55 protein-coding genes are annotated in these 53,696 nt (G+C 59.3%); 48 read left to right on the forward strand and 7 right to left on the reverse strand.

Annotated elements, in window-relative coordinates; genetic code table 11:
- Positions 1–143 precede the first annotated feature (143 nt).
- The 10 genes from ABD112_RS13595 to ABD112_RS13640 all read left to right on the forward strand — a co-directional run bounded on the left by ABD112_RS13595 (position 144) and on the right by ABD112_RS13640 (position 11,472).
- Positions 144–953, forward strand: a complete 810-nt coding sequence (locus ABD112_RS13595; protein WP_343926711.1) for a thymidylate synthase — start codon at positions 144–146, stop codon at positions 951–953.
- Entirely contained in the window at positions 950–1,480 is a 531-nt protein-coding gene (locus ABD112_RS13600; protein WP_343926712.1) for a dihydrofolate reductase, read from the forward strand. The genes ABD112_RS13595 and ABD112_RS13600 overlap by 4 nt, the downstream gene beginning before the upstream one ends.
- Positions 1,481–1,489: 9 nt before the next feature.
- The gene (gene dapA / locus ABD112_RS13605) at positions 1,490–2,464 is read left to right on the forward strand and encodes a 4-hydroxy-tetrahydrodipicolinate synthase (RefSeq protein WP_343926713.1); all 975 of its coding nucleotides are present in this window, start codon (positions 1,490–1,492) and stop codon (positions 2,462–2,464) included.
- 94 nt (positions 2,465–2,558) lie between these two features.
- Positions 2,559–4,235 carry a ribonuclease J gene (locus ABD112_RS13610; RefSeq protein ID WP_343926714.1) on the forward strand — a complete coding sequence of 559 codons (1,677 nt, stop codon included), beginning with the start codon at positions 2,559–2,561 and terminating at the stop codon, positions 4,233–4,235.
- A gap of 150 nt (positions 4,236–4,385) precedes the next feature.
- Entirely contained in the window at positions 4,386–5,354 is a 969-nt protein-coding gene (locus ABD112_RS13615) for an efflux RND transporter periplasmic adaptor subunit (protein ID WP_343926715.1), read from the forward strand.
- On the forward strand, positions 5,354–6,079 hold the full coding sequence (locus tag ABD112_RS13620; protein WP_343926716.1) for an ABC transporter ATP-binding protein: 726 nt from the start codon (positions 5,354–5,356) through the stop codon (positions 6,077–6,079). Before ABD112_RS13615 ends, ABD112_RS13620 begins: the two co-directional genes overlap by 1 nt.
- The gene (locus ABD112_RS13625) at positions 6,076–7,488 is read left to right on the forward strand and encodes an ABC transporter permease (protein WP_343926717.1); all 1,413 of its coding nucleotides are present in this window, start codon (positions 6,076–6,078) and stop codon (positions 7,486–7,488) included. Before ABD112_RS13620 ends, ABD112_RS13625 begins: the two co-directional genes overlap by 4 nt.
- A 76-nt stretch (positions 7,489–7,564) precedes the next feature.
- Positions 7,565–10,303, forward strand: a complete 2,739-nt coding sequence (locus tag ABD112_RS13630; RefSeq protein WP_343926718.1) for an FtsK/SpoIIIE family DNA translocase — start codon at positions 7,565–7,567, stop codon at positions 10,301–10,303.
- A 4-nt stretch (positions 10,304–10,307) separates the two neighbouring features.
- A complete protein-coding gene (pgsA, locus tag ABD112_RS13635) occupies positions 10,308–10,964 on the forward strand; it encodes a CDP-diacylglycerol--glycerol-3-phosphate 3-phosphatidyltransferase (RefSeq protein WP_343926719.1) in 657 nt (218 codons plus the stop codon).
- Between the two features lie 10 nt (positions 10,965–10,974).
- Positions 10,975–11,472, forward strand: a complete 498-nt coding sequence (locus tag ABD112_RS13640; protein WP_343926720.1) for a CinA family protein — start codon at positions 10,975–10,977, stop codon at positions 11,470–11,472.
- Between the two features lie 12 nt (positions 11,473–11,484).
- Here the strand turns inward: ABD112_RS13640 and ABD112_RS13645 are convergent, their stop codons facing one another.
- Together ABD112_RS13645 and ABD112_RS13650 are read right to left on the reverse strand one after the other, a co-directional pair.
- Positions 11,485–12,174, reverse strand: a complete 690-nt coding sequence (locus tag ABD112_RS13645) for a response regulator (RefSeq protein ID WP_343926721.1) — start codon at positions 12,172–12,174, stop codon at positions 11,485–11,487.
- Complete coding sequence (locus ABD112_RS13650) at positions 12,171–13,796, reverse strand: ATP-binding protein (protein WP_343926722.1); 1,626 nt, start codon at positions 13,794–13,796, stop codon at positions 12,171–12,173. The genes ABD112_RS13645 and ABD112_RS13650 overlap by 4 nt, the downstream gene beginning before the upstream one ends.
- Positions 13,797–13,986: 190 nt before the next feature.
- On the opposite strand from ABD112_RS13650, the gene ABD112_RS13655 reads away from it, so the two are divergent.
- The 10 genes from ABD112_RS13655 to dapF all read left to right on the forward strand — a co-directional run bounded on the left by ABD112_RS13655 (position 13,987) and on the right by dapF (position 23,555).
- A complete protein-coding gene (locus ABD112_RS13655) occupies positions 13,987–15,021 on the forward strand; it encodes a Bug family tripartite tricarboxylate transporter substrate binding protein (protein ID WP_343926723.1) in 1,035 nt (344 codons plus the stop codon).
- Positions 15,022–15,024: 3 nt separating this feature from the next.
- Complete coding sequence (locus ABD112_RS13660) at positions 15,025–15,594, forward strand: tripartite tricarboxylate transporter TctB family protein (protein WP_343926724.1); 570 nt, start codon at positions 15,025–15,027, stop codon at positions 15,592–15,594.
- Positions 15,594–17,132 carry a tripartite tricarboxylate transporter permease gene (locus ABD112_RS13665; protein ID WP_343926725.1) on the forward strand — a complete coding sequence of 513 codons (1,539 nt, stop codon included), beginning with the start codon at positions 15,594–15,596 and terminating at the stop codon, positions 17,130–17,132. Before ABD112_RS13660 ends, ABD112_RS13665 begins: the two co-directional genes overlap by 1 nt.
- A 122-nt stretch (positions 17,133–17,254) precedes the next feature.
- Positions 17,255–17,563: a helix-turn-helix domain-containing protein gene (locus tag ABD112_RS13670; protein ID WP_343926726.1), complete on the forward strand. Its 309-nt coding sequence runs from the start codon at positions 17,255–17,257 to the stop codon at positions 17,561–17,563.
- 77 nt (positions 17,564–17,640) lie between these two features.
- Positions 17,641–17,868, forward strand: a complete 228-nt coding sequence (locus tag ABD112_RS13675; RefSeq protein ID WP_343926727.1) for a DUF3046 domain-containing protein — start codon at positions 17,641–17,643, stop codon at positions 17,866–17,868.
- Positions 17,869–18,110: 242 nt separating this feature from the next.
- Entirely contained in the window at positions 18,111–19,271 is a 1,161-nt protein-coding gene (gene recA / locus ABD112_RS13680; RefSeq protein ID WP_343926728.1) for a recombinase RecA, read from the forward strand.
- 8 nt (positions 19,272–19,279) lie between these two features.
- Entirely contained in the window at positions 19,280–20,161 is an 882-nt protein-coding gene (locus ABD112_RS13685; protein WP_343926729.1) for a regulatory protein RecX, read from the forward strand.
- Between the two features lie 44 nt (positions 20,162–20,205).
- On the forward strand, positions 20,206–21,741 hold the full coding sequence (gene miaB, locus ABD112_RS13690) for a tRNA (N6-isopentenyl adenosine(37)-C2)-methylthiotransferase MiaB (RefSeq protein ID WP_343926730.1): 1,536 nt from the start codon (positions 20,206–20,208) through the stop codon (positions 21,739–21,741).
- On the forward strand, positions 21,716–22,690 hold the full coding sequence (miaA, locus tag ABD112_RS13695) for a tRNA (adenosine(37)-N6)-dimethylallyltransferase MiaA (RefSeq protein WP_343926731.1): 975 nt from the start codon (positions 21,716–21,718) through the stop codon (positions 22,688–22,690). The genes miaB and miaA overlap by 26 nt, the downstream gene beginning before the upstream one ends.
- On the forward strand, positions 22,677–23,555 hold the full coding sequence (gene dapF, locus ABD112_RS13700; RefSeq protein WP_343926732.1) for a diaminopimelate epimerase: 879 nt from the start codon (positions 22,677–22,679) through the stop codon (positions 23,553–23,555). The genes miaA and dapF overlap by 14 nt, the downstream gene beginning before the upstream one ends.
- Positions 23,556–23,633: 78 nt before the next feature.
- Here dapF and ABD112_RS13705 read toward each other — a convergent pair whose 3' ends face one another.
- Positions 23,634–24,257 carry a class I SAM-dependent methyltransferase gene (locus ABD112_RS13705; RefSeq protein ID WP_343926733.1) on the reverse strand — a complete coding sequence of 208 codons (624 nt, stop codon included), beginning with the start codon at positions 24,255–24,257 and terminating at the stop codon, positions 23,634–23,636.
- 41 nt (positions 24,258–24,298) lie between these two features.
- Between ABD112_RS13705 and hflX the strand changes: the two genes are divergently transcribed.
- The gene (gene hflX, locus ABD112_RS13710) at positions 24,299–25,849 is read left to right on the forward strand and encodes a GTPase HflX (protein WP_343926734.1); all 1,551 of its coding nucleotides are present in this window, start codon (positions 24,299–24,301) and stop codon (positions 25,847–25,849) included.
- 66 nt (positions 25,850–25,915) lie between these two features.
- On the opposite strand, the gene lexA is transcribed toward hflX, so the two are convergent.
- Positions 25,916–26,605: a transcriptional repressor LexA gene (gene lexA, locus ABD112_RS13715; RefSeq protein WP_343926735.1), complete on the reverse strand. Its 690-nt coding sequence runs from the start codon at positions 26,603–26,605 to the stop codon at positions 25,916–25,918.
- 227 nt (positions 26,606–26,832) lie between these two features.
- Here lexA and ABD112_RS13720 point away from each other — a divergent pair, with 227 nt between their 5' ends.
- From ABD112_RS13720 to ABD112_RS13745, 6 genes are all read left to right on the forward strand, one after another.
- Positions 26,833–27,198 carry a LysM peptidoglycan-binding domain-containing protein gene (locus ABD112_RS13720; protein WP_343926736.1) on the forward strand — a complete coding sequence of 122 codons (366 nt, stop codon included), beginning with the start codon at positions 26,833–26,835 and terminating at the stop codon, positions 27,196–27,198.
- Positions 27,199–27,300: 102 nt separating this feature from the next.
- Positions 27,301–28,389 (forward strand): histidinol-phosphate transaminase, encoded by a 1,089-nt coding sequence (locus ABD112_RS13725; RefSeq protein ID WP_343926737.1) that lies wholly within the window; start codon positions 27,301–27,303, stop codon positions 28,387–28,389.
- Entirely contained in the window at positions 28,386–28,991 is a 606-nt protein-coding gene (gene hisB / locus ABD112_RS13730; RefSeq protein ID WP_343926738.1) for an imidazoleglycerol-phosphate dehydratase HisB, read from the forward strand. The genes ABD112_RS13725 and hisB overlap by 4 nt, the downstream gene beginning before the upstream one ends.
- The gene (hisH, locus tag ABD112_RS13735) at positions 28,991–29,623 is read left to right on the forward strand and encodes an imidazole glycerol phosphate synthase subunit HisH (protein ID WP_343926739.1); all 633 of its coding nucleotides are present in this window, start codon (positions 28,991–28,993) and stop codon (positions 29,621–29,623) included. Before hisB ends, hisH begins: the two co-directional genes overlap by 1 nt.
- A gap of 79 nt (positions 29,624–29,702) precedes the next feature.
- Entirely contained in the window at positions 29,703–30,452 is a 750-nt protein-coding gene (gene priA, locus ABD112_RS13740; RefSeq protein WP_343926740.1) for a bifunctional 1-(5-phosphoribosyl)-5-((5-phosphoribosylamino)methylideneamino)imidazole-4-carboxamide isomerase/phosphoribosylanthranilate isomerase PriA, read from the forward strand.
- A gap of 24 nt (positions 30,453–30,476) precedes the next feature.
- Positions 30,477–31,244 (forward strand): SseB family protein, encoded by a 768-nt coding sequence (locus ABD112_RS13745; protein WP_343926741.1) that lies wholly within the window; start codon positions 30,477–30,479, stop codon positions 31,242–31,244.
- Here the strand turns inward: ABD112_RS13745 and ABD112_RS13750 are convergent.
- Positions 31,241–31,591, reverse strand: coding sequence for a DUF1844 domain-containing protein (locus tag ABD112_RS13750; RefSeq protein ID WP_343926742.1), 351 nt, complete (start codon positions 31,589–31,591; stop codon positions 31,241–31,243). The genes ABD112_RS13745 and ABD112_RS13750 overlap by 4 nt on opposite strands.
- A 345-nt stretch (positions 31,592–31,936) precedes the next feature.
- On the opposite strand from ABD112_RS13750, the gene infC reads away from it, so the two are divergent.
- The 19 genes from infC to ABD112_RS13845 all read left to right on the forward strand — a co-directional run bounded on the left by infC (position 31,937) and on the right by ABD112_RS13845 (position 50,629).
- Positions 31,937–32,539, forward strand: a complete 603-nt coding sequence (gene infC / locus ABD112_RS13755) for a translation initiation factor IF-3 (RefSeq protein ID WP_081503561.1) — start codon at positions 31,937–31,939, stop codon at positions 32,537–32,539.
- A complete protein-coding gene (gene rpmI, locus ABD112_RS13760) occupies positions 32,532–32,726 on the forward strand; it encodes a 50S ribosomal protein L35 (protein ID WP_343926743.1) in 195 nt (64 codons plus the stop codon). The genes infC and rpmI overlap by 8 nt, the downstream gene beginning before the upstream one ends.
- 19 nt (positions 32,727–32,745) lie before the next feature.
- A complete protein-coding gene (gene rplT / locus ABD112_RS13765; protein ID WP_197126598.1) occupies positions 32,746–33,132 on the forward strand; it encodes a 50S ribosomal protein L20 in 387 nt (128 codons plus the stop codon).
- A gap of 104 nt (positions 33,133–33,236) precedes the next feature.
- On the forward strand, positions 33,237–34,040 hold the full coding sequence (locus ABD112_RS13770; RefSeq protein WP_343926744.1) for a TrmH family RNA methyltransferase: 804 nt from the start codon (positions 33,237–33,239) through the stop codon (positions 34,038–34,040).
- Positions 34,041–34,112: 72 nt separating this feature from the next.
- Positions 34,113–34,865, forward strand: a complete 753-nt coding sequence (locus tag ABD112_RS13775) for an amino acid ABC transporter ATP-binding protein (RefSeq protein ID WP_425563845.1) — start codon at positions 34,113–34,115, stop codon at positions 34,863–34,865.
- Between the two features lie 37 nt (positions 34,866–34,902).
- A complete protein-coding gene (locus ABD112_RS13780) occupies positions 34,903–35,772 on the forward strand; it encodes a glutamate ABC transporter substrate-binding protein (protein ID WP_343926745.1) in 870 nt (289 codons plus the stop codon).
- A gap of 80 nt (positions 35,773–35,852) precedes the next feature.
- The gene (locus ABD112_RS13785) at positions 35,853–36,521 is read left to right on the forward strand and encodes an amino acid ABC transporter permease (RefSeq protein WP_343926746.1); all 669 of its coding nucleotides are present in this window, start codon (positions 35,853–35,855) and stop codon (positions 36,519–36,521) included.
- Positions 36,518–37,453, forward strand: a complete 936-nt coding sequence (locus tag ABD112_RS13790) for an amino acid ABC transporter permease (RefSeq protein ID WP_343926747.1) — start codon at positions 36,518–36,520, stop codon at positions 37,451–37,453. The genes ABD112_RS13785 and ABD112_RS13790 overlap by 4 nt, the downstream gene beginning before the upstream one ends.
- 11 nt (positions 37,454–37,464) lie before the next feature.
- Entirely contained in the window at positions 37,465–38,505 is a 1,041-nt protein-coding gene (gene pheS / locus ABD112_RS13795) for a phenylalanine--tRNA ligase subunit alpha (RefSeq protein WP_343926748.1), read from the forward strand.
- On the forward strand, positions 38,505–40,997 hold the full coding sequence (pheT, locus tag ABD112_RS13800) for a phenylalanine--tRNA ligase subunit beta (RefSeq protein ID WP_343926749.1): 2,493 nt from the start codon (positions 38,505–38,507) through the stop codon (positions 40,995–40,997). Before pheS ends, pheT begins: the two co-directional genes overlap by 1 nt.
- 239 nt (positions 40,998–41,236) lie before the next feature.
- Positions 41,237–42,283, forward strand: a complete 1,047-nt coding sequence (gene argC / locus ABD112_RS13805) for an N-acetyl-gamma-glutamyl-phosphate reductase (RefSeq protein WP_343926750.1) — start codon at positions 41,237–41,239, stop codon at positions 42,281–42,283.
- Complete coding sequence (argJ, locus tag ABD112_RS13810) at positions 42,280–43,431, forward strand: bifunctional glutamate N-acetyltransferase/amino-acid acetyltransferase ArgJ (protein WP_343926751.1); 1,152 nt, start codon at positions 42,280–42,282, stop codon at positions 43,429–43,431. Before argC ends, argJ begins: the two co-directional genes overlap by 4 nt.
- Positions 43,431–44,345, forward strand: a complete 915-nt coding sequence (gene argB / locus ABD112_RS13815; protein WP_343926752.1) for an acetylglutamate kinase — start codon at positions 43,431–43,433, stop codon at positions 44,343–44,345. Before argJ ends, argB begins: the two co-directional genes overlap by 1 nt.
- On the forward strand, positions 44,342–45,529 hold the full coding sequence (locus ABD112_RS13820) for an acetylornithine transaminase (RefSeq protein ID WP_343926753.1): 1,188 nt from the start codon (positions 44,342–44,344) through the stop codon (positions 45,527–45,529). Before argB ends, ABD112_RS13820 begins: the two co-directional genes overlap by 4 nt.
- The gene (gene argF, locus ABD112_RS13825) at positions 45,526–46,452 is read left to right on the forward strand and encodes an ornithine carbamoyltransferase (protein WP_343926754.1); all 927 of its coding nucleotides are present in this window, start codon (positions 45,526–45,528) and stop codon (positions 46,450–46,452) included. Before ABD112_RS13820 ends, argF begins: the two co-directional genes overlap by 4 nt.
- A gap of 67 nt (positions 46,453–46,519) precedes the next feature.
- Positions 46,520–47,719 (forward strand): argininosuccinate synthase, encoded by a 1,200-nt coding sequence (locus ABD112_RS13830; RefSeq protein WP_343926755.1) that lies wholly within the window; start codon positions 46,520–46,522, stop codon positions 47,717–47,719.
- Positions 47,720–47,721: 2 nt separating this feature from the next.
- Positions 47,722–49,158, forward strand: coding sequence for an argininosuccinate lyase (gene argH, locus ABD112_RS13835; protein WP_343926756.1), 1,437 nt, complete (start codon positions 47,722–47,724; stop codon positions 49,156–49,158).
- A gap of 2 nt (positions 49,159–49,160) precedes the next feature.
- Positions 49,161–49,748, forward strand: a complete 588-nt coding sequence (locus ABD112_RS13840; protein ID WP_343926757.1) for a DNA-3-methyladenine glycosylase — start codon at positions 49,161–49,163, stop codon at positions 49,746–49,748.
- Positions 49,748–50,629, forward strand: coding sequence for a DUF817 domain-containing protein (locus ABD112_RS13845; RefSeq protein WP_343926758.1), 882 nt, complete (start codon positions 49,748–49,750; stop codon positions 50,627–50,629). The genes ABD112_RS13840 and ABD112_RS13845 overlap by 1 nt, the downstream gene beginning before the upstream one ends.
- Before the next feature lie 37 nt (positions 50,630–50,666).
- Here the strand turns inward: ABD112_RS13845 and ABD112_RS13850 are convergent, their stop codons facing one another.
- Both ABD112_RS13850 and ABD112_RS13855 read right to left on the reverse strand, forming a co-directional pair.
- Positions 50,667–51,221, reverse strand: a complete 555-nt coding sequence (locus ABD112_RS13850; RefSeq protein ID WP_343926759.1) for a hypothetical protein — start codon at positions 51,219–51,221, stop codon at positions 50,667–50,669.
- Positions 51,218–51,856, reverse strand: coding sequence for a DNA-binding protein (locus tag ABD112_RS13855; RefSeq protein ID WP_343926760.1), 639 nt, complete (start codon positions 51,854–51,856; stop codon positions 51,218–51,220). The genes ABD112_RS13850 and ABD112_RS13855 overlap by 4 nt, the downstream gene beginning before the upstream one ends.
- Positions 51,857–51,981: 125 nt before the next feature.
- On the opposite strand from ABD112_RS13855, the gene tyrS reads away from it, so the two are divergent.
- Both tyrS and ABD112_RS13865 read left to right on the forward strand, forming a co-directional pair.
- Positions 51,982–53,292, forward strand: a complete 1,311-nt coding sequence (tyrS, locus tag ABD112_RS13860; RefSeq protein WP_343926761.1) for a tyrosine--tRNA ligase — start codon at positions 51,982–51,984, stop codon at positions 53,290–53,292.
- A 39-nt stretch (positions 53,293–53,331) separates the two neighbouring features.
- A complete protein-coding gene (locus ABD112_RS13865) occupies positions 53,332–53,538 on the forward strand; it encodes a dihydrofolate reductase family protein (protein WP_343926762.1) in 207 nt (68 codons plus the stop codon).
- Positions 53,539–53,696 lie beyond the last annotated feature (158 nt).

Genomic DNA, 53,696 nt, shown 5'->3' on the forward strand with positions numbered 1-53,696 from the left:
TCATCAAATGTCGGTATTGTGCGGTCAAGGAAGTGCAACCCTTCTCGGAGTGATCTCAATAACCACAACTTAGAAGGTGTTGCACTTCCGCTTAGAACCCGGGAAACCGTGTGAAGGTGCGCGCAGCAAGTACTATCGAACCGATGGCTTCTATGATCGCAACCCCCTACGAAGATCTGCTGCGCGACACGCTCGCGAACGGTGTGCACAAGAGTGATCGCACAGGCACCGGTACACGCAGTGTGTTTGGTCGTCAATTGCGGTTCAACCTCGCAGAGGGGTTTCCGCTCATCACGACCAAGCGCGTGCATTTCAGATCAATCGCCTACGAACTTTTGTGGTTCTTGCGTGGCGAAAGCAATGTCTCGTGGCTGCGCGACAACGGCGTCACAATTTGGAATGAGTGGGCCGACGAGGCGGGCGAACTTGGCCCGGTCTATGGCGTGCAATGGCGTTCATGGCCAACCCCTTCGGGAGAGCAGATCGACCAGATCTCCGAGGTTATTGAGCAAATCAAGACCAACCCCGATTCACGCCGACTGATCGTCTCCGCCTGGAACCCCGCTGACATCCCCAAGATGGCGCTGGCCCCCTGCCATGCCTTCTTCCAGTTCTATGTTGCCGATGGCAAACTCTCATGCCAGCTCTATCAGCGCAGTGCTGACCTCTTTCTTGGTGTGCCATTCAACATTGCGAGCTACGCGCTGCTGACCCACCTCGTTGCCGAGCAAACCGGTCTTGAGGTCGGAGACTTTGTGTGGACGGGTGGCGATTGCCACATCTACGACAACCACATCGAGCAAGTCACCGAGCAGCTGACGCGTGAGCCCTATGCGCTGCCTCGCCTCGCCATCAACGCGAAGCCAGCCAGCGTCTTCGACTACTCCTTCAAAGATTTCGAGATCGTCGGCTACGAACACCACCCTGCGATCAAAGCACCGGTTGCGGTGTGACCGTGCCGGTTGGCCTGATCTGGGCCCAGTCTGACGGTGGCATCATCGGCAATGACGGGGCAATGCCCTGGCGTTTACCCGAAGATCTGGCCCGCTTCAAAGAACTTACCCTCGGCAGCCCCGTCATTATGGGGCGCAAAACGTGGGAGTCCCTACCTCCGCGCTTTCGGCCTCTTCCGGGGCGCCGCAACATCGTTGTCACCCGCCAAACCGAGTGGAGCGATGACGGGGCCGAAGTCGCGCACAGCATTGATACGGCAATTGAGTTTGCTGCGGCATCCATTGAGCCGGGAGAAATCGTCTGGGTCATCGGCGGCGCAGAAATCTTTGCCCATGCCCTCGACCGTGCCCAACGGCTTGAACTTACAGAGATCCGCGAAAACTTTGCGGGGGATACTCAGGCGCCCGAGCGAGGCGAACAATGGATGCTTGCGGCCAGCGATCCCGTCGAGGGGTGGCACACATCATCCACCGGTCTTCACTACCGTTTTTTGAGGTACGAGACTCGCGCCTCCAACCAGCGGTAGCCTAGAGGGGTGTCTACAGTGAATCCTTTCGGTCAAGTACTCGTCGCGCTCATCACGCCATTCACCGCTGAGGGTGAAGTCAATTGGGCTGATGTCGAAAAACATATCGATGATGTGATCAGCGCAGGTGCCGACGGCATCGTTGTTACCGGCACTACCGGTGAGACCAGCACGCTGACCGATCCCGAGAAGATCAAGCTTGTTGAGGTCGCGAAGTCTGTCTCTTCGGGTCGCGCGAAGATCATTACTGGTGGCGGATCGAACGAAACTGCTCATGCAATCGAGCTCTACAAAGCTAGCGAAAAGGCCGGTGCCGACGGCGTGATGTTCGTCACGCCGTACTACAACAAGCCAACTCAGGCTGGCGTGCTTACGCACTTCCGAATGCTTGCGGATGCTACTGACCTGCCGGCGATTCTCTACGACATCCCCGGTCGCACCGGTGTGCCGATCATGTACGAAACCATTCTTCGTGCGGCTAAGCACCCCAATATTCTTGCTGTCAAAGATGCCAAGGGTGATTTCAGCGAGGTGAGCCGTGTGCTCAACCAGACTGACCTCATGTACTTCTCTGGTGATGATGCCAACGTGCTGCCGCATCTGGCGATCGGTGCAACGGGCTTGATTGGCGTGACCGCCAATATTGCGCCCGCTCCGTACCGTGTCATGGTCGATGCCGTCAACGCCGGCGACTTGGCTACCGCTACCGCGGCACACCAGGCACTTGAGCCTCTTGTCCGCGCGGCAATGACGCACATTCCTGGCACCGTCGCAGCAAAGTACATTCTCCACGGCCTCGGTCGCATTTCGAGTCCTCGGGTGCGTTTGCCTCTTGTCGGCCCTGAAGATGCCGAGGCAGCCCAGATCGAAGACGAGTTAGCTCTTGTCACCGGCATCAAGGGTCTCGATCTCACAAATTTTCGCCCTGACCGCAATGCGGCAGCGGGCGGTGCCCTCCCCAAAATCGCGGGAGCCACCCGTTAGCTTCACTGGCGAAGGGTAGGCTCTGCCGTGGGCACAGCCCAAATTTTTCGCACGGGGGCTAACGGCCCCACACATCTAACTGCAAGGTATCTCAATGCCAGTTTCCTTATTTGACCCTCCAGCGCTCGAGCCAGAGACCCTTCGCGTAACGCCGATCGGCGGTCTCGGTGAAATCGGTCGCAATATGACCACGTTTGAGATTGACGGCAAGATCTTGATCGTCGACTGTGGCGTGCTGTTCCCTGAGGAGCACCAGCCCGGTGTCGACCTCATCCTTCCTGACTTCAGCTCGATTCGCGATCGGCTCGACGATATTCTCGGCATTGTGCTCACGCACGGTCACGAGGATCACATCGGCGCGGTGCCATATCTGTTGCGACTTCGTCAAGACATTCCATTGATCGGCTCAACGCTCACGCTCGCGCTCATCGAGGCGAAGCTCAAAGAGCACCGCATCAAGCCATACACGCTCAACGTCACCGAGGGCCAGAAAGAGAAGATCGGCCCCTTCGACCTCGAGTTCGTTGCCGTAAACCATTCGATTCCGGATGCTCTCGCCGTTTCGATCACGACGGTTGCCGGCACCGTGCTGCACACTGGTGACTTCAAGATGGACCAGTTGCCGCTCGATAATCGCATCACCGACCTGCGTGCGTTCGCTCGGCTCGGCGAAACGGGAGTAGATCTCTTCCTTACCGACTCTACTAATTCTGACGTTCCCGGCTTCACACCGAATGAACGCGATATCGGTCCGGTGCTTGAGGCAGTTATCGCTAAGGCTCCGCGCCGGGTCATTGTCGCGAGCTTCTCGAGCCACGTGCATCGTGTGCAGCAGGTTCTGGATGCCGCAGTCGCCAACAACCGCAAGGTTGTTTTGATGGGTCGTTCGATGGTGCGCAACATGGGCATCGCGGCAGATCTCGGGTTCCTCAAGGTGCCAGACGGGGTTCTGTTGGACGCCAAGAAGGCGGTCAATTACCCGGACAACCAGCTTGTGTACATGTCCACCGGTAGCCAGGGCGAGCCAATGGCCGTTTTGGCGCGCATGGCCAACATGGAGCACCAGATTGAGGTTGGCAAGGGCGACACCGTCATCCTCGCGTCGAGCCTCATCCCCGGCAACGAGAACGCTGTCTACCGCGTGATCAATGGCCTCACCAAGTTGGGAGCCAATGTCGTGCACAAGGCAAACGCCAAGGTGCACGTCTCAGGCCACGCTGCAGCGGGGGAGTTGATGTATTGCTACAACATCGTGCGACCCAAGAATGTGCTCCCGGTTCACGGTGAGTACCGTCACTTGGTGGCAAATGCGAACCTCGCTATTCAGTCGGGCGTTCCCGCGGAGAATACGATCATCGCCGAAGATGGCACCGTTATTGACCTAAAGGATGGCAAGGCTTCGGTCGTGGGTCAGCTTGATGTGGGATTTGTTTATGTTGACGGTTCGAGCGTCGGTGAGATCACGGATGCTGATCTCAAGGACCGCCGCATCCTCGCCGAAGAGGGCTTCATCTCCATCTTCGTTGCGGTGGATGCTCAGACCGGCAAGGTCATTGTCGGGCCCGAGATTCAGTCTCGTGGTTTCGCGGAGGACGCGGATGTGTTCGATGCCGTACTGCCGATGGTTGTGAAGGCGCTCACGGATGCCGCTGAAAATGGCACTCGCGATACTCATGCGTTCGCTCAGGTGGTTCGCCGCACTGTTGGCCGTTGGGTCAACACCCAGCACCGTCGCCGTCCGATGATCGTTCCGGTCATTATCGAGGCGTAGTTTTTCTCACAGGCACGAGGGGCATCGCTCCTCGTGCCTTTTGTGTTCCCGGAATCGCGAATGTCGCGCTTGTCTTTTTCTCGATTAAGTGATGTCATGTGAAGATTGCTCGGTTGTCTTGCTGAGCCCATTCCAATTTCGGGGTATCGAATGAGCGTTGCGCGCCGGTGGGTATTCCCCATCATCTGGATAGTCATTTTTAGTGTCATCGCTGCGGCGCTCGTGAAATTTGCCTTCTTTGGCGATGCGCTCAAGGCAGACGACGTGGAGTTCCCCACCGTCGCGATCGAGGAACAGCACTACGAGGTGGTGGCGGGCGCGATAACGAATGACGTGGAGTTGAGTGGGACTGTCGCGGCCGCTGCGAGCGTTCCGATCCTCGCGACTCTCTCGGGCGAGGTCCGCGAGGTTTCTGTCAAGGCGGGCCAATCTGTTAAGAAGGGCCAGGAGATCCTGAAGCTGCGCGCTGAAGTGGTCAACCCGGATGGCACCTCTGGCACTCAGTGGAAGATTGTCGTTGCCTCGGCCACGGGCAAGCTCGCTGAGTTCACGACACTCGTTGGAGAGTCGTTCCCGGTGGGGTCACCTGTAGGCAGTGTCTCGCCGCCGTCCTACACCGTGAGCGGCACAGTGCCCTCAGAACAGCTGTATCGCCTCGTTGATCGACCGAAAGAGGCGAGCGTTGCGATCAACGGTGGGCCGGCACCGTTCACCTGCACCGGTCTCAGCATTACGTTCGCAACCGCGGGAGATTCATCCGGCGAATCAGCAACAGGTCCGACTGTGTCGTGCGTAGTGCCGAGCGACGTCGTCGTATTCCCGGGCCTCACCGCCCAAATGACAATCGCCGGCGGCATCGCAGAGGATGTGATGGTTGTGCCCATCACGGCCGTCGAGGGTGCCGCGCTGAACGGGAACGTCTACTTTCTTCTCCCTGATGGCACCACCGAGCTTCGTGAAGTTGTGCTCGGGCTCAACGACGGAATTGTCGCCGAAGTGGTCTCAGGGCTGGAGATTGGTGACACGATCTTGCAGTTCGTTCCGGGAGCGGAGGCGGTCGACGAGGAGGCGCTGCCTGACAACTGCTACAAAGAGGGTAATGAAGTGGTGTGCTACTAATGCCGCTGCTGTCGCTCGAGGGCGTCACCCGTTCAGTAGAGCTTCCGGATTTCAGCCAGCTCGACATACTCAAAGGTATTGACCTCGATGTCGCAGTTGGCGACCACATCAGCATCGTTGGGCGGTCGGGCTCTGGTAAATCGACGCTCCTCAATCTGCTTGGGCTCATCGACAACCCCACTACAGGTCGTATCCTTTTCGATGGTGAACCTTTAGAGAAGCTTTCGGGAGGTACGCGCGATCGCAAGCGTGGCCGCGATGTCGGCTTCATCTTTCAGCAGTTCAATCTGCTTGCGGGCCGCACCGCGCTCGAGAACGTGATGACGCCGCTTCTTTATGCTTCCGGCCGTCAGTTTTGGCGCCGCCGCGCACTTGCTCAAGAAATGCTCGATCGCGTGGGACTCAGCGAACGGATGGCGTCCATGCCCGACAAGCTATCCGGCGGAGAGCAACAGCGGGTTGCAATCGCTCGTGCGCTTGTGCGCAGTCCCAGGCTGATCCTCGCTGACGAACCTACTGGTGCGCTTGACGTCGAGACCGGCGCAACAGTAATGGAACTTTTGGATAACGTCGCAGAGCAGTCAGGCGCTGCCCTCATCACGATCACTCACGATCCGAACGTCGCGGCCCTTGCTCGCCGGCACTACCGTCTCGACCACGGTGTGCTCTCGCCCATTGATGTGAACCGGATGCTTGCAACCTCGCTCCCGGAGGCTTCGCTGTGAGGTTGCGTCGCAAGCAGGCTGCCGCGTCGGCCGATGCCGAAGTGCCGAGCGCCGAGGAGCCAACGGTCGAGGCGACGATAGAGCCAGGCGGCGCGGCAGCTCCCGACCCAGCACCGCTGCCTGCTGCCGATGGTCTCATCGTGCGCCCCACGTATGAGCTCGCTCAGCCCGCTCGTGAACCTCGAGGCTCTCTCCTGAGCAGCATCGTTGGTTCTGTGGTCGAAGCGTGGGATGAGGTTCGTATCAACCGCACGCGCGTGCTCCTTAGCCTTATCGGTATTGGAGTTGCCGTGTGCGCACTAGCGACGGTTGTCGGTGCTGGAGCTGTTTTTGGGCAGGCGCAGACTGAGCAGTATGAGAAGAGCAACGGCCGACCGGCAACGCTCATGGTAAATCCGCCGTTCTCTAGCGTGACCCACGAAGAAGCTTCGCCAGACAAATTCGTCGACCATATAGAGGCGGTAATCGACCGCTATCAGATCAGTCACGCGACACCCAGGTATCGCGGGAGCGCGACCGTTCAGTCGCCGAACGGCACCGAGTACGCCGCTGTGCAGGGGGTAAGCGCTGCGTATGGTGTTATGCACCGAGTCGATCTGGGGGTCGGGCGTTGGCTGAGCGAGGCTGATGAGCAAAGGCTGGCACCAGCCATCGTCATCAACAACGACTATTACGAAAAACTTGGTCGACCCGACCTACGCACACACCCAACGCTCGTACTCGAAGCCGAGAACACGGTGACAGCAGTCATCGTCGGGGTGTTGACCGCCCAGCCCTACGACCAAGGGCTGAACCTGATGATGCTGAGTGAGCCCTTCCAATCAATCATTGGAGCTGCGGGAGCTGAGCAAGGTGCACTCACCTACGAATTCTGGGTTCCCGAAGAGCAATCCGACCAACTCGCCGCCTTGATTGAGCGCGATGTAGCGAGCGAATTCGGCGCCGGCTGGACGCCAAACGTCAATCGCAATGACTATCTATCCTGGGGCGGGCCGAGCCCTCTCGAGCCCCTGCAGTGGGTGATCGGAGGCATTGCAGGACTCATCCTTCTTCTTGGCGCCCTCGGCCTCGTCAACATCTCGCTCGTGACAGTGAAATATCGCGTGCGCGAGATTGGGGTGCGGCGTGCTTTCGGAGCCACCGCAAGCCGGGTGTTCTTTGCCGTAATGATGGAAAGCGTGGTTGCGACGGTCGTCGCCGGCATCCTTGGCGTCGCCCTGGCGATTGTGATCGTGCAGAATCCTGCACTGCAAGAACTCATCGCGCCCGGAGTGCAAGATCTCCCGCCGTTCCCTCTTGAGGCAGCGTTAATTGCGCTGGGCGCATCCGCAGCCGTTGGTGTGCTCGCGGGTCTCATGCCCGCTCTCGTGGCCGTCAAGGTGAAGGTGATTGATGCCATCCGCTATTAGTGCTCGCGTCGACCGCAGCGCCCGGCGTTGAGTGTCGCTGCGACACTCTGACGGAGGCCACAGGTAGCTTTGAATTATGGCTACGCGTACATCGTCGACCTCGCGCTCGGGGGCGTCGAAACCTCGCGCCAGAAATACTTCGAACAAGGCTCAGGCAACTAAGCGGTTACCTCGCGGCAAGCAGCCTCCGGTCGAACCAGATGGCCCCCTCACCAAAATGTGGATGGCTCTCGCGCACATGGTTGGCGGGGCGTTCCGCGTGTTCGGCCGCGAAGAGCTCACGAAAGATGAACGTCGCGACGGCGTTCCCTTCCTGTTCTTCGTCCTTGCGATCGTTGGTGCGGTCGTTGAATGGTTCAACCCCACCGATTCAGTAGCAATCGCTCTCGACGCGTACACCTTTGGTGGGCTCGTCGGCCGGGTAGCCTTCGCCTTGCCGGTGATTTTATTGCTGTTGGCGGTATGGATGTTCCGGCACCCATCTAGCGTTCACGATAACGGTCGCATCGGTATTGGTCTCAGTATCCTCATTGTGACGGTCGCGGCGTTGAGCCACGTGTTTGGCGGGCAACCGCACCCGTCGGAGGGGGCAGAAACGATTGCGCGCGCTGGGGGAGTGTTCGGCTGGCTGATGGCGAATCCGCTCATCTGGCTCGGCACAACTCTGCTTGCGGTGCCGGTGATCGTGCTGCTTTTGGTGCTCTCGCTATTCATCATCACTAAGACACCGCCGAATCGTCTCCCGTCGCGCCTTCGCGAACTCTATGCGTACCTCTTTGGTGCACAGTTGCAGAGCGATGAAGAGCGGGCGCAGACCAAGGCGCAGGCGAGCGCTGGCAAAAACGACTCCGTTCAGTTTGGCTCATTGACCGACATCGGTCTGGGGGGAGATAACGACACGTCGTCGCTACCCTGGTGGCGCCGAAACAAGTCACAGAACAGCGAAGACAAAGCCTTCGACAGCCCGGTTATCGCGCGCGATCAGGCCACTGAGGTCGTCAATCCCACCCCGCCCCCAGCGGCGAAAGACCTCACCAAGAAAGAAGAGCAATTCGGCGTCGAGCTACTCGAAGATCTTCTCAAGGCCGAAGAAGCAGTCAAGAACTACAACACCGGCGAAGTGGATGCTCCGGCCACTGAAATGCGCGACGACGGCCCCCGCGTGCTCCCCGGTTTCACCACGAAGGCCAGCGAGAAGGGTACTGCGGGCGAGTTCGACGGACCGCACGAAACCACGCCTCAAGCGTCGAACGCCGTCTATCGGCTGCCTCAGGCGTCCATGCTGTCAGCAGGAACGCCCCCCAAGTCGCGTTCAGCCGCCAACGATGAGGTTGTTGCGTCAATCACCGAAGTTCTTAAGCAGTTCAGCGTCGACGCAACGGTCACCGGCTTTAGCCGCGGGCCTTCGGTCACTCGCTACGAACTCGAGCTTGGCCCAGGGGTAAAGGTTGAGCGCGTTACAGCGCTTGCCCGCAACATCAGCTACGCGGTCGCCAGCAACGAGGTCAACATTCTGTCGCCCATTCCGGGCAAGAGTGCTATCGGCGTTGAGATTCCGAACAAGGATCGCGAGATTGTCTCGCTCGGTGATGTGTTGCGCTCAAGCGCCAGTACCAAGAGCGAACACCCCATGACGATCGGCCTCGGAAAAGACGTCGAGGGCGGATTTGTCGTAGCAAACCTCGCCAAGATGCCCCACTTGTTGGTGGCAGGCTCCACGGGTTCAGGTAAATCGAGCTTCGTGAACTCTATGATCACCTCGATTCTGATGCGCGCCAAGCCAGCCGAAGTGCGCATGGTGCTCATCGACCCCAAGCGTGTTGAACTCTCGATCTATGCGGGAGTTCCCCACCTCATCACGCCGATCATCACCAACCCCAAGAAGGCAGCTGAAGCGCTTGCTTGGGTAGTGAAAGAGATGGACATGCGGTACGACGATTTGGCGAGTTTCGGCTACCGCCATATCGACGACTTCAACCGCGCAGTCGTAGCCGACGAGATCAAGCTGCCCGAGGGTAGCCAGCGCAAGCTGAAGCCGTATCCGTACTTGCTCATCGTCGTTGATGAGCTGGCAGACCTCATGATGGTTGCACCCCGTGACGTCGAAGACTCCATCGTTCGCATCACTCAGTTGGCGCGAGCATCCGGAATCCATTTGGTGCTGGCAACCCAGCGACCAAGCGTTGACGTGGTTACCGGCCTTATTAAGGCCAATGTGCCGTCACGTTTGGCATTCGCAGTGTCGAGCATGACCGATTCACGAGTGATTCTTGACCAGCCGGGTGCCGACAAACTCATTGGTCAGGGTGACGCGCTCTTCTTGCCGATGGGTGCCTCGAAAGCGATCCGCGTACAGGGCGCGTGGGTGCCCGAGAGTGAAGTTGCCGAGATCGTGCAGCATGTTATTGCTCAGGCGCAGCCTGAATACCGTAACGATGTTGCCGTTGTCGCTGAGAAGAAGAATATCGACGCCGACATCGGCAATGACCTTGATGTGCTGCTTGCAGCCACAGAACTCATTGTCAGTACGCAGTTCGGATCAACGTCAATGCTGCAGCGTAAACTTCGCGTTGGTTTCGCCAAAGCGGGCCGTCTGATGGACCTTTTGGAGTCGCGCGAAATCGTCGGGCCCTCTGAGGGATCCAAGGCTCGCGACGTGCTTGTGAGCGCTGAACAGCTCCCCGCGGTGCTGGCCCGATTGCGCGGCGAGGACGAACCGGGGCCGGTCGACGCTGTGGAAGAATCGCTCAGCGGATACGATGAAGTAGAAGGCGGCTCAGATGAGGACGCTTGGAACTTGACCGATCGGGAGTGATCGCGTGGGCGACCAACCAGTTTCACAGTCTGCTCCGCCCGAACGCACTAGTTCGCTGCGCGGACGAATGATTCGCGACGGCGACACTCCGGCCTCAAACGCAAACATCGCCAACATCATCACGGTTGTGCGGATTTTTCTCGCACCTCTCTTCATCTGGCTTCTACTGCTGGACGACGGCGAGATGGGCCTCATCCGCTACTTGGCTGCAGGTCTGTTCATTTTCGCTATCGTGACTGACACCGTCGATGGTCACTTGGCCCGCGGTCGCAACCTCATCACGAACGTCGGAATTATCTTGGATCCGATCGCCGACAAGGTACTCACGGGCGGAGCCCTCGTCGCTCTCTCAATCTTGGGTGAGCTTCCCTGGTGGATCACGATTCTGATCTTGGTTCGTGAGTTTGGCATCACGATCTACCGTTTCGCCGTACTCTCTAAAATCGTTGTGCCGGCCTCGCGTGGCGGCAAGCTCAAGACGGTTCTGCAGGCCGTCGCTATCTCTCTTTTCTTGGTCCCGTTGTTTACCGTGCTCGGCCCGTGGGTCATGTGGGTCAACTGGTCGGTCATGGCGGTCGCAGTCGTGCTGACGGTGTATACGGGCGTCGAGTATCTGTGGCAGGCATGGCGCCACACCCGCAAAACCAATCCAGGAGCGTGACCCTTCACCAGTGAATACTGAAGAACTCGCCACAAAGATCGTGGCGATTCTCACCGAACATCGACAAACGATTGCATTGGCTGAGTCACTGACTGGTGGTCTCCTCTGCGCACAGTTGGTTGCGGTGCCGGGGGCATCGGCGGTGCTCAACGGGGCAGTAGTTGCCTACAACACCGCCATCAAGAACCAAGTTCTCGGTGTCGATGCGGGCCTGTTGGCGATTCATGGCACCGTACATCCGGATGTTGCAGCTCACATGGCTACCGGGGTGCGTGGTCTGCTCGGGGTCGGTGAGCAGCAGGCAACCTTCGGTTTGGCAACGACGGGGGTAGCCGGCCCAGAGTCGCACGAGGGCAAGATCCCTGGCACGGTGTTCATTGGGTTCGCCGCGACGAATTTTGTGGAGACTCGCGATTTCGAATTCGCTGGGGATCGTGCTGAGATTCGCACTCAGGCTGTTCACGCAGCTCTGGAGTGTCTGTATGAGCACCTCACGATTAAGGACTAAGCGTTGCTAGGTTCAGCGCACTCGATAGCGATGCTCGGGACGCCCTGCGGTGCCGTAGCGCGGCTCAACTAAAGCTGATCCGGCCCGGACGAGATGTTCAAGGTAGCGCCGTGCGCCGACTCGGGACATCCCTATTGCGGCGGCGAGTTCGCTCGCAGACAGGTCGGTTGACGCATTGCCAAGAGTTGTGGTCACGAGCTGCAGGGTAGCCGCTGAAAGTCCTTTCGGCGGCATCGTCCTGCTCTGATGATGCGATCCTAAAATGAGGTCGTCGACAGCGTTCTGGCTGAGACTCTCGATGCGGCCTACGCTGCCAAGAGCGTCGTGCGACCGGGCAACTTCGTCGAGGCGTTCCCGAAGAGCCAGGGCAGTAAACGGTTTGACCAAATAGTGCCGTACGCCGTTTGCGCGAGCTTGACGCACGCTAGTGAGATCCCGAGCCGCAGTCACGGCGATAACTTCGGTATAGCTGGTGCGTTCCACTCGCAGCCGATTGAGTACTTCGAGGCCAGAAAAGTCGGGCAGGTACACGTCGAGAAGTACCAAGTCAGGGTCCAAGCGGTCGATTGCATCGAGCGCGGCGGCACCAGTGTGCGCCTCAGCGACCACCTCAAATTTGTCATGAGCATCAACGAATTGGCGGTGTAGTTGTGCAACCGCAAAGTCGTCGTCGACGACAAGGACTCTGATGGGAAGGGTCATAGGACACCCACCACGTTTGGCGCACTGCGGGGTGTGGTGTCCGCATTGAACGGCAGACGCACAGAGATCGTCGTGCCTCCGATTGTGGACTCCTTCACCTTCGCTTCGCCGCCATGGCGATGAGCGATCCGTTCCACGAGCGTTAGTCCGATGCCCCTGGTAGACGCGACCAGACCTGGGGTGGGGCTTTTCGTCGAGAACCCTGGCGCAAACACCTTGGTCCGCAGTTTTTTGGGGATACCTGGACCATCATCGGATACCTCGATCTTGATACACCCACTGTTTTCCGCCACCAGGACGCTGACGGTGGAGCCTGACGCGCACGCTTCGGTGGCGTTATCAACGAGGTTTCCCAATACCGTCAGCATGTCATCCCGAAGCGCCTCGGCGCTGACGTGCGCCTTAAGCGGGGCAAGTGTGGACGCGGGGTCGAGCTCGAGATTGATTCCGCGCTCGTGTGCACGCATCTGCTTCACGAGCAGGAGTGCGGCGATTTCAAGGTCGCGAATTCCACTCTCGCTCGTCACGCTGGAAAGTGTTCCTCCTTCTCCGACGCGTTCAATGAACGATACGGCTTCGGAAACATGGCCTAACTCGAGGAGGCCGCTGATTACGTGGAGCTTGTTCGCGAAGCCGTGAGCTTGGACCCGGAGCCCGTCGGCGAGGTCGTGCGCACCGTCGAGGTCTCTCATCAGTGCGTGCAGCTTGGTGTTGTCTCGGAGAATGAACACGGAACCCAGCAGGCGGTCACCGATTCGTGCAGAGTCGCACTGAACCAACAGCACGCGTTCGCCCGCAAGCACGAGTCGTTGGCGTGACTCTTCGTCATCGAGCATGTGCACGAGCTCGTCGCTCAACACTTCTGAAGCTGGCTGTCCGACGATGCTGTTCTGATTAGCAAGGCCAAGCAGGTGTGCCCCAGCGTCGTTGATGAGGGCGACTCGTCCATGCTCGTCCAAAGCGACAAGTCCTTCACGCATCCCGTGCAGCATGGCTTCGCGCGCCTCGAGCAGTCCGACAATTTCGTCGGGTTCAAGGCCGTAGATGCGTCGGCGGATCACCGACGTGACCCAGGCCGCGCCGACCACGCCGAAGGCAGCAGCGACACCGATCGTGACGAAAAGCAATGCAGAGCTGCCGAGAAAATCGCTGCGCAGATCTGACTCAAGAATCCCAACAGATACGGCGCCGACGATTCGGTTTCCATCAGTAATCGGAACCTTGACGCGCCACGATTCGCCGAGGGTGCCTGTCTGGGTGCCGACGTATATTTCTCCAGCGAGCACACCTGACGGATCGGTGGAAACTTGCTTGCCAATTCTCTCGGGGTTCGGGTGGGACAAACGAATACCGTCATCGTCGACCACAACGATGTACGTCACGTCTGATGCCTCGCGTACGACCTCGGCGATGGGCTGAACGGTTTCACTTGGCTGCGTGTCATCGAGTGCGTCGATGATCGCAGGCAGCGTGGCGACAGACTGAGCGACTGCGATCATGCGATCGCGATAGGCCTCGCGAAGTTGTTGTTGCTGCAGCCATCCGGCAACGAAACCTGTTCCCAGCACCGCGACGAGCACGATTGCCAACTGCAAGAGCAGCAATTGTGTACGAAGCTTCATCGACCTGGCCACCCGACTAGTGTGCACGAAATTACGCGCTGGTCGTGGCAATCGAGGATCCCATTTTGGGTACAGAACGACCAAAACATCCACTATGTCCGCATCGTTCCGTTATCGCTCAGCGCTCCCTAGCGTGTGAGGCGTGCTGCGGCCAGCCCGTTGACACATCCGTTTAGCTCAAGGAGGAGCAATGCGCATTTCTGCACGTTCACAGCAATCATCATGGCGGCACGGGGCAATTACCGTTGTCGCTGGCCTGTCAGCTCTCAGCCTCGTCGGCTGTGCGACCGGTTCGGCAACATCAGACTCAGGCGGCGAGCCTGCCGCGTTGTCGTCCGTGAACATTATTGTCCCGGCAGATCCTGGAGGTGGATGGGATCAGACTGGCCGGGCGCTTGCGGAAGTCGGTACAAGTGAGGGGTTGATTAGCTCCGCGCCTGTTACCAACATTGGCGGCGCTGGTGGCACGATCGGACTGTCTTCCCTAGCGAATGAAAAAGATCCGATCACTCTCATGCTCACCGGCTTCGTGATGGTTGGTGCGGTGGAGACCAACAGCTCCGAAGTACGTCTGGAACAAACGACGCCGATTGCTCGTCTCACCGAAGAAGCCGGAGTGATTGTGGTGCCGAAGTCATCGCCGTACGAGACGCTCAGCGATCTCGTCGATGACATGATCGCCAATGGTAAGAACGTCTCGATTACGGGCGGTTCTGCTGGAGGCGTCGATCACATCTTGGCCGCGCAACTCTTGAAGGAAGCCGGTCAAAGCGCCAGCGAAATCAACCAGAAACTCAACTACATTCCGAATGCGGGAGGTGGCGAGGCTGTCACTTTGCTTCTGGGAAATAAGGTTTCCGCAGGAATTTCGGGAGTGAGCGAGTTCGCTGAGCAGGTCAAGGCGGGCGAGCTTCGTGCGCTTGCGGTGTCGAGTGCTGTACCAAGCGAGCTTCTCCCCGATGTTCCTACGATCATCGACTCGGGCTATGACCTTGAAATCACCAATTGGCGAGGCGTTCTCGCGCCGGGCGGAATTTCGGACAGTGAGCGTCAGCAGCTGATTGACCTTGTGACAAAGATTGCCGAAAGCGACGCCTGGAAGGAAACGCTTGATTCCAAGGGATGGACCAACGCATTCTTGGCCGGCGACGAATTCGACGATTACGTCACTCAAAACATCACCGATGTCACCGCTGTTCTCAAAGACATTGGGCTCATCGGTTAGTTCATGACATCTCCACAGTCAGGCTCGTCCGGCGCTTCGGCGCCGGGCGAGCCCCACTCCGTTTCCGAAAGCAATTCAGGCCGACGCACTCCGATTGGTGAGTATCTTTTCGCTGCTCTTGCAGCGGGTATCGGAATCTACGTACTTATTGCGGCCAACTTCATCCGAATTCCTATCTCAAGTAACACGCTGGGCCCGCGATCGTTCCCTTATCTAGTGGGGGCGTTGTTGTTGTGCGCCGGCATCGCAGTTTTTGTTGGTGTGCGTAGGGGGCGCCTTGGCGAGGCTGAGGAGGGCGAAGACGTCGATAGTTCGTCTGAAACTGACTGGGTGACGGTCGGCAAGCTCATAGCCTTCTTTACCGCACATGCCTATCTCATTCAGTTCATTGGATGGCCCCTTGCGGCAGCTGTGCTGTTTGCCGGAGCAGCATGGAGTCTTGGTGCTCGGCGACTCCGCTTGGCGATCCCGATTGCATTAGCCCTCGGCTTCACAATCTACTTTCTCTTCGGTCGGTTGCTTGGACTCTCACTCCCGGCGGGACCACTACTCGATTGGATTCCCTTCTTCTGATGGATAATTTTGGTCAGCTCATGGCGGGCTTCGCGACCGCCCTTCAGCCGGAGTACCTGCTCTACGCATTTTTCGGTGTAGTGGTCGGCACCGCGGTTGGTGTTCTCCCCGGAATCGGACCAGCAATGACCGTGGCGCTGTTGCTCCCGATCACCTACACGCTGGATCCCACAGCGGCACTTATCGTGTTTGCGGGGATCTACTACGGCGGAATGTACGGGGGATCGACGACCTCGATTCTTCTCAATACACCGGGAGAATCGGCGTCAATCGTCACCGCGCTCGAAGGCAACAAGATGGCAAAGAAGGGTCGCGGCGCAGCAGCGCTGGCGACAGCTGCAATCGGATCCTTTATTGCAGCCAGTGTTGCCACAGTTGGATTGACTCTTGTGGCGCCGATTCTGGCGCGTTGGGCGGTCACGCTTGGGCCGCCGGATTACTTCGCGCTCATGATCGTTGCGTTCACTACGGTTGGCGCGCTCATGGGGAAGTCCGTTTCACGCGGAATGCTGTCGCTGGGCCTTGGGCTTTTCTTGGGACTCGTGGGCACTGAGGTCCTCACGGGCCAGCAGCGGTTCACCGGCGGGGTCCCTGTTCTTGCCGATGGAATCGACGTGGTTCTGATCGCTGTCGGCCTTTTCGCTGTAGGAGAATCTCTCTACGTAGCTTCTCGGCTCAAGTCTGGTCCGGTTGCTCTGATCCCGGTAACCAAGGGGTGGCGCAACTGGATGAGCAAAGAAGACTGGGCGCTGTCCTGGCGTCCGTGGTTGCGCGGCACGGCAATCGGTTTTCCAATTGGCACCATTCCCGCTGGCGGAGCCGACGTCGCAACCTTCCTCTCTTACGCTGCGGAGAAGCGGTTGGCCAAGAAAGACAGAAAAGCGGCGTTTGGAAAGGGAGCGATTGAAGGAGTTGCTGGCCCCGAATCGGCCAACAACGCCGCTGCCGCGGGGGTGCTTGTTCCCCTGCTGACTCTGGGACTGCCCACTACAGCCACGGCGGCAATTATTCTGTCGGCATTCCAGTCGTACGGAATCCAACCGGGACCGCTGTTGTTTCAGAACCAGAGTGCTCTCGTCTGGGCCTTGATCGCGAGTCTGTATATCGGCAACATCATGTTGCTCGTGCTCAACCTCCCGCTCGTCGGCATCTGGGTGAAAGTGCTCCAGGTGCCGCGCCCGTATCTTTACTCTGGCATCCTATTATTCGCCGCTCTCGGTGCATTCGCGATGAACTTCAACTACCTCGATGTTCTGATTTTGCTGGTCGTGGGCCTCGTCGGTTTCCTCATGCGACGCTTCGGATATCCTGTAGCGCCGATGGTCATCGGTGGAATTCTTGGCCCAATGGCCGAGACTCAACTGCGCAAGGCGCTCGCCATCAGTCAAGGTGATCTCAGTGCGTTGGTGACGAGTCCGTTCGCGGCGGTCGCCTACGTTTCACTCGTCGCCTTCCTCGCGCTTGGCCTGTTTCTCAAGCATCGCCAGCTGCGGATGGAGAGCGAACCCGTCGATGCTGACGAAGTTAGTGCCCCGTAGTGGGAATATCCGGGAACTCTTTTTGATTACAGACTATGTACTCACAACACATATACAGATGGAATTAGCTACAGTTTCACCACGGTAAGCTTTTTTATCACTGAACATTAAGGGAGGGTCCAATGGTTCTAGTCCGTCAAGAAATCGGTGACGTTCTCCGTGACGTGCGCCTGCAAAAGGGACGCACCCTTCGTCAGGTCGCAAGCAAAGCGAGCGTTGCCCTCGGATACCTCAGTGAGGTTGAGCGGGGCCAAAAAGAGGCCAGCTCAGAAATTCTTGCTTCGGTGGCCGAAGCCCTCGATACTCCGATCTCCGTAATCATGCGTGAGGTTGGCGATCGTCTCGCCGTTATTGAAGGCGCAACGATGATCCCCGATACTCTGCCCGATGAGCTCGTTGCCGAGTTCGATTCGACCTTGGTTTCGCGCTAAATAGCGCTCCTCGAATGCCTCGCTCCTCTCGGAGTGAGGCATCCGTTGCTTAAGCCAGGCGAGCATAGGGTGGTTGCATGCGAGTGAGTGAGTTTTGGACGGCTGTCGCCGACGAGTTTGGCGAACCCTATGGCCAGGTGCTCGTGAATGATCAGGTGCTGGGTTCTGTCGGCAGTGTCACTGCCGCCCAAGCGCTATCTCGCGGCGTTCCCGCACGCCAGGTGTGGACTGCGCTGTGCGATGCGATGGATGTACCGTCGGAGCGCCGCTACGGTGTTGGGCAACGCGAACCCAAGAATCAGTAGTTTCGCGCCCGCGTGGCGCGTTCGAACATTTGTTCGATATTGCTAGGCTTCTCCCTAACACCCAATCGAATACAACTTTTGGGTGAACACCGCACGTCACTTCTGACGGAATGTCAGAGCAGACACGTAACGTGGCGTTTAGTAACACAGCCTTTGTCGGGAGGTTGCGGACCTTGCACTATCGGTCCACACGAATCGCGACAGCCTATGGGCAGCAACCTACGACCAATGGAGAAGATGTAATGCCATCAGCAGCAGACCGCGAGAAGTCCCTCGAGACGGCTCTCGCTCAAATTGACCGCCAGTTCGGCAAAGGCTCGGTTATGCGCCTCGGCAGTGATGAGCGCGCTCCGGTTGAGGTTATTCCCACCGGCTCAATTGCTCTTGACGTCGCGCTGGGTATAGGCGGGCTTCCCCGGGGTCGTATCGTCGAAATCTACGGCCCGGAGTCCTCAGGTAAGACCACGCTTACGTTGCACGCGATTGCTAATGCTCAGCGCAATGGCGGCATTGCCGCGTTCATCGACGCCGAGCACGCGCTCGACCCGGAATACGCTGCGAAGCTTGGCGTAGATATTGATGCCCTGTTGGTTTCCCAGCCCGACACCGGAGAGCAGGCGCTTGAAATCGCCGACATGCTGGTGCGAAGCGGGTCCATTGACCTCATCGTTATCGACTCGGTTGCGGCTCTTGTTCCCCGTGCAGAAATTGAAGGCGAGATGGGTGACACGCACGTTGGTCTTCAGGCTCGACTCATGTCACAGGCCCTGCGCAAGCTCACCGGTGGCCTCAGTCAGACCAACACCACCATGATCTTCATCAACCAGTTGCGTGAAAAGATCGGTGTCTTCTTCGGTAGCCCCGAAACTACTGCTGGCGGTAAGGCGCTCAAGTTCTATGCTTCCGTTCGGCTCGACATTCGCCGCATCGAAACGCTGAAGGACGGCACGGATGCTGTGGGTAACCGCACTCGGGTAAAGGTCGTCAAGAACAAGATGGCTCCGCCGTTCAAGCAGGCGGAGTTCGACATTCTTTATGGCATCGGAATCTCTCGCGAAGGCAGCCTCATCGACTTCGGCGTGGATCATGAGATCGTGCGCAAATCGGGCGCCTGGTACACCTACGACGGCGATCAACTTGGTCAAGGTAAAGAAAAGTCTCGTGCATTCCTGCTCCAAAACCCGGCCATTGCGCTGGAGATCGAGCAGAAGATCATGCGCAAGCTCGGCGTGGGTGCAGAAGCGAAAGCAGCAAACGCGAGCGAGGCGAAAGCCGTCGCTGATGCAGCAGTGAAGGCTGAAAAGGCGGAGAAAGCTGCAAAGGCCAGTGCCAAGGCTGACGGGCCAGTGCTGCCGGTAGCAGACAAAGCAACCGAGCCACTCAAAACAGCCGTAGGCCAGTAGGTTCAGCCATGACTACCTCCGACGACGACTACCTCGCACCCGTCATCAATCTGTTTGGCGACCGTTCTGGCACCAAACACACCGAGAAGCGAGAGACAGCTTCGTCGTCGGAGGAATCATCAGCGTTCTACTCGAGCGCCGACGTAGCTGAAACCTACGCTTGGGCGGATTCACCCACGGATACACGCGCTTACGGTGACGCTGACGCAGTTGCGGAGACAGAAGTGGGCATGGATGCGGAGGCGCCGGTGGTCGCGGTGGCGCCCGTTCGTGCGCTCCCGACCATGGCTGACTTCAGATCACTGCAACACGACGAACATTCGCGAGAAGCGGATGCTGTGCAGCCGGAAGCGGAGCCAGTTCACGCGCCGTCGAAGGCGCAAAGACGGCAAGCGCGCGACGGATTTTCAGAGCTAAGTCGCGTCAGTATGCGTGCGCTAGCCCGGCGAGGCATGTCGTCACATGAGATGACGCAGTTTCTGGGCACCCGAGAATTCGATTCAGAAGACATCGACGGTGAAATCGAGCGGTTAGAAAGCTGTGGCCTACTCGACGACGCTGCGCTTGCGGAGACGCTTACGCAAACGCTGCGTGACCGCAAAAAGCTTGGAGCCTCAGCCATCCGCGCCGAACTGCGACGCCGTAAAATCGACCAAGAACATATTTCTGCCGTGCTCGATGATGATCGAGACGAAGAGCAAGAGCGCGCGACCGAGATCGCACTCAAACGTGCCCCTCAGCTTCGCTCGCTCGATGGCGTCACTGCGAAGCGACGGCTCACCGGCTTCCTTATGCGCAGGGGCTACTCTGGCGCTGTCGTCTCAGCAGCAGTGACCGCAGCGCTTGCGCCTGGGGCTGGCGAATCCTCTGGCGGCCCCGTCTTTCGCTAGAGCACCGTCAAACCGAGACGCCTCGGAGGCTTAAGGTGGAAGACATGATTGATGAAAAACTGGCCACCCCGCGCAGCTACGAGGTGCGCACCTACGGGTGCCAGATGAATGTGCACGACTCCGAACGACTCAGCGGCTCTCTTGAAGCGGCCGGATATATCCGAGCGACCGAGGGTCAAGCAGACGTCGTCGTCATCAACACCTGCGCGGTTCGCGAGAACGCCGACAACAAGCTCTACGGCAACCTCGGCATGCTCGCCAGCGTCAAAAAAGAACACGATGGCATGCAAATCGCCGTTGGCGGATGCCTCGCCCAAAAAGACAAGAACGTCATCCTCGAAAAAGCACCCTGGGTCGATGTGGTGTTTGGAACCCACAATATGGGTTCACTGCCTGCTCTACTCGAACGCGCCCGCCACAACGAAGAAGCACAACTCGAGATTCTCGAGTCACTCGATGTATTTCCCTCCACGCTCCCCGCCAGGCGAGAATCCACTCACAGTGCCTGGGTGTCAATCTCAGTAGGCTGCAACAACACCTGCACGTTCTGCATCGTTCCCGCGCTGCGCGGCAAAGAGAAAGATCGACGCCCCGGTGACATCCTCGCTGAAGTGCAAGCCATCGTCGACGACGGCGCCATCGAAGTAACTCTGCTCGGGCAGAACGTCAACTCCTACGGTGTTGAGTTCGGCGATCGCCAAGCATTCAGCAAGCTCCTGCGCGTCGTCGGAGCAATCAAAGGCCTCGAACGCGTGCGCTTCACTAGCCCTCATCCGGCAGCATTCACCGACGATGTCATCGACGCCATGGCAGAGACGCCCAATGTGATGCCGCAACTCCACATGCCGCTGCAGTCGGGATCAGACCGCGTGCTTAAGGCCATGCGCCGCAGTTACCGGTCGACCAAATTCCTTGGCATCCTCGACCGAGTTCGCGCCCAGATGCCGCAGGCCGCGATCACCACAGACATCATCGTCGGCTTCCCGGGCGAGACCGAAGAGGACTTCCAAGAAACCTTGCGCGTAGTGGAAGAGTCGCGCTTCGCCTCGGCGTATACATTCCAGTATTCCATTCGACCGGGGACCCCCGCAGCCACTATGGACGACCAGATCCCCAAAGAGATCGTTCAGGAGCGCTACGAACGACTCGCGTCGCTCCAAGACCGCATCTCACGCGAAGAGAACGACAAACAGATCGGTCGCACCGTGCAGGTCATGGTCACCGCTACCGAAGGGCGCAAGCAGGCCGAGACCGCTAGGCTTTCAGGCCGCGCTGAAGACTCGCGACTAGTTCACTTTGATATTCCCGAAGGCAGTGCCGTGCCCCGTCCCGGGGATGTCGTCACGCTGACGATCACTGAAGCTGCAGCCTTCCACCTCGTTGCCGACACTCCCGCCGGCGGTGCGCTCGACATTCGTCGCACCACCGCAGGTGACGCGTGGGATCGCGCGCAAGCCGAATCCTGCGGAGTGCCAACGAGCTCCGCAACAAGCGACGCCGGTCCGCGCGTATCGCTCGGGCTCCCGACAATCCGTGTCTCGACAACGCCGATCTATGACCCCACAGACTCCCTCCGCTGAGCCTGACAGCGCAGCCCACGACCTCATCGTTATTGTGGGTGCAACAGGCACCGGCAAGTCAGAGCTCTCACTCGACCTTGCCGAAGCACTCGCGCAACAAGGAACACCTGCGCAGATCGTCAACGCTGATGCGATGCAGCTCTACCGCGGAATGGATATCGGTACAGCCAAGCTCCCTGTCGCCGAACGCCGCGGCATCCCGCATCATCTGCTCGACGTGCTTGACCCCACCGACGATGCCAGCGTCGCCCAATATCAGTCAGAAGCTCGCGCGATCATCAGCGAGATCCAAAGTGCTGGGCACGTGCCGATCTTGGTCGGAGGCTCTGGTCTTTACGTGTCGAGCGTCATCCAGGACTTCCAGTTTCCGGCCCGCGATCCTCAGGTTCGGGCACGACTCGAGGCCGAGCTAGAAGAACTTGGCGTTGGCATCCTGTTCCAACGCCTACGCGAACTGGATGCGGATGCAGCGGAATCTATCGGTGCGAGCAACGGCCGCAGAATTGTTCGTGCTCTGGAAGTCATCGAGATCACGGGCAAACCATTCGGTGCCGGACTGCCTGAAGAACAAAAGCTGTGGACGCCGGCACACATCTTCGGCATCGCCGCTCCCCGCGATGAACTAGTCCCTCGACTCAATGAACGTGTTCGCCGCATGTGGGATTCGGGGCTTCTCGATGAGGTTCGCGAGCTTCGCCCACACGGCTTGGGCATCACGGCGGCCCGCGCTATCGGGTATGCCCAAGCGATCGAACAGTTGGATGGCACGCTCACCGAGGCAGAGGCAATCGAACAGACAGCGGCTCTCACTCGTCGCTATGCGCGGCGCCAGGTCGGCTGGTTCAAACGCTACGACCAGTGCCATTGGCTCCAGTACGACGACCCTGAGCGTGCGCGGCGTGCTCTGGCGATCGTGATGGGGGAGAATGGTCACCATGGCGACGCTTAACTTCACTAAAGGTCAGGGAACCGGCAACGATTTCGTTCTGTTCGCTGATCCCGACGGCGAGCTCGATCTCACCCCTCAGCAGGTTGCGGCTATCTGCGATCGCCGTTTCGGTGTGGGTGCCGATGGAGTTATTCGTGCGGTTCGCTCACGCAATATTGACGTGGGAGCTGTGGCGCTAGCCGAAGATGCCGACGCAGAGTGGTACATGGATTACCGCAATGCCGACGGAAGTATCGCTGAAATGTGTGGCAACGGCATCCGTGTCTTCGCGCACTATCTCGCCGAAAACGGATTCGTTGATTTCGAGCCGGGCGACACCTTGCCGATTGGTACGCGCAGCGGAGTGCGCGATGTGCAGCGCAACATGGCCGGCTATCAGTCAGATATGGGCCGTTGGGCGCTAGACGGCGGCGAGCCGATCGTTCGTGCCAAAGAACTTGACGTCGCTCGTCCTGGCCTCGGTATCAACGTTGGCAACCCCCACGTCGTTGTCGCGTTGGCTGAGGAAGGTGAGCTTGATCGTGTAGACCTCAACTACATCCCCATCATTGACCCCCTGCCAGAAAATGGCGCGAACGTTGAGTTCGTTGTTCCGGCAGAGCCGATGGTCAAAGACGGAGTCGGTTCGATTCGGATGCGCGTGCATGAGCGAGGCAGCGGTGAGACGCAATCGTGTGGCACAGGGGCTGTTGCGGCAGCGCTTGCCATTCGTCACTACGCGGGCCCTAACGCGCCGCACCAGTGGCGAGTTACCGTTCCTGGCGGCACAGTCGTTGTGCGCATGTTCCCGACGGAGGATGGCGAGCATGTGTCGCTCAGCGGACCCGCCGAGCTGGTCTACACCGGCAGCCTCGAACTGGACTAGCGGGTACTCGCGCGGCCGAGCGTGCCTGAACGGCAGCGTCCGGAAGCATCCACGCCGCTTGAGCGGACGAGGGCCCGACTAGCTGGCTTCTGTTGCGCGTTTGTGTGCCCGGAGCAGGCGGTATCCCTTGCTGATTGCGGCACGGCTGAACGTGAAGTCGTCGGGGAACGCGGATTCCATCCAGCGGTGCAACGAATCTGAGCCCAGATTGCGTTGAACGACGAGCCAGGCATCCGCATCCATTTCGAGCCTGGGAAGCCAAGTTTCGAGAATGTTGTGCAGCTCGGTCTTGCCAACACGGATGGGCGGGTTCGACCAAATAGACATAAACGTTATGTCTTCGGGAACATCCTGGGGCAGAACCGCGTTAATATTGGGTATGGACAATTTCTCGGCGTTTGCGCGCACCAGATCCAGTGCGCGCTCGTTGACGTCGATCGCCCACACCGTTGCATGAGGTGACTCGAGGGCAAGGGTGAGCGCCATCGGACCCCAACCGCACCCGAGGTCAAGCAAGTTACCTCCCGGAGGAGGCGCTGGCACGTTCGACAAGAGAACTTGGGTTCCCGCGTCAATGTGTGCGGGGCTGAAGATCCCATTTGACGTGACAAGTTCGCGCTCGATACCAGCAATGGTCGCGTGAATCGTCCGCAACTTGAGATCACTCTCGGGTGTTGACGAGAAGTAATGCTCGTTAGCCATGAACAGAACTTACCGAAAACTAGAGAAGTAGGGTTAACCCAATGACGCGAAACACGACAGAAACCAGTATCGAGGCCAACAACGGCGACGACGCCGAGCGTTCCGTCGACCGCGTACTCGCCAGCGAAGGTTCCGACCATGCCGCGGTGACGCGCTTCGGTTCCGGTACATCTGGCGCGCAAGCGCTCCAATCGGATGCTCACTACGAGTCCGATCGAGACGGCGACCAGTTTGATCGAGACGATCGTCACGCGCTGAAGCGTGTTCGAGGTCTCTCAACGGAACTCGAAGATGTCACCGAGGTCGAATACCGCCAGTTGAGGATTGAGAACGTTGTTCTCATCGGGATCTACGGTCAGGGCTCTCTGAGGGATGCGGAGAATTCGCTTCGCGAGTTGTCGGCTCTAGCGGAGACAGCGGGCGCAGTGGTGCTTGACGGCCTCTTGCAGAGCCGTTCACATCCCGACCCGAGCACATACTTCGGTAAGGGCAAAGCAATCGAACTGCGAGACGTGGTGGCGGCCACGGGCGCTGACACAGTGATCGCCGATACGGAACTCGCTCCGAGTCAGCGTCGCGCCCTCGAAGATGTTGTTGGTGTGAAGGTAATCGACCGCACAGCCGTCATCCTCGACATTTTCAGCCAACATGCGACAAGTCGCGAAGGTAAAGCGCAAGTTGAGCTTGCTCAGATGGAATACCTGCTTCCGCGACTGCGCGGTTGGGGTGAATCGATGTCTCGTCAGGCCGGTGGCCAGGTCGGTGGCGCTGGTGCTGGTATGGGTAGCCGTGGTCCAGGTGAAACCAAGATTGAGCTCGATCGCCGCCGCATCCACACACGCATGGCGCGTTTGCGCAAGCAGATCAAGGGTTTCGCGCCTGCTCGCGAAGCGAAGCGTGCCAACCGTGACCGTTTCGAGGTTCCCAGCGTCGCAATCGCCGGCTACACGAACGCGGGCAAGTCGAGTCTGCTCAACCGTCTGACTCGTGCCGGCGTGCTGGTCGAAAACGCCCTGTTCGCGACGCTAGACGCCACTGTGCGGCGCTCAGCGACATCCGATGGTCGACTGTTTACACTGAGCGACACGGTTGGCTTTGTGCGCAACCTGCCGCATCAGTTGGTCGAGGCATTCCGTTCGACACTCGAAGAAATCGGGCAGTCAGATGTCATCGTGCACGTTGTTGACAGCTCGCATCCCGATCCCGGCGCTCAGCTGAGCACGGTGCGCGATGTCATCGGTGAACTCGGTGCTCGCGACATTCCCGAAATCGTCGTGTTCAACAAGAGTGACCTAGCGGATGACGACCAGCGGCTGCTGATTCGTGGCCTTGAGCCGACGGGAATCTTTGTTTCTGCCCGCTCAGGTGAGGGCATCGACGAGCTCAACGCGCGCATCGCGGAGCTGCTGCCAGCTCCCGAGGTCGAGGTAACTCTGCTCGTGCCCTATGACCGCGGTGAAGTCATTTCCCGTCTGCATGTGCAGGGTCGTGTGCTCTCGACTGACTATCGCGAGGACGGCACGTTGGTGAACGCGCTCGTGCACCCGGCACGACTTCCGGAGCTCGAGGAGTTTGTGACTAGCGCTTCCTAGTTAGTGCTTAGTGCTTAGCGCTGAGTGCTTAGTGCTGAGCGCTTCTTGGCGCCGGAACCACGAGGCCTAGAGGGCGCGCAGCACAGTGACGACTTTGCCGAGCACTGTCGCGTAATCGCCAAGGATCGGCTCAAAGTTGGAATTGCGGGGGAGCAGCCAGGTGTGTCCGTCGCGCTGGCGGAAGACTTTCACAGTTGCTTCTTCGTCGAGCATTGCGGCAACGATGTCGCCGTTTTCGGCAGTCTGCTGTTGACGCACAACCACCCAGTCACCGTCGCAGATCGCGGCATCAATCATGGAATCTCCGACAACCTTCAGCATGAAGAGGTCGCCCTTGCCGACGAGTTGGCGGGGGAGAGGGAACACCTCTTCTACATGCTGCTCTGCGGTGATCGGAATACCGGCGGCGATGCGGCCGACGAGAGGGACCATGGCTGCATCACCCATTGATGCGCTGATCGTGCTCGATTCATCGACCGCGCTTGGCACGTCGATGAGTACTTCGATTGCCCGCGGACGGTTGGGGTCGCGCCGAACGTAGCCGCTGAGCTCAAGCTGGTTCAGCTGGTGGGTAACGCTCGACAGCGAAGAGAGGCCAACGGCATCCCCGATCTCGCGCATGCTCGGTGGGTATCCCTGAGTGGCAACGGCTCGTTGAATCATTTCGAGGATTGCGAGTTGCTTCGCGCTCAGGCTGGTGCGCCGCCGGGTGCCACGTTGTGTGGCGTCACCGCGTGGGGCTGTTGAGTCAGTCACGATTCCTCGATTTCTGCCACGGACGATTCCAATGTCAGTGGCTCATTCGAAACTGTATCCGCACAAGAAGCCAAAAACAAACATTTGTTCGAGTGTCGCAGAGCAATGTCAGTGGCTTGTTCGAATATGTACTTGAAATTAGAACAATTCGAATGTATGTTCGGAACACAGCTTCGCACCCGGCCCTCCCGGCCGAGAGTCGGGTGCGAGAACCCCTAGAGGAGAGAATGATGTCAACTGCAGTGATTGCACCCAACGCGGTAGCCCGTGCTCGGCAGTCCGCACCGCGTCTTCGCCTCACCACGCGTGGCCGTGTCGTTCTTATGACGCTCGCGGCCACGCCGTTGGTTATTGCTGCTCTGATGTTTTCGCTCAACGGCGGCGATGCAGCCGCAACGCTGGAGTCAAACGAGAACGCGTTTGTCTATGTTGATGTCACAGCGGGGCAGTCGCTCTGGAATATCGCTGAGACGCACGCGCCAGGTCACGACCCTCGCGAGGTTGTCGCCCAGCTGATCGAGCTCAACCAACTGCCGTCCGCCGACGTGTTCGCCGGCCAACAACTCGCGATCCCCGCCAGCTTTTCTGGATAGAGGATCTGGTCTGCGGCTCTGGCTAGATATTGTGCCTAAGATGCTGTGGCTTCCTGAAGCCGCGCGTGCAGCTAGAGACTCGTCTGCATCTAGCATTGTGGAGTGACTTCGCTTTCAGATCTCCCCATCCGTGATGACCTTCGCGGTCTCAAGCCCTACGGCGCACCCACCGATCCGGTGAGCATCCAACTCAATGTCAACGAGAACACGCATCCGATCCCCGAAGCGGTTGCCACAGACATCGTGACGGCGCTGGCGAAGGCCGTGATGACCGCGAATCGCTACCCCGATCGCGAATTCACCGAGCTGCGCGAAGCACTCGCTGCCTACCTCGGACACGGACTCACCGCCGAGAACATCTGGGCGGCTAACGGCTCAAACGAAGTCCTCCAGCAAACGCTTCAAGCGTTTGGCGGTCCTGGGCGCCGCGTCCTCGGCTTCCCACCCACTTACTCGATGCACCCGATCATTGCCTCAGGAACCGGAACCGAATGGGTCACCGCATCTCGAGACGCTGCCTACGACCTCTCGCCCGAGACCGTCGTCGCTGCAATAGCTGAGCTCAATCCCGACGTAGTTTTCCTCTGCTCACCGAATAACCCCACCGGCACGCCGGTAGGCAACGCGACAGTTGCTGCAGCCTATGACGCCACCGACGGCATTGTGCTGGTCGACGAAGCCTACGCAGAGTTTTCCGACCGCGAATCGGCGCTCACGCTGCTCGAAGGTAGGCCCCGCCTGATCGTCTCGCGCACCATGAGTAAAGCTTTCGCGTTCGCTGGTGCTCGCGTGGGCTACTTGGCAGCAGATCCAGCCATCGCCGACGCGCTGCGACTGGTCCGGCTGCCGTATCACCTCTCCGCATTGACCCAGGCTGCCGCGGTTGCCGCTCTAGCTCATGCACCCGAAATGCTCGCGATGGTCAACGAGATCAAAACCCAGCGCGATCGCATGAGCGCTGGGCTCTCAGCGCTCGGATTCACGCCGGTGCTGAGCGAGGCAAACTTTGTGCTGTTTGGCAACGTTGCAGAGCCTCAGGAGTTATTCCACAAGTTATTGATTCAAGACATCCTGATCCGCGACGTCGGCATCCCGAACCACTTGCGAGTCACTGCCGGCACTGAAGCAGAGACCACGGCTTTCTTGGATGCGATGGCCGACCTCCGAGCGCTCGGTAGAGTTGAGCAATGACTTCACAGCGCACCGCGACGATCACGCGCGAAACCAGCGAGTCGAGCATCGAGCTCTCGATCAACCTCGACGGCACCGGCACCTCATCCATAGATACGAGCGTGCCCTTCTATGACCACATGTTGACGGCATTCTCGAAGCACTCGCTGATCGATCTCACCGTGAAAGCGACTGGCGATACTCACATCGACGTGCACCACACGGTAGAAGACATCGGCATTGCGTTGGGACTCGCGATCAAGCAGGCTCTCGGCGACAAGGCCGGCATCTCACGCTACGGTGACGCGCTTGTACCGCTCGACGAAGCACTCGTTCGCGCCGTCGTCGATGTATCGGGTCGTCCCTATCTTGTGCACACTGGCGAACCGGCCGGTTTCGAGATGCACCTCATCGGTGGACACTTCACGGGCTCCATGGTTCGCCACGTCTTCGAAGCGATCAGTTTCAACGCGGGCATTACCGTGCACATCACTGTTTTGGGCGGGCGCGACCCGCACCACATTGCCGAAGCGGAATTCAAGGCCTTCGCTCGCGCGATGCGCGGCGCCGTCGAGCCTGATGCTCGCGTTACAGGAATTCCCTCGACCAAGGGTGCGCTGTAGTGGTAGCTCCCTCGGTTGTCATCCTCGATTACGGTTCCGGCAACATCCACTCGGCAGCGAAGGCGTTAGAGGCTGCTGGAGCGAACGTTCGGCTCAGCGCGGATCGGTCCGTAGCCGAAGCCGCCGACGGCCTTCTGGTGCCGGGAGTGGGCGCGTTCGCCGCTGTCATGTCGGCACTTGAATCGGTGCGAGGCGGTGCCATCATCGAAAAACGGCTTACCGGAAGCCGCCCGGTGATGGGCATTTGTGTAGGAATGCAGGTTCTGTTTTCGTCGGGCGATGAGCACGGTGTTCAGACCGACGGTCTCGACGAGTGGCCGGGTGTTGTAGAAAAGTTACTCGCGCCAGTTTTGCCCCACATGGGGTGGAATACCGTCGAAACTCCTGACGACACAACCCTGTTCGATTCGATCCGCGACGAGCGCTTCTATTTCGTACATTCATACGCTGCACAGCAGTGGACGCTTGACGTACAGCACCCTTTTCCGCAACCTAAGCTGACCTGGGCCGACCACGGCGGCCGCTTCCTCGCCGCCGTCGAAAACGGGCCCCTGACGGCTACTCAGTTTCACCCAGAGAAGTCAGGGGAAGCCGGAATCCGTCTACTGAACAACTGGTTGAAGACCCTCTGATTTTGCGTCAGTTCGACGTGCACTAGAATTGGATGCTTGTGCGCGGCGTTCCGCGATCAGGTCTTGAGAGAGCAAATCTATGAGCGAGTTCAATAAAACACCCAGCCTCACACTTCTGCCCGCCGTTGATGTTGCTGACGGCAAGGCCGTTCGGCTCACTCAGGGTGAAGCAGGAACCGAGAAGAGCTACGGTGACCCGTGCGCCGCGGCCCATGACTGGGTCGACCAGGGTGCCGAGTGGATCCATCTGGTGGATCTCGATGCTGCCTTTGGTCGCGGCAATAATCAAGCGATGATCAAGAAGGTCATCAAGTCGACGCCGAAGCGCGTCAACATCGAGCTTTCTGGCGGCATCCGCGACGACGAATCTCTTAAAGCTGCACTTGCTACCGGCGCCAAGCGGATCAACCTTGGCACCGCAGCACTCGAGAACCCCGAATGGGCAGCACACGTCATCGCTGAATACGGCGAGGCAATCGCCGTCGGTCTCGACGTTCGCGGTACGACACTCGCCGCTCGCGGTTGGACTCAAGAGGGCGGCGACCTGTGGACGGTCCTCGACCGCCTCGAGTCTGCTGGATGCTGCCGCTATGTGGTCACCGACGTCACCAAGGACGGCACGCTTCAGGGACCAAACATCGAATTGCTTCGCCAGGTAATGGAACGCACTCACCGCCCGGTGATCGCTTCCGGTGGTGTTTCAAGCCTCGATGACCTCATCGAGTTGCGCGAGCTCGTTCCTCAGGGGCTCGAGGGCGCGATCGTCGGAAAAGCACTCTACGCAAAAGCATTTACCTTAGCCGAAGCGCTCGACGTTTCGTCGCAGTAGTGATTCTCTGCATTGGTCGCTGAGATGAACTCGACAGACTCCGCCGGCACTCCCTGGGAGGGCCGCTCTTTCGAGCCAAACCCGGCGCCCGATGACGATGGCACAGCCCCTGCCGCGCTCGTGGCGGTGATTACTCGTTTTCATCAGGGTGACGCAACGGAGGCTAACGTTGTTGACGTCATTCGCGAGTCCCGCCTCCTCATCCCACTGCTCGCAAAAGCAGGGGAGATGGCGACTACCGACGCGGGTCTCACGATCGACAAGACTCAGGAGCTGTCAATCGTGACCGTGACGGGGCCCGATGGGCGCGCGGTCCTGCCGGTATTCAGCTCCGTCGACGCGATGAACAGCTGGAACCCAGAAGCCCGTCCCGTGCCAGCAGCAGGTACCCGTGTGGCGCTTGCGGCTGCGAGCGAAAATACCGACCTAGTGGTTGTTGATCCGCTTAGTGACAGTGAGTTCGTCATCCGTCGACCGGCGTTGTGGTCTATCGCGCAGTCCACAGAGTGGGTTCCGAGCTATTTGCGCGCAGACGTTCGCGACGAATTTGCCGCATCTGCCACAGAAGAGAACAACGTAGCCGAGGTGCAGTTGCTCGCAGGCGATCCCGGTGCGCGACTGCACGGTCCCGAACTTGTCGTTCAGATCGCCATGCGTCCGGGGCTGGATCGTGAGGCTCTCGATGCAGTCATGGACCGGATGCGCGAGCGCTGGGCGTCCTCCGAACTCATCGCACAGTCAGTTGATTCACTGGCGGTGCAGGTAGTTCGTGCGCCTGAGCCGCCGCTCTAGTTGACTGGCCCGGTCCACTTTTCGCCGGGGCCTTGACCAGGAGCATCCGGGAACGTCGATGCTTCGCGGAATGCCAGCTGCAGCGAACGCAGCCCATCGCGGAGCGGTCGAGCGTGGTGATTGCCGATCTCAGGCGCGGCGGCGGTGACGAAACCGGCGAGTGCGTTGATGAGTTTGCGCGCTTCGTCAAGGTCTTTCTCCGACTCGGCATCTGGGCCATCCGAGAGCCCGAGTTTTACGGCAGCGGCGCTGAGCATGTGCACGGCGACGGTGTTGATGACCTCTACCGCAGGCACTTCGGAGATGTCTCGTGCTTCATTGACGTCGTCATTGGTGGGCTCGCTCATGATGTCCTTCGCTTATTGGGGTTCGCTCTGCTATCCTTATGCAGGCCCGGGGCTTGCCCCGGATACGAAAGTGGAGATTCTCCCACCTGTCAACCGCATACAAGGTTACCGGGTAGTTACACCCCGCATAGTTCGCTTGCGGTTCAGAGCGTGTGATCAGTTGTCTGATCGTGCGTATTGTTCCGGATGCTTGCTCCGCAGCTTTAAAGGGTGTTGCAGCGTTCTGCTGCATGACGATCCTCTTTCGTGCCACGGCATCCGCCGAACTGTATCTTGTGAAACGCTCTGTGCATTCGAAGCACACGGTGTACATGAAATGCATCACGAACTGTAAGGAGAACACGCATCAGCGATCCTCGTACCAACGACCGAATCCGAGTCCCTGAGGTCCGTCTTGTCGGACCCGCCGGTGAACAAGTCGGTGTCGTCTCTATTGACGTCGCCCTCAAACTTGCCCAAGAGGCAGATCTTGATTTGGTCGAGGTTGCTCCCAGCTCCAAGCCTCCCGTTGCCAAGATCATGGATTACGGCAAGTTCAAGTATGAAGAGGCGCAGAAGGCGAAAGAAGCTCGTCGCAACCAGACAAACACGATCCTCAAAGAGGTTCGATTCCGTCTGAAGATCGACACCCACGATTACGAAACAAAGCGCAAACGCGCCGAGGGATTCCTCGCCGGCGGCGACAAGGTCAAAGCAATGATCCTGTTCCGTGGCCGCGAGCAGTCTCGCCCCGACCAGGGCGTGCGTTTGCTTCAAAAGTTTGCCGAAGATGTGTCGGAGTTTGGTTCGATTGAATCAACACCGACTATCGACGGTCGCAACATGGTCATGATTATTGGCCCACACAAGACCAAGGCAACAGCTAAGGCTGAAGCCGAGGCCCGCAAGGTAGCTAACAAGAAGCCTCGTGAGGCAGAAGTTCCAGAGAAAGAGGAGAAAGATGCCTAAGCAGAAGACGCACTCAGGCACCAAGAAGCGTTTCAAGATCACCGGTAGCGGCAAGGTCATGAAGCAGCAGGCTGGTATGCGACACAACCTCGAGGTTAAGAGCAGCAAGCGCAAGCGTTCGCTCAACCAGGATCAGGTTGTTGCGCCGCAGGACGCCAAGACCATCAAGAAGCTTCTCGGTAAGTAAAGGGTTTAGGAAATACATCATGGCAAGAGTTAAAAGGGCGGTAAACGCTCACAAGAAGCGTCGGGTTATTCTCGAGCGCGCCAAGGGTTACCGCGGCCAGCGTTCGCGTCTCTACCGCAAGGCCAAAGAGCAGGTCACTCACTCGCTCCTCTACGCATACCGCGACCGTCGCGCCCGCAAGGGTGAATTCCGTCGTCTGTGGATCCAGCGCATCAACGCTGCATCGCGTGCCAATGGCCTCACTTACAACCGTCTTATCCAGGGTTTGAACCTGGCTGGTGTGCAGGTTGACCGTCGCATCCTCGCTGACCTCGCAGTCACCGAGCCCGCCACGTTCGCGTCGCTGGTTGCAACGGCTAAGGCTGCACTTCCTGCTGACACCTCAGCACCGCGTTCGGCTGCATAGGTAGTCGCCATACACATCGTGCAACGGCACGCTGTACTGTCCAATTTGGTCAGCGCAGCGTGCCGTTTCTCGTGTCTGCGCCGAGTGAGTCTAGGGTTAATGACGTGATTGATAACCCGCGCTCACCACGCGTCCGAGCAGTAGCCAAACTGGAGAAGAAGAGCGCCCGGTCTGAGACTGGACTTTTTCTCTTGGAAGGCCCCCAATCAGTCTCTGAAGCCCTCAACTTTCGGCCTGAGCTCCTTGTCGAGCTCTACGCCACTCCTACCGCGCTCGAGCGCCACACTGAGCTCGCGCGGGCAGCTGAGGCGGCGGGCATAGAGGTCGAATTCGTTTCGGAGCAAGTGATCGAGACGATGGCCGACACCGTCACGCCCCAGGGTGTTATTGCAGTGTGCCGCCAGTTCCCCACGTCAGTAAAAGATTTGCTGTCGGGCGGGCCAAAGCTCATCGCAATCCTTGAAGAGGTTCGCGATCCCGGCAATGCGGGAACGATCATCCGTGCTGCGGATGCCGCTGGTGCCGATGGTGTGATCCTGACCGGTCGAAGCGTTGATCTCTACAATCCCAAGGTGGTTCGTGCAACAACGGGTTCGCTCTTCCACCTCCCTGTCGCAATTGGTGTCGAACTTGAAGCAGTCCTTGAGCGTGTTAAGGGTGCCGATCTCCGTGTGATCGCTGCCGATATCAAGGGTGGTGATCTGTTGGCTGCCCGCAAAGAGGGAGTGCTCGATCATCCAACCGCCTGGTTGTTTGGCAACGAGGCTCGTGGCTTGACTGACGAGCACTATTCGCTTGCCGATTGGGTTATCTCTGTGCCGATCTATGGCCATGCTGAGTCGATGAACTTGGCGACTGCTGCGTCAGTGTGCCTCTATGAGAGTGCATTCGCGCAACGCAGCAGCTGATCAGTGTCACGAGCGTGTTACATCTAGGCGTGCCGTTTGACCGTTCTTACGCGGGTGTGGTTGTCTTGCAATATGGCAGCACAGAGCGGTGAACCTCTGGTCGTAGTCGACCATGTCAACAAACATTACGGTGAGCTTCACGTGCTCAAAGACATCACCACCACGATTGGTCGTGGTGAAGTTGTGGTGGTAATTGGGCCAAGCGGATCCGGAAAGTCCACGCTGTGTCGTGCGATCAACCGTCTTGAGACCATCGACGATGGCACCATCGCTATTGATGGAAAAGTTCTACCCGAAGAAGGCGCTGGACTTGCCAAGCTGCGTGCAGACGTAGGAATGGTCTTCCAATCGTTCAATCTCTTTGCGCACAAGACAATTCTCGAAAACGTCACTCTCGGCCCGCGTCGGGTGCGCAAGGTTTCCAAGGCCGAAGCAAACAAGCACGCTATGGAACTCCTCGACCGCGTCGGTATCGGCAACCAGGCATCCAAGATGCCGGCTCAGCTTTCCGGTGGTCAGCAGCAGCGGGTAGCTATTGCGCGTTCGCTGGCTATGGATCCCAAGATCATCCTCCTTGACGAGCCCACTTCGGCACTCGACCCAGAAATGATCAACGAAGTTCTGGATGTCATGGTGCAGCTGGCAAAAGATGGCATGACCATGCTGGTTGTTACCCACGAGATGGGCTTTGCACGCAAGGCCGCCGACCGCGTCATATTCATGGACGAAGGCGAAATTGTGGAAGAAGCTACGCCCGAGCAGTTCTTCACCAACCCCCAATCCCCGAGAGCACAAGACTTCCTCTCGAAAATTCTTACCCACTAACTCAGCGGGTAATCCTCACAGCAACAAGGAGAAAAACATGAGACTCAAAAAAGGTCTAATGATTTCTGCCATCGCCGTGGTCGGTATTCTCGGCCTGAGCGCGTGTGCAGCAGACACCGGGACCACAGATCCCGATGTCGTCGTTCCTGAGTTCGAAGCCGGAACCACAATGGCCGACCTCGCTGACGCGGGCAAGATCACTATCGGTACCAAGTTTGACCAGCCCCTCTTCGGCCTAAAAGGACCGAGCGGAACACCGGTCGGATTCGACGTCGAGATCGGCAAGATTATTGCGGCGTCGCTTGGCATCAGCGAAGACAACATTGAGTGGAAAGAAACAGTTTCCGCTAACCGCGAGACGTTCATCGAGAACGGCGATGTAGATATCGTCATCGCGACGTACACGATCAACGACAAGCGCAAGGAAGTTATCTCCTTCGCTGGTCCTTACTACAACGCTGGCCAGGACATCCTCGTTCTCGAAGGCAACCCCGAGGGCATCACTGGCCCCGAGGACCTCGCAGGCAAAGCAGTCTGCAGCGTTGCTGGTTCTACCTCAGAGAAGAACATCGCTGAGTACGACGTCGACCTCATTACGACCGACACCTACTCGAATTGCCTCGAGCCGCTTCGCAGTGGCAAGGTCATCGCTGTCACCACTGACAACGTGATCTTGGCGGGACTCGCTGACCAGAACGCTGGCGAGTTCGAGGTTCTGAGCAACCCGTTCACCGAAGAGCCTTACGGTATCGGTCTCGGCCTCACCGATGACGAGTTCCGCGACTACATCAACGATGTACTCGAGACCTCGTACTCCGATGGTTCGTGGGATGCGGCTTGGGAATCAACTGCAGGCAAGGTCCTGAAGCTCCCGACCCCTCCCGCTGTAGACCGCTACAGCAACTAGTGTGCTCGGTGCTCGCTCGCGACTATTTCGCGGGCGAGCACCACTCACGCCACCGACCATAATTTTTCAGGAGGCTCTGGATGGACGTCATCATTAACGCGATCGACGCCCTTGTCGACATAACGCCGCTCTACTTTCAGGGCTTTCTTCTGACGCTTGCCCTATTGGGCATCGCGGGTGTCGGGGCGTTTATTCTCGGGCTACTCATTGCGGCGATGCGCATTTCGCCCGTACCTTCGCTTCGCTTATTCGCGACGATCTATACGGAGATACTGCGGAACATCCCACTCCTCCTCGTCCTGTTTTTCTGCGCGTTCGTTCTTCCGATCTTGGGGGTCGAGCTCGACTTCTTCCTTCTCGCAGCTCTTGGGCTCACCCTCTACACGTCGCCGTTCGTGGCGGAGGCAGTTCGATCGGGCTTCAACGGAGTTCCTGTCGGACAGGCGGAAGCGGCCCGCAGTATCGGCATGGGATTCACTCAGACCGTCGGTCTCGTCATCCTTCCGCAGGCTAGTCGCATGGTGGTTCCGCCTCTGATCAACGTCTTTATCGCTCTCACGAAGAACACGTCCGTAGCCGGAGCGTTCTTCGTCAACGAGCTGTTCAAGGCGACGGCCTCCGCCGCACGTGACAACGGAGACGTCGTACTCCTGACTTTGATTTACGCAGCAGCGCTTTACCTGGTCATTACCGTCCCGCTCGGCCTGATAGCCGGAGCGATTGAGAAGAAGGTCATGGTGCTGCGATGAGTACGAGTGTTCTTTACGACGCCCCAGGTCCCAAGACCCGCCGAAACTCCATGATCGCTTCCGTCGTGAGCGCGATCGCCATTCTTGCCCTCCTTGTGTGGGTTTACTTCATTCTTGCGGCGCCACGTATTAGCGCAAACGGCGCCGAGCAGCCTGGCTTGTTCGATCCATCGCGAACCGACATTCTCGGTGACCCCGAAGTCTGGGGTGCATTCGGTCGCGGAGTCCTGAACACGTTGCGGATGGCCGGTGTCGCTGCTGTGCTGGCGATCATTGTCGGCATCCTGTTCTCGTTCGGCCGCACCGCAGCGTCAAAATGGATTCGGATCCCCACTTCTATACTTCTCGAGTTCTTCCGCGGAATACCGCTGCTGCTGCTGATCTTCTTCGTCTTCCTGCTTTTCTCCACTGGCAGCTACTGGGCAGGTGTGCTCGGACTCGGTATCTACAACGGTGCGATCATTGGTGAAGCGTTGCGTGCCGGGATAGGGTCGCTGCCCAAGGGGCAACGTGAAGGTGGACTCTCCGTCGGTCTCACCTCGCTGCAAACCCGCTTCATCATTGAGTTCCCGCAGGCATTCCGGCAGATGTTGCCGATCATTCTTGCGCAGCTCGTTGTGCTTCTCAAGGACACGTCACTTGCCTATGTTGTGGCGTACCCCGAGCTCTCGCGCACCATCAAGGAGTTGCAGAACTTCTACGGAAGCCGCTACCTCTTCACTCTGTTTGCCGTCGGCCTCGTCATTTATCTCGTGATGAATGTGAGCCTGTCGTACATCGCTCGCTACATCGCGAAGCGGAGCGGGCCCAAGGACGGTGCGACGACGCCGGACAAGCCCAAGATTCCTGGTGCCGACGGTACGCGTGCCATTACGATTCCTCGCGGCCACGCCAGCTACGGCGATAACAGCGGTGGTGGCGGCTTCAGCTAAACTCGGTTCTTGTGTCTGAACCCACCCCGATCACAGAACCAGCGGTAACCGCAGCGGTCGATGCAGCCTTGGCTGCGATCGAATCCGCAGCGACAATGGCCGACCTTAAAGCGGTACGCAACGCCCATCTTGGCGAAGGATCGCCACTGGCTGCGTTGAACGCCGAAATGAAAAACGTTCCGCCCGCGGACCGAGCTGCCTCAGGCAAGCTCATCGGTGGAGCCCGTGGTCGTGTCAACGGCGCATTTGGTGCGCGCGAAGCCGAGCTGGCTGTCGCCGAAGAAGAGGCGAAACTTGCGGCAGAAGCGGTGGATGTCACTGCCGTCGCGACTCGCTATGTGAAGGGTGCGCGGCATCCGCTCAGCCTGCTCATGGAACACATGAGTGACCTGTTCGTTGGCATGGGTTGGGAAGTCGCCGAAGGGCCCGAACTCGAGAACGAGTGGTTCAACTTCGACGCGCTCAACTTCGATGAGGACCACCCCGCGCGGGCGATGCAAGACACGTTCTTTATCGAACCGGTCGAGTCGCACTTGCTTCTGCGCACGCACACTAGCCCGGTACAAATTCGGTCGCTTCTCGAGCGCCCGTTGCCGGTCTACGTCGTCGCGCCAGGTCGGGTGTTCCGCACCGATGAGCTCGACGCGACGCACACGCCGGTCTTCCATCAGCTTGAGGGGATTGCGATCGACAAGGGCCTCACGATGGCGCACTTGCGCGGAACCCTCGAGCACCTCGCCCGTGCGATGTTCGGCGATGGCGCTCAGATCCGCCTGCGCCCCAACTACTTTCCGTTCACGGAACCGAGCGCTGAAATGGATGTCTGGCAGCCGAACGCCAAGGGTGGTGCGCGCTGGGTGGAGTGGGGCGGCTGCGGAATGGTCAACCCGAATGTGCTGCGTGCTGCCGGAATCGATCCGGAAGAGTACCAAGGCTTCGCCTTCGGCATGGGTATCGAGCGCACGCTCCAGTTCCGCAATGAAATGAATGACATGCGAGACATGGTTGAGGGCGATATTCGCTTCTCCCAGCAGTTTGGAATGGTGGTCTGATGAAAGTTCCCATGAGTTGGTTGCGGGAATTCGTTGAGATCCCCGCAGATATTACGCACGAGCAGGTTCACGCTGCCCTCGTGAAGGTCGGCTTTGAAGAGGAAGACGTTCACGATTTCGAGATCTCGGGCCCGGTAGTAGTCGGCCAGGTGATCGAGTTCATCGGCGAGCCCCAAACGAATGGCAAGACCATCAACTGGTGTCAGGTGGACGTCGGCGAAACCGAACCCCGCGGAATCGTCTGCGGAGCCCACAACTTTGTTGTCGGCGACAAAGTCGTTGTCACGCTTCCCGGCTCAGTGCTGCCCGGCCCCTTCCCGATCGCTGCACGCAAGACCTACGGCCACGTCTCCGACGGCATGATTGCGTCGACCCGCGAGCTCGGTCTTGGCGACGAGCACGACGGAATCTTGGTGCTCTCAACCCTGGGGCTCGACCCAGAAGTCGGTACGAGCGCCATCGAACTTCTCGGTCTCGACGACTTCGCGGTAGAGATCAATGTCACCCCGGACCGCGGCTATGCCATGTCGATTCGCGGTATTGCTCGCGAATTTGCACTCTCCACCGGTGCGACATTCACCGATCCTGCTGACGCACCGACGATCACTGAGGCCGACGGCTTTTCGGTGGTCATCAACGATGACGCACCCATTCGTGGCCGGGCCGGGGTGCGAGCATTCACTACGCGCGTCGTTCGGAATGTGGATGTCACCAAACCGACTCCTTCGTGGATGATCACTCGGCTGACGCTTGCCGGCATCCGCTCGATCTCGCTAACGGTCGACATCACCAACTACGTCATGCTCGAGCTCGGGCAACCGATTCACGCTTACGATCTCGATCGCGTATCAGGGGGGCTGACGGTTCGCCGTGCATTGGTGGGGGAGACCCTCACCACGCTCGACGACAAGTCACGCAAGCTCGACCCCGAAGACTTACTGATCACCGACGACTCTGGCCCCATCGGCCTTGCCGGCGTGATGGGTGGTGCGAGCACCGAGATTACGGATGCTTCCACCAACGTTCTGATCGAGGCCGCAAACTTTCAGCCGATTTCGATCGCGCGCAGTGCCCGCCGCCACAAGTTGGGTAGCGAGGCATCACGTCGTTTCGAGCGCGGAGTTGATCCACTCGTGGCACCGGCTGCGGCAGCCCGCGTTGTTGGGCTTCTCGTTGAGCTGGGCGGCGGAACAGTCGACTCGCTCGGCAGCGATGTGCCCGCTGCGCACAGCCCAGAGGCGATTGAGCTGCCTGAGACCTATATTGAGGGCCTCATCGGGCTGCGCTATTCGTCTGACGAGATCACCGATTCGTTGACAGCCATCGGTACGACCGTCGAAGTGACCGAAACTGGATGGCGAGTCACGCCGCCGAGCTGGCGCCCCGACCTCGACGACAAGACCACGCTCGCCGAAGAGGTCGCCCGCATTGTGGGCTACGACCGCATCCCGTCGGTGCTTCCAGTTGCGCCTCCAGGCCGCGGACTGACGCGCGCACAACGACTTCGTCGCACCGTGTCGAACAGTTTGGCGTCGGCAGGGCTCACTGAAGTACTGGCCTACCCTTTCATCTCGAAAGCGTCGAACGATCTCTTCGGTTCTCCGCTGGCGGGGGGAGTAGCTGCAATTACTCTCGCGAATGCTTTAGACCCGGATGCAGCATCCATGCGTCGTTCGCTTCTGCCAGGACTTGCAGCGATCGCTCACCGCAACGTGTCACGCGGGCTGACGGATCTCGCTCTCTTCGAAGTGGGAACGGTGTTCTTGCCGGAGGCCGGTCGTGCCTATGGCAGCGGCGATCTTCCCGTGGGCGATGAGCTGCCCACCGAAACCGCGCTATCCGAGTTGCACTCGAGCGTTCCTGCGCAACCGTGGCATGTTGGTGCGTTGTTCGTCGGCGATGCAATCACTCGCCAGCCGGGCCAGCAGGCAGTGGCCCGCGGTCTTGCGGATGCTCTGGCAATAGTGCAGCAGTTGGCTGCCACCATGTTGGTCGAGATCGATGTTGTGACGGGGAGCCACCAGGCGCTACACCCCGGGCGCACTGCGGAACTGCGTGTAGGCGATCAGGTTGTTGGCTACGCGGGCGAGTTGTTGCCTGCGCTGGCGCTTGAGCTAGATCTGCCTCGTGTCGTCGCGGTGCTGGAGCTTGATTTGAGCGTGCTGATTGAGAGTGCAGCGGCGGATGTCGCTGCGATCCCGATTGTGTCCTTCCCTGCGGCTACGCAGGATGTGTCGTTGGTTGTCGCTAATTCCGTTCAGGCGGGGGAGCTGCTCGCGATCGTCCGCGAGGGCGCCGGAGAACTCTTGGAGAGTGCGCGGCTGGTCGATGACTACCGTGGCGCGGGAATCCCCGACGGGCGCAAGTCGTTGACCTTCGCGCTCCGCTTCCGAGCGGTGGATCGCACACTGACTCAGGCCGAAGCGACCGAGGCTAAGAATGCTGCGGTTGCTCTTGCCTTCGAGCGCGTCGGCGCTGAACTGCGCGAGTAGTGACGCCATTTCATGAGTATCGATTAGCCTGCGTCGCTATCTGGGCACTATCCTAGAATTGTGACCGACTTCCGCACTTGCAGCCAGCGATTCTCGCTGAGCTTTGTGGTGCCGTCTTCGCCGGTTCTCCGCGGGGCTGACGAGCGACGATAGGCGGAGTTTCGCCACGACCCACGAGGTTGTGTCTGAATCACCGCCGCAAGTGTTCTCGTTTCCGAACCCACCTCGAAGGTAATCCCATGTCAATTTCGGTCGCTGTGGCCGGTGCTAGCGGTTATGCCGGTGGCGAGCTTCTTCGCCTCCTTGCCGCTCACCCAGAGCTCAATGTCACTACGGTGACCGCGTTTAGCAACGCCGGCCAGCGCCTCATCGATGTGCAACCGCACTTGCGCTCGCTCGCGCACCTCGTACTCCAACCAACTGAGCCCTCGGTTCTCGCTGGCCATGATGTTGTCTTCTTTGCGCTTCCGCATGGAAAATCGGGCGCGCTGACTGCCGAGCTCGGCCCCGAGACTCTCGTCGTCGACTGTGGCGCCGATCACCGCCTGACGTCCGAAGACGACTGGGCCGCCTTCTATGGCGGCGACTACTTCGGTGCATGGGATTACGGGATGCCCGAGCTTCTGCACTCCGCTGGAGGAACGCAGCGTCAAGTCCTCGCCGGTTCGAAGCGTATTGCGGTGCCCGGTTGCAATGTCACGGCGATCACGCTGGCTCTTGCCCCCGGCATCCGTTCATCGTTGATTGAGGCCGAAGACATTGTTGCTGTGCTTGCTGTTGGCCCTTCGGGTGCTGGCAAAAGCTTGAAAGTGAACCTGCTCGCCAGCGAGATGATGGGTTCCGCATCGGCATATGCCGTTGGCGGTACCCACAGGCACACGCCGGAGATCGCTCAAAACCTCAAGGTCGCCGGTGCAAGTTCCGTGACGGTGTCGTTCACTCCGATTCTCGTACCTATGTCGCGAGGCATCTTGGCCACATCCACGGCGAAGCTCGCCGATGGAGTTACAGCTGCCCAGGTGCGCGAGGCTTGGGAGACCGCCTATGCCGACGAGCCATTCATTCACGTACTGCCGGAGGGTGCCTTCCCGCGCACCGCCGACACTCTCGGCGCGAACACCGCACTAATCGGGCTTGCTATTGACGAAGCAGCACGCCGCATTGTTGTTGTGAGCGCGATCGACAATCTTGTTAAGGGCACCGCAGGTGCCGCTATTCAATCGACAAATATTGCGTTGGGGCTCGATGAAACTCTCGGCCTCGCGCTGGACGGAGTCGCACCATGAGCGTTACAGCAGCCGCAGGATTCGAAGCTTCAGGGGTTGAGGCCGGGCTCAAAGCGAGTGGCGGTCTCGATGTTGCCATCGTCGTCAATCGCGGGCCGCGCTTTGACGCCGCCGCCGTGTTCACGAGCAACCGGGCGCAGGCGCATCCGATCATCTGGTCGAAGCAGGTCATTGCTGACGGGATTGTTTCGGCAATCGCGCTGAACTCGGGCGGGGCCAACTGTTTCACCGGCCCCCAGGGCTTTCAGGTGACACACGCGACCGCAGAGCACGTCGCTGGGACGCTTGGCACGTCGGCCGGCGACATCCTCGTGTGTTCGACTGGGCTTATTGGTGAGCCGTTGCCTCAAGACAAGGTGCTTGCCGGAATGAGTGCAGCAGCTGCAGCGCTCTCCAGCGAGGGTGGCGACGACGCATCTCGAGCCATCATGACAACCGATAGCAAGCCCAAGACCACCGTCGTTTCCGGTACCGGTTACACCATTGGCGGTATGGCAAAGGGGGCAGGGATGCTAGCGCCCGGTCTTGCCACAATGCTGGTGGTTATCACCACTGACGCCGCTGTCGCCTCGGCTGAGCTCGACCGCGCGTTGCGCGAAGCCACGCGAGTGAGTTTCGACCGTCTCGATTCCGATGGCTGCATGTCGACGAATGACCAGGTCAGCGTAATGGCATCTGGTGCTTCGGGAGTCACGCCCGAAGCGCAAGAGTTTGCGGCGCTTCTCACCCAAGTCTGCAGCGATCTTGCTGAACAACTGCAAGCTGATGCCGAGGGGTCGAGCCACGAGATCCGCATTGAGGTTGTTGGGGCGCTCAGCGAAGACGAGGCTGTTGTGGTTGGCCGTTCGGTCGCCCGTAACAACCTGTTCAAGGCTGCGATCTTTGGCAACGATCCGAACTGGGGCCGCGTGCTGGCTGCAATCGGAACCACGGATGCCGCTTTCGACCCCTATGCGGTCGATGTGTCGATGAATGGTGTGCGGGTCTGCCACGCAGGTGCCCCTGACCGTTCGCGCGAAGAGGTAGATCTCACGGGGCGCACAGTTCACGTTCTGATCGACCTTGCTACCGGTGATGCCGAAGCAACTATTTTGACCAACGACCTCACGCACGAGTACGTGCATGAGAACAGCGCGTACTCCAGCTGATGCCGGCGTTCACACACGGCCCAGCTCACGAGCAGGCGATGACGAAGGCGGGGGTGCTGATCGAGGCGCTGCCATGGCTGAAGCGCTTCCGCAACCGCATCATCGTGGTCAAATTTGGTGGAAACGCCATGATCAACGACGAGCTCAAGCGTGCTTTCGTGCAAGACATGGTCTATCTGCGTCTTGCTGGCGTTCGCCCGGTGATTGTTCACGGTGGCGGGCCCCAGATCACCAAGGAGCTGAAGAATCGCGGTATCGAGTCGGAGTTCCGCGCCGGCTACCGGGTGACTACCGAAGAGTCGATCGATGTTGTGCGTGATGTTCTCACCGATCAGGTGGGCGCCGAACTTGTTGATCTCATTAACGAGCACGGTGACCTAGCCAACGGAATCGCCGGCCACGAGCATTCGCTGTTTATCGGTGAGCGCTTGATCAAGGAGATCGAGGGAGAACGCATCGACCTCGGTCTTGTTGGCAGCGTGACCGAGGTTGACCCGCAGCGTGTCCTCCATGTGTTGGCAGCGGACCGCATCCCTGTGGTCTCGACGCTTGCCCAAGATGGCGGTGATATCGAGGACGATGGCTCGGGTCTCCTCAACGTCAATGCGGATTCTGCCGCCGCGGCGTTGGCGATTGCCCTCGATGCGGCAAAGCTCGTGATCTTGACCGATGTTTCTGGCTTGTACAGCGATTGGCCGAACCGGGAATCCTTGGTCTCGATCATCAATACCGACGAGCTGCGCGAACTTTTGCCGAGCCTAGAGTCGGGCATGATTCCGAAAATGACAGCCTGTCTCGCTGCGGTTGATGCTGGAGTTCCCAAGGCGGCAATCATTGATGGCCGTGCGCCGCACTCGATCCTGCTCGAAGTATTTACGCAAGATGGAATTGGCACCGAGGTGGTACCCGCATGACCTGGAAAGACGACTACGCCCACCGCATAATGAATACCTTTGGTATGCCCAAGCGAGAACTCGTGCGTGGTGAGGGGTGCGCGGTCTTTGACTCTGATGGCAAGCGTTACCTCGACTTCTTGGCCGGCATCGCGGTCAATTCGCTCGGACACAATCACCCCGCTGTGGTTGGCGCACTGACAAGTCAGGCACACCTGCTCCACGTCTCCAACTTCTTTGCAACGGAACCGCAGCTCGCGCTTGCAGAGCGGCTTCTGCGCATCACGGGTGCTGGTGACGAGGGTCGTGTGTTCTTCGCGAACTCGGGCACCGAGGCGAACGAAGCGGCAATCAAGCTGGCTCGTCGCACCGGTCGTCCCCGCGTCCTATCGCTGATGGACTCGTTCCACGGTCGTTCGCTCGGCGCACTCTCGATCACGGGCAAAGCATCACTTCGTGAGCCCTTTGAGCCACTCCTTCCCAACGTCGAGCACATTGATTCAACGATCGAGGCGCTTGCTGCTGCGATCGGGCCGGATGTCGCGGCTCTCATTGTTGAGCCGATTAAGGGTGAGGCAGGTGTGCATGAGTTGCCTGCGCGGTATCTCCAGGCGGCGCGTGAACTTACAACGCAACACGGCGTTCTGCTGATTCTTGACGAAATTCAGACCGGTGCCGGACGCACGGGCGACTGGTTCGCGTTCCAGCAGAGTGGCATTGTTCCTGACGCGGTAACCCTGGCGAAGGGTATTGGCGGGGGAGTGCCGATCGGCGCTCTCGTGACCTTTGGTGCGGCATCCACTCTTCTGCAGCCCGGCCAGCACGGCACAACCTTTGGCGGAAACCCGCTGGTGTGTGCTGTCTCGAACGCGGTGCTTGCGCAGATCGAAGCCGACGACCTCGTCGCAAACGCGGCACAACGTGGCGCCGAATTGCGCAGTGAGCTTGCTCGAATCGATTCGCCACTGATCACTGAGCTTCGTGGTCGCGGTCTACTGATCGGTATCGGACTCGCCGAACCCGTTGCGGCCGAGATTGTGGCGACGGCGCTCGAGCATGGACTCATCGTGAACGCGCCAAACGAATTCACGGTTCGCCTTGTGCCGCCACTCATCATCGGTGACGATGAAATCGCCGAGTTCATCGAAACGTTCAGCGCAGTGCTCACCGCTGTCGCTAATCCAGTACCTACGGAGGCATCATGACCCGGCATTTTCTTCGCGATGATGACCTCAGCCCGCTCGAGCAGAAAGAGATCTTGGATCTCGCTGAGCAGGTCAAGGCAGATCGTTGGGGCCGCAAGCCTCTTGCTGGACCGCAGACGGTTGCGGTGATCTTCGACAAGTCATCGACTCGCACTCGCGTCTCGTTTGCTGTCGGCATCGCCGACCTTGGCGGCTCACCGCTCATCATCTCTACCGCCAACAGCCAGCTGGGTGGCAAAGAGACTGCCTCTGACACTGCTCGCGTACTTGAGCGTCAGGTTGCCGCGATTGTCTGGCGCACCTATGGCCAAGAGGGGCTCATCGAGATGGCGCACGGAACCCAGGTTCCCGTGATTAACGCTCTCAGCGACGAGTTCCACCCCTGCCAGTTGCTCGCCGATCTGCTGACGATCCGTGAGCACAAGGGTGAGCTCAAGGGCCTCATTGTTGCGTTCCTCGGTGATGGTGCAGACAACATGGTGCACTCGTACCTACTGGCTGGCGCCACTGCAGGAATGCACGTACGAATTGCCTGCCCCGCTGATTACCTGCCGTTGGCGGATGTCGTGGCCGACGCCGAAAAGATCGCAACGACTACTGGTGGTTCGATTTCGATTCTCACGGATGCGGCCGAGGCCGTGACGGGGGCGGATGTTGTTGTCACCGACACGTGGGTCTCCATGGGCAAAGAGGATGAGAAGGCAGCACGAGTTGCGTCCCTCAGCGCCTACAAGGTGGATGCCGCGATGATGGCGCTCGCAAAGCCTGACGCGATCTTCTTGCACTGCTTGCCTGCCGACCGAGGTTACGAGGTTGAGGCCGACGTCATCGACGGCACTCAAAGCGTCATCTGGGATGAGGCAGAGAACCGCCTGCATGCTCAGAAGGCACTCATGGTCTGGTTGCTCGAACAGGCCGCATAGTTTTCGGCGGTGTCATGCCGTCGGTGTAGTTCCCTAAACTGATTCACGACTTCAAGGAGAAAATCATATGTCAGAACGCGTTGTACTCGCCTACTCAGGCGGACTCGACACCTCCGTAGGAATTGGCTGGCTCAAGGAGGCCACAGGCAAAGAGGTTGTCGCTTTGGCGATTGACGTCGGCCAGGGTGGCGAAAACATGGATGACATCCGCCAGCGCGCTCTCGATTGTGGTGCTGTGGAGTCGATCGTCGTCGATGCTAAAGACGAGTTCGCTGATGACTTCCTGATGCCAGCTCTCAAGACCAACGCGCTCTACCAGAAGCGTTACCCGCTGGTCTCGGCTCTCAGCCGCCCGCTGATCTCCCGCCACCTTGCACTCACCGCTCAGGCGCTTGGCGCAGACAGTGTTGCGCACGGCTGCACGGGTAAGGGAAATGACCAGGTGCGTTTCGAGGCTGCTGTTGCCGCACTCGCCCCTGACCTCACGAGCATTGCGCCTGTGCGCGACCTCGCTCTCACGCGGGACAAGGCGATCATCTATGCGGAAGAGCACAACCTTCCGATCCGCCAGTCCGCTGCAAGCCCGTACTCGATCGACAAGAACGTGTGGGGCCGTGCGGTGGAGACCGGGTTCCTTGAAGACCCGTGGAATGCCCCCATCGAAGACCTCTACGAGTACACCTCTGACCCCGAAGCTGGCCTTCCTGCTGACGAAGTCACGATCACGTTCGAAGCTGGCATCCCTGTCGCTATCGACGGTGTTGCGATGTCTGCGCTCGCGATCGTCGAGCACATGAATGCGGTAGCTGGCAAGCACGGCGTTGGCCGCATCGACATGGTTGAAGACCGTCTCATCGGTATTAAGAGCCGCGAGGTTTACGAAGCTCCCGGCGCAATTGCGCTCATCGCCGCGCACGAAGAGCTGGAGTCGCTCACGCTTGAGCGCGACCTCGGCCGCTACAAGCGCGGCGTTGAAACCGAATGGTCCAACCTGGTCTATGACGGACTGTGGTACTCGGGCCTCAAGCGTTCACTCGACGCCTTTGTCGAAGACACGCAGCGCTACGTCAGCGGAGAGATTCGCATGACGCTTCACGGCGGACGTGCAGTGCCCACCGGTCGCAAGTCAGAGCAGAGCCTCTACGACTTCAGCCTCGCCACCTACGACACTGGTGATACTTTCGACCAGTCGCTCGCCAAGGGCTTCATCGACCTCTGGTCGCTGCCGAGCAAGATTTCGGCTCGCCGCGACGCGAAGCAGGGCTAATCATGGCGCAATCTGCTGAAACAGGTGAAGGACAACTCTGGGGAGCCCGCTTTGCAAGCGGTCCATCGCCGGAGCTTGCCCGGTTGAGCAAATCGACTCACTTCGATTGGCAGCTTGCGCAGTACGACCTCGCCGGTTCGCGAGCGCACGCCAAAGCGCTCGCGGCCGCGGGGTATCTCAATAACTCCGAGCTTGAAACGATGGTGGATGCTCTGCAGTCGTTGAGCGAGGCTGTCGCCGACGGCAGCTTCACGTCTCTCGAATCTGAGGAAGACGTTCACGCTGCCCTCGAGCGCGGACTGATCGAGCGTGCTGGCGCCGACGTCGGAGGCAAGCTTCGTGCCGGCCGCAGCCGCAACGATCAGATCGCGACGCTCGTGCGGCTCTACCTTCTTGACCATGCTGGTGCGATCTCGGCAATGGTTGTCGACCTGATCGATGCTCTTGTAGCGCAGGCGGAGAAGCACGACGCGGCAATCATGCCGGGGCGTACCCACCTCCAGCATGCGCAGCCGGTACTGCTCGCGCATCACCTGCTCGCCCACGCGTGGCCTTTGGTGCGCACGTTGGAGCGGTTGCGGGATTGGAAGGCTCGGGCATCCACGTCACCGTATGGTTCTGGTGCTCTCGCCGGCAGCACCTTGGGGCTCGACCCCGCGCTGGTTGCTCGCGAGTTGGGGCTTGCTCGCCCCACCGAAAACTCGATCGACGCCACTGCGAGTCGGGATGTTGTGGCCGAATTCGCATTCATCACGGCTCAGCTCGGTATAGATATGTCGCGTTTGAGCGAAGAGATCATTCTTTGGAATACTCGCGAGTTCGATTTTGTGCAATTGGATGACGCCTACTCAACAGGCTCCTCGATCATGCCGCAGAAGAAGAACCCCGACATTGCGGAGCTTGCTCGCGGCAAGGCGGGGCGCCTTATCGGAAACTTGACGGGCCTTCTCGCCACGCTCAAGGCGCTTCCTCTCGCGTACAACCGCGACCTTCAGGAAGATAAAGAGCCGGTATTCGACTCCGTTGAAACACTCGAAGTGTTGCTGCCAGCGTTCACAGGAATGGTCGCGACGTTGCGCTTCAACACCGAGCGAATGGCAGAACTTGCCCCGCAGGGATTCTCGTTGGCGACGGATGTTGCTGATTGGCTTGTGCGTCAGCACGTGCCGTTCCGAGAGGCCCACGAGATTAGTGGGTCGCTCGTGCGATTCTGCGAAGATAGCTCGCTTGAGCTGCATGAGCCAACCGATGCTGACTACGCAGCGATTTCGCCGCACCTCACCGGTGACGTGCGCGCTGTGCTCACGGTCGAAGGATCAGTGTCGAGTCGAGCTGGTATCGGCGGAACCGCACCGGTGCGTGTTGCTGAGCAGCGTGCCGAGCTCATTGAGCGTGTGCGCGTGCTCGCGGCAGCGCTTGACCCTCAGGTTTTCAGCTAGACGTGTTCGAACTGCTCAGCAGGCCAGCGACTGAGGTTGCTCCGTTGCTGTTGGGTGCTGTCGTTCGTGTTGGTGATGTTGCTGTTCGACTCACCGAAGTCGAGGCGTACCTGGGCGAGATCGATCCTGGTTCTCACGCGTTTCGTGGACCAGGAAAACGCAACGCTGTCATGTATGGACCAGCCGGCCACCTGTATACGTACTTCACTTACGGAATGCATACGTGCGCCAACGTCGTCTGTATGCCTGAGGGCATCGCCTCGGGAATACTGCTGCGCGCGGGCGAGGTCATCGAGGGTGCCGATATCGCGGCCGCTCGTCGCACGACATCAAGCAAGTTTTCCGATCTGGCGCAGGGGCCAGCACGACTAGCGGTTGCTCTCGGTATTCGGCTGGATGACGCGGGAACCAACCTAGAGTCGGGTCGCGTGCGCCTAGAACTGCCCCAGTCGCGTGCGCCGTTCAGCGCTGGTCCCCGCACGGGCGTCGCTGGCGACGGTGGCAGCAATGAGTATCCGTGGCGGTTTTGGATCCCCGGGGAACCGAGTGTCTCCCCGTACCGGCCGGCAGTGAAGCGCAAGCGCAGCTGATGGCACGCTTTACTTCGCTCGAGCAGCGACTCGATGAGTGGGCGCACCGCAAGCTCGATGAGAAAATTAGCCCAAATCAGAGCCGAGCGCGCACGTGGGCGATTGAGTTCACTGTCTTTGTGCTCAAGCAGGCGTGGGCATGTGTATTTGGCGCAGCGCTACTCGCGGTCCTCGTGCTCACGCGGATCTGGTATCCCGAGTCGGCAACGCTGGCGCGCAACGATTTCTTGGTGCTGGCGGCGCTGACGATTCAGGTGCTCATGGTGGTATTCAAGTTGGAGACGCTGCGCGAGCTGTGGGTGATCATCCTGTTCCACATCGTGGGCACGGTGATGGAAGTTTTCAAGACTGACGTCGGTTCGTGGACGTATGAGGGCGAGGGCATCCTGCATGTCTTCGGCGTGCCGCTCTATAGCGGGTTCATGTATGCCGCGGTGGGTTCGTACATGGTGAGAGTGTTTCGACTGTTCGAGTTGCGCTTTGACCACTATCCGCGGCGCTGGATCACCGCGATTCTGGCGCTGCTGATCTACGTCAACTTCTTCAGCCACCACTTCATCTTCGATGCGCGCTGGTTCTTGTTTGCGGCAATCGCGGTCATTTATTGGCGCACGGTGATGCACGTTCGGGTCTCGAGAGCACGGTTCCGGATGCCCGTGCTGCTGGCATTCGTGTTGGTGGCGTTGTTCATTTGGGTTGCCGAAAATGTGGCGACGTGGTCGAACGCGTGGGTTTATCCCAATCAGTCGGATGGCTGGGAGCTGGTGTCGATCGCCAAGCTCGGCTCGTGGCTGCTACTCATGATCGTGTCGGTGGTGTTGGTCACGTGGGTAGAAAAGCCGCGCCCACCCGAGGTCGAGCGGCTAGCGCCCGAGGACTAGTAGAAGGGGCGAAATGGTAGGCAGCTGCGCAACTGCCCTAGCGCCCGACCAGTAGCGCGGCAGCGCAGAGCCCGGCCCACAGCAAACTCACGAGGGTGCCGATGATGAACCGTTCACGGGCGGCGGCGTTTTCGAGTTCAGCGAAGCGACCGAGGCCTTTGATCGCAACGATCACAGCGATTGCGCCGGGTTGCCACACCATCAGCGAGCCGATGAAGGCGAATCGTTCGAGGTAGCCGATGGTGGTGCCGCCGCGCAGAATCTCACGCTTGGGCAGGGGAGAGTCGTCATCGGCTACGAGAATTCCACCGTGTTCGCCGCGGGGTGCCGGATACGAGGCGAGCGAAAGCACGAGGGTGACGAGCGGGCTTCCGGCAATCGTGGCGAGCGCGACAAGGGCGGCACTCAGGAGAATCACGAGACCAGGCACGTCACCCGGAAGCGGGTTGCCCGTAGAGCCGAGGATGAGCGCAATACCGATAGGCAATAGCGAGACCGTTGCGAGGCGATACCTTTCGGTCCGCGTCGCCAGCATGGATGCGCCGATCGCACCGATCGCCAGAACCAGTACCGCGATCCACCAGCCGATCATGATGTGCCTTCCTCTGCGTCGCGCGAATTTTCTTCGTCTACGCCACTGTGTGCTCTGTCGAGAAGGTTAGCAAGCGCCACCACCGCGTCTTCTTCTGTGCGGAGGCCGGCGACGAGCGCGCGTTGACTCGCTGATTGGGGCGAGATGCCCAGTTTCTCGGCGGCGTCTGCTTGGGTGATTCCGGTGCTCAGTAGGTCGTAGAGTTGCCAGCCGTTGTCGGTTCGTCGATTTCTCATCAGGATGAGCAGCTCAAGCAGCGGGTCGATGTCTCTGGCAAGTTCGCTTGTCGGGTCTGATTCGACGGCGCACTTGGCCGGGCTCTTCTTCGCTCTGTCGATGGCGGTGCGGGCGGCGATGAATGCTGGGCCACTGGTCGCCCGCACGGTTGTGCCAAAGGGAGCGGGCACGGCTCCGATTCCGATACCGACGCTCCACTGGCCTGTGCGGGTCAGCTCGAGTGCGATTTCGAGGGTGGCTTGGGGCGAGTTCACCAGCATTTGCACTTCGTCGCCAGCGGTCCGTTCGGCGGCTAAGGCGAGATCGTCGGCCCGCTCTGCGTTGAGCTTGCCCAAGGCTTCGGCGACGGCATCCGCGCTTCGTCTGCTGTTTCGTTGATCTGCTGTAATCACAAACATAGCTAAAGGCTACAGCATTGATTATCAAATATCAGGCCCACAACACTGATTTCTTAGAATCAGGCTTCCAGCGTTGTCGCGTCTGCTCGTCGACGACACTCAGAACCTCCACTACGGTTGAAGACGTGTCAGCGACAGCATCAGAATCACTCAGTAGCCAAAGTAACGACAGCTCATTCGCGAGCTTGTGGGATGAACTCACGTGGCGCGGCCTCGTGCACGTCTCTACGGATGCGGATGCTCTTAAAGAGCTTCTCGCGGGTGACCCGATCACCTACTACTGCGGATTCGATCCGACGGCACCAAGCCTGCACCTCGGAAACCTCGTGCAACTTCTGCTACTTCGCCGCATCCAACTCGCCGGCCACAAGCCTCTCGGGCTTGTGGGGGGAGCGACCGGACTCATCGGCGATCCTCGTCCAACGGCCGAGCGCACCCTCAACGACAACGAGACGGTGGCCGAGTGGGTCAGCTACCTGCAAGCCCAGGTTTCGAGGTTCTTGAGCACCGAGGGAGACAATGCGGTTCGCATGGTCAACAACCTCGACTGGACCTCGCCCATGAGTGCCATCGACTTCCTGCGGGATGTTGGCAAATACTTCCGTGTCGGCACCATGCTGAAAAAGGATGCCGTAAGCGCACGCCTCAACAGCGATGCCGGCATTAGCTACACCGAATTCAGCTACCAAGTAATGCAGGGGATGGACTTCCTTGAGCTCTTCCGAAGCTACGGCTGCGTGCTGCAGACCGGTGGCAGCGATCAGTGGGGCAACCTCATCAGCGGGTCCGACCTCATCCACAAGGCTGAAGGCTCAAGCGTGCACGCGATTGGCACTCCGCTGATCACCAACTCTGACGGTACTAAGTTCGGCAAGAGCGAGGGCAACGCGGTCTGGCTGGATGGCGCGATGACGAGCCCGTACGCGTTCTACCAGTTCTGGCTCAATACCGATGATGCCGATGTCGTGCAGCGCTTGAAGATCTTCACGTTCTTCTCGCGGGAGCGCATCACCGAACTCGAAACTGCCGTCGCCGATGCGCCGTTCAGGCGTGAAGCGCAGAAGACGCTCGCGTTCGAGGTGACGTCGCTGGTTCATGGGCGCGCAGCAACCGAGGCGGCCATTGCTGCTTCAGCCGCGCTGTTCGGCCAGGGGGAGTTGACCTCCCTCGATGAGCACACCCTCGCCGCTGCTTTACGCGAGCTCTCGCACGTGGAAGCGCCTGCCGATTCGACAATCGTGCAGTTGCTTGTCGACACCGCGTTGGTCTCAAGCGCGAGCGAAGCTCGACGGGCAATCTCGCAGGGCGGCGTCTACCTCAACAATGTTGCAGTAGCGGATGACAAGGCCACCGTTGGTAGCGATCTCTTGCCGGGCAACGTGGCGGTTCTCCGTCGCGGCAAGAAGACTCTCGCGGGCATCTTCGTCACGTCGTAGCGTGACGGTTGCTAAGGCACCCCTGCTTCCCATCATGTGGTGAACTCCGAGTCGATTGTCGTGCGCACCGCATACCGTGCCGGCGCTCTCGACGGGATCTCGGTCTCGATCCCACCGACGACTGTGAGCGGTGGTGCGCCTCTGTTTCCCCGAGTTCTCGGCGCCGATCGTTTGCGGCTGAAGTCAGCTGCTGCGATTGGACAGTTCGCTCACCTCGTTTACGAAGTGCTTCCTGCTTCGGAATAGACCATCAACTTTCACCTCAACGTTGGGCTACTCCCCAGTGTTTTGTTGGGTGGGGGGTCTCGACACGCCCGGGATGGGGGAGGGTTTGGTGGGGGCGGGGAATCCCCGTAAAGTTCTTTCTTGTCACCCCAAAGGTGCGGAAGTCCCGGGCAGTTCTG

The sequence above is a fragment of the Rhodoglobus aureus genome (assembly GCF_039527955.1).
Lineage (GTDB): Bacteria > Actinomycetota > Actinomycetes > Actinomycetales > Microbacteriaceae > Rhodoglobus > Rhodoglobus aureus.

Bases quoted from the DNA above. Each gene is read 5' to 3' on its own strand.
- ABD112_RS13670 (WP_343926726.1), top strand. From the start codon at position 17,255: ATGGTTCTAGTCCGTCAAGAAATCGGTGACGTTCTCCGTGACGTGCGC.
- pheT (WP_343926749.1), top strand. From the start codon at position 38,505: ATGAAAGTTCCCATGAGTTGGTTGCGGGAATTCGTTGAGATCCCCGCA.
- ABD112_RS13595 (WP_343926711.1), top strand. From the start codon at position 144: ATGGCTTCTATGATCGCAACCCCCTACGAAGATCTGCTGCGCGACACG.
- argF (WP_343926754.1), top strand. From the start codon at position 45,526: ATGACCCGGCATTTTCTTCGCGATGATGACCTCAGCCCGCTCGAGCAG.
- ABD112_RS13785 (WP_343926746.1), top strand. From the start codon at position 35,853: ATGGACGTCATCATTAACGCGATCGACGCCCTTGTCGACATAACGCCG.
- hisB (WP_343926738.1), top strand. From the start codon at position 28,386: ATGACTTCACAGCGCACCGCGACGATCACGCGCGAAACCAGCGAGTCG.
- hflX (WP_343926734.1), top strand. From the start codon at position 24,299: ATGACGCGAAACACGACAGAAACCAGTATCGAGGCCAACAACGGCGAC.
- ABD112_RS13655 (WP_343926723.1), top strand. From the start codon at position 13,987: ATGCGCATTTCTGCACGTTCACAGCAATCATCATGGCGGCACGGGGCA.
- ABD112_RS13610 (WP_343926714.1), top strand. From the start codon at position 2,559: ATGCCAGTTTCCTTATTTGACCCTCCAGCGCTCGAGCCAGAGACCCTT.
- argC (WP_343926750.1), top strand. From the start codon at position 41,237: ATGTCAATTTCGGTCGCTGTGGCCGGTGCTAGCGGTTATGCCGGTGGC.
- ABD112_RS13775 (WP_425563845.1), top strand. From the start codon at position 34,113: ATGGCAGCACAGAGCGGTGAACCTCTGGTCGTAGTCGACCATGTCAAC.
- ABD112_RS13660 (WP_343926724.1), top strand. From the start codon at position 15,025: ATGACATCTCCACAGTCAGGCTCGTCCGGCGCTTCGGCGCCGGGCGAG.
- argJ (WP_343926751.1), top strand. From the start codon at position 42,280: ATGAGCGTTACAGCAGCCGCAGGATTCGAAGCTTCAGGGGTTGAGGCC.
- rpmI (WP_343926743.1), top strand. From the start codon at position 32,532: ATGCCTAAGCAGAAGACGCACTCAGGCACCAAGAAGCGTTTCAAGATC.
- miaB (WP_343926730.1), top strand. From the start codon at position 20,206: ATGATTGATGAAAAACTGGCCACCCCGCGCAGCTACGAGGTGCGCACC.
- recA (WP_343926728.1), top strand. From the start codon at position 18,111: ATGCCATCAGCAGCAGACCGCGAGAAGTCCCTCGAGACGGCTCTCGCT.
- rplT (WP_197126598.1), top strand. From the start codon at position 32,746: ATGGCAAGAGTTAAAAGGGCGGTAAACGCTCACAAGAAGCGTCGGGTT.
- ABD112_RS13720 (WP_343926736.1), top strand. From the start codon at position 26,833: ATGATGTCAACTGCAGTGATTGCACCCAACGCGGTAGCCCGTGCTCGG.
- ABD112_RS13665 (WP_343926725.1), top strand. From the start codon at position 15,594: ATGGATAATTTTGGTCAGCTCATGGCGGGCTTCGCGACCGCCCTTCAG.
- dapF (WP_343926732.1), top strand. From the start codon at position 22,677: ATGGCGACGCTTAACTTCACTAAAGGTCAGGGAACCGGCAACGATTTC.
- ABD112_RS13685 (WP_343926729.1), top strand. From the start codon at position 19,280: ATGACTACCTCCGACGACGACTACCTCGCACCCGTCATCAATCTGTTT.
- ABD112_RS13820 (WP_343926753.1), top strand. From the start codon at position 44,342: ATGACCTGGAAAGACGACTACGCCCACCGCATAATGAATACCTTTGGT.
- ABD112_RS13780 (WP_343926745.1), top strand. From the start codon at position 34,903: ATGAGACTCAAAAAAGGTCTAATGATTTCTGCCATCGCCGTGGTCGGT.
- ABD112_RS13650 (WP_343926722.1), bottom strand. From the start codon at position 13,796: ATGAAGCTTCGTACACAATTGCTGCTCTTGCAGTTGGCAATCGTGCTC.
- ABD112_RS13830 (WP_343926755.1), top strand. From the start codon at position 46,520: ATGTCAGAACGCGTTGTACTCGCCTACTCAGGCGGACTCGACACCTCC.
- ABD112_RS13750 (WP_343926742.1), bottom strand. From the start codon at position 31,591: ATGAGCGAGCCCACCAATGACGACGTCAATGAAGCACGAGACATCTCC.
- ABD112_RS13790 (WP_343926747.1), top strand. From the start codon at position 36,518: ATGAGTACGAGTGTTCTTTACGACGCCCCAGGTCCCAAGACCCGCCGA.
- ABD112_RS13675 (WP_343926727.1), top strand. From the start codon at position 17,641: ATGCGAGTGAGTGAGTTTTGGACGGCTGTCGCCGACGAGTTTGGCGAA.
- miaA (WP_343926731.1), top strand. From the start codon at position 21,716: ATGACCCCACAGACTCCCTCCGCTGAGCCTGACAGCGCAGCCCACGAC.
- ABD112_RS13620 (WP_343926716.1), top strand. From the start codon at position 5,354: ATGCCGCTGCTGTCGCTCGAGGGCGTCACCCGTTCAGTAGAGCTTCCG.
- ABD112_RS13705 (WP_343926733.1), bottom strand. From the start codon at position 24,257: ATGGCTAACGAGCATTACTTCTCGTCAACACCCGAGAGTGATCTCAAG.
- ABD112_RS13630 (WP_343926718.1), top strand. From the start codon at position 7,565: ATGGCTACGCGTACATCGTCGACCTCGCGCTCGGGGGCGTCGAAACCT.
- ABD112_RS13645 (WP_343926721.1), bottom strand. From the start codon at position 12,174: ATGACCCTTCCCATCAGAGTCCTTGTCGTCGACGACGACTTTGCGGTT.
- priA (WP_343926740.1), top strand. From the start codon at position 29,703: ATGAGCGAGTTCAATAAAACACCCAGCCTCACACTTCTGCCCGCCGTT.
- argH (WP_343926756.1), top strand. From the start codon at position 47,722: ATGGCGCAATCTGCTGAAACAGGTGAAGGACAACTCTGGGGAGCCCGC.
- ABD112_RS13845 (WP_343926758.1), top strand. From the start codon at position 49,748: ATGGCACGCTTTACTTCGCTCGAGCAGCGACTCGATGAGTGGGCGCAC.
- argB (WP_343926752.1), top strand. From the start codon at position 43,431: ATGCCGGCGTTCACACACGGCCCAGCTCACGAGCAGGCGATGACGAAG.
- ABD112_RS13615 (WP_343926715.1), top strand. From the start codon at position 4,386: ATGAGCGTTGCGCGCCGGTGGGTATTCCCCATCATCTGGATAGTCATT.
- ABD112_RS13850 (WP_343926759.1), bottom strand. From the start codon at position 51,221: ATGATCGGCTGGTGGATCGCGGTACTGGTTCTGGCGATCGGTGCGATC.
- ABD112_RS13745 (WP_343926741.1), top strand. From the start codon at position 30,477: ATGAACTCGACAGACTCCGCCGGCACTCCCTGGGAGGGCCGCTCTTTC.
- ABD112_RS13855 (WP_343926760.1), bottom strand. From the start codon at position 51,856: ATGTTTGTGATTACAGCAGATCAACGAAACAGCAGACGAAGCGCGGAT.